Source organism: Micromonospora sp. NPDC049102 (assembly GCF_043197485.1).
GTDB lineage: Bacteria > Actinomycetota > Actinomycetes > Mycobacteriales > Micromonosporaceae > Micromonospora.
In genome coordinates this window covers 1-57,671 of sequence record NZ_JBICTE010000012.1, presented here as the reverse complement: position 1 = coordinate 57,671, position 57,671 = coordinate 1, and the positions used below count along the sequence as shown (strand labels likewise).

The following is a 57,671-nucleotide window of genomic DNA, read 5'->3' as shown; positions in this document are numbered from 1 at the left end:
GCCTCAACACCCTGCTGGTGTCCGTCCTGACCCGCGCGACCCCGGACGAGGTACGGCTGCTGCTGATCGACCCGAAGCGGGTCGAGATGACCGGCTACGAGGGCATCCCGCACCTGGTCACGCCGATCGTCACGAACGCCAAGAAGGCGGCCGACTCGCTGGACTGGGTCGTCCGCGAGATGGACATGCGCTACGACGACCTCGCGGCCAACGGCGTCCGGCACATCGACGACTTCAACCGCAAGGTCCGCAGCGGCGAGATCAAGGCGCCGCCGGGCAGCGAGCGGGAGATGCGCCCGTACCCGTACCTGCTGGTGATCGTGGACGAGCTGGCCGACCTGATGATGGTCGCCCCGCGTGACGTGGAGGACTCGGTCGTCCGGATCACCCAGCTGGCCCGGGCCGCCGGTATCCACCTGGTGCTGGCCACCCAACGTCCGTCGGTCGACGTGGTGACCGGTCTGATCAAGGCGAACGTGCCGTCCCGGCTGGCGTTCGCCACGTCGTCCCTCGCGGACTCGCGGGTCATCCTGGACCAGCCGGGCGCGGAGAAGCTGCTCGGCCGTGGTGACGGGCTCTTCCTGCCGATGGGCGCCTCGAAGCCGGTCCGCATCCAGGGCGCCTGGGTCACCGAGCGCGAGATCGCCGATGTGGTGAAGTTCTGCAAGGACCAGCGTGAGCCGGAGTTCCGTAAGGACGTGCTGGCTCCCGCCCAGGACAACAAGAAGAAGATCGACGAGGACATCGGCGACGACCTGGACCTGCTGGTGCAGGCGGTGGAGCTGGTGGTCACCTCACAGTTCGGCTCGACCTCGATGCTCCAGCGAAAACTGCGGGTCGGTTTCGCGAAGGCGGGCCGGCTCATGGATCTCATGGAGACCCGCGGCGTGGTCGGGCCGTCCGAGGGGTCGAAGGCGCGCGACGTGCTGGTCAAGCCGGACGAGCTGGAGGACGTCCTGGGCGGCCTGCGCGGCGACGTGGACTGACCACTGTGGGCGTTCGGCACGCCTGACCGTCAGTGGAAGATCTTCAGACCGACGACGCCCGCGACCACCAGCAGCAGGCAGAAGATCCGGGGCAGGCTCGTCGACTCGCCGAACGCCACCATCGAGACCAGCGCGGTGCCCACCGCGCCGATGCCGACCCAGACCGCGTAACCGGTGCCGACCGGGATGTCCCGCAGCGCGTACGCCAGGCCGGCCATGCTCAGCACCAGGGCCAGCACGAACACCACCGACGGCAGCAGCTTGCTGAAGCCGGCGCTGCGGTCCAGGGCGATCGCCCAGGCCGTCTCGAGCAGTCCGGAGATCACCAGTACGAGCCAGGCCATCATTCACCTCACGGGACGAGTCGTGTCTGCACATGACCGGGGCGTCTTGGCCTGACCGGGTACGCCCACCGCTCGTCCGGAGTGGCACCGCGTCGGGCGCCACCGAAGCCGACGCTAGCACCGGTAGGCGGCGCCGGGCGGTGACTCCCGCCACCATGCATTGACCTCTACTTCGCTTCAACTTGCAGTATGGCGGGCATGGCCCTGCTCTATGCCGACCACGAGGTCGCCGCCGCTCTGGACGCCGCCACCACCGTCGACGCCATGCGGGCCGCCCTGGTGGCCGCGTACGAGGGGCGGTTGGTCGCCCCACCCCGGGCCGCCGCGCCGCTCGCCGGAGGGCGCATGGTGCTCACCGCCGGGCACCTGGTCGGAAGCTGGTACGGCTACCGCTCGTACGACACGTTCGGCCACCCCCGGGGCGAGCAGCTCGTCGTGCTGCACGACGCCGACACCGGCGCGGTCCGGGCCGTCGCCGTCGGCGAGGAGCTGGGCTCCCGTCGTACCGGTGGACTGGGCGGCGTCGCGGTCGACGCGCTGGCCCGACCGGACGCGGCGACCCTGGGCGTGCTCGGCTCCGGGCGGCAGGCGTGGACCCAGGTGTGGGCCACCGCGGCCGTCCGCCCGCTGCGCGAGGTGGTGGTCCACAGCCGCTCGGCGGCGCGCAGGGACACCTTCGCCGCCCGGGTACGCGCCGAGCTGGGCGTCCCGGCCCGCGCGGTAGCCGACCCCGGAGCGGCCGTCACCGGGCGGGACGTCGTGGTGCTCGCCACCACCAGCCCCACGCCCGTGCTGCGCGCCGCCGACGTGAGCCCCGGCACGCACGTCAACACGGTCGGCTTCAAGCAGGTCAACCGCAGCGAGTTCGGCACCGACCTGCTGGACGCCGCCGACCTGCTGGTCACCGACTCACCGGCCCAGGCGGCGGACTACCAGCCGCCGATGCTCGCGGCCCTGCCCCCGTACACCGGGCGGTTGCGGGACCTGGGCGGCATCCTGGCGGGTGCGGTCCCGGGCCGGAGCGCGGCGGACCAGGTCTCCGTCTTCTGCTGCACGGGCCTGGCCGGCACGGAGGTCTTCCTGCTCGAGGCGCTGACCCGAGCGACCGCCGTGACCCGCTGACCGTCGGATGCCCGGGCTCGCGCGTAGTGATCCGGCCGACCGGCGTGCCCGCGTGCGTGGGCTACCCGGGGCGGCCCGGTATCCTCGGATGGTGTCTGCCACCTCTCCTTCTCCTTCCGACAACGCCGAGGGCCGTCGCGTCGCCCTGCTCACCCTGGGCTGCGCCCGCAACGAGGTCGACTCGGAGGAGCTGGCCGCCCGGCTGCACGCCGACGGCTGGCAGGTGAGCACCGACGGCGAGGGCGCCGACGTGGTGGTCGTCAACACCTGCGGCTTCGTGGAGAAGGCCAAGCAGGACTCGATCCAGACCCTGCTCGCCGCCGCCGGCACGGGCGCCAAGGTCGTGGCCGCCGGCTGCATGGCCGAGCGCTACGGGCGGGAGCTGGCCGACAGCCTGCCCGAGGCGCAGGCGGTGCTGAGCTTCGACGACTACCCGGACATCGCCGCCCGGCTGAACGCCGTCGTCGCCGGTGAGCAGATCACCGCGCACACTCCCCGGGACCGCCGCGAGCTGCTGCCGTTGACCCCGGTGCAGCGCCAGAGCGCCACCGTGTCCCTGCCCGGGCACGGCACCGTGGCGCGCACCGTCGTCGACACCGACGAGCACACGCCGGCACACCTGCGCCAGGTGCTGCGCCGCCGACTGGACACCGGCCCGGTCGCCTCGCTGAAGCTCGCCAGCGGCTGCGACCGCCGCTGCGCGTTCTGTGCCATTCCCGCGTTCCGTGGGGCCTTCGTCTCGCGTACGCCGGACGAGCTGCTCGCCGAGGCCGAGTGGCTGGCCAAGACCGGCGTACGGGAGTTGGTGCTGGTCAGCGAGAACTCCACCTCGTACGGCAAGGACCTCGGTGACCCCCGCGCGTTGGAGAAGCTGCTGCCGCAGCTCGCCGCGGTGTCCGGCATCGTCCGGGTGCGGGTGAGCTACCTCCAGCCGGCCGAGACGCGGCCCGGTCTGGTCGAGGCGATCGCCGGCACGCCCGGGGTGGCACCGTATTTCGACCTGTCGTTCCAGCACTCCAGCGAGCCGGTGTTGCGCCGGATGCGGCGTTTCGGGTCCACCGACCGGTTCCTGGAGCTGCTGGCGAGTGCCCGGGCGCTGGCACCGGAGGCGGGCGCGCGGAGCAACTTCATCGTCGGCTTCCCCGGCGAGACCCGCGCCGACATCGACGAGCTGACCAGGTTCCTGACCGAGGCCCGACTCGACGCGATCGGCATGTTCGACTACAGCGACGAGGACGGGACGGAAGCCGCCGGCCTGCCCGGCAAGGTCTCCGCCGCGACGATCAAGCGGCGCTACGACCGGCTGAGCGCGCTCGCCGACGAGCTCTGCTCCCAGCGGGCCGAGGACCGGCTCGGTTCGACCGTCGAGGTGCTCGTCGACGCGATCGTCGACGGCGTCGTCGAGGGCCGGGCCGCGCACCAGGCACCGGAGGTGGACGGATCGACGACCCTGGTCGCGCCGGCCGACGGCGGGGTCGACCTGGCCGCGTTGCGCCCGGGTGACCTGGTACGGGCCACGGTGACCGGCACCGAAGGGGTGGATCTGCTCGCGGTGCCGGATGAGATGATCTCGGCGGCGCCCGGCGCGGCACGGTGACGGTGGGCCCGGACGGAGCGGGGGAGCCAGGTGGTGCGGTGCCGGGAACGCCAACCCGACCCGAGCGGAGCGAGACGATGACCGGGGCGACGGAGTCGACGCCGGCCCGGGTGGTCGCGCGGGTGCCCGTCCTCAACGCCGCCAACGCGCTGACCGCCCTGCGGCTGGTGCTGGTTCCGGTCTTCGCCGCGTCCGTGATCGTTTCGGGGATGACCCACTCGGGTTGGCGGATGGCGGCCTGCCTGATCTTCGCGGTGGCCTCGGTGACCGACCTGGTGGACGGCTGGATCGCCCGGCGGTTCGGGCTGGTCACCTCGGTCGGCAAGGTGGCCGACCCGATCGCCGACAAGGCGCTCACGGGCGCGGCCCTGGTGCTGCTCTCCTGGTACGACCGGCTGCCCTGGTGGGTGACGGCGCTGATTCTCGTCCGTGAGCTGGGCATCACCGGCCTGCGGTTCTGGGTGATCCGGCACGGCGTGATCGCCGCCAGCCGTGGCGGCAAGGTCAAGACGGCGCTCCAGATCCTGGCCATCGCCTGGTACCTCTGGCCGATGCCGGACGCTCTCGTCGCCGTCGGTCCCTGGATCATGGGCGCCGCCGTCCTGGTCACGGTGGCAACGGGCTTCGACTACATCCTCCAGGCCCTCCGCCTACGCCGCCCCCGCCCCTGACGCCCGCGCCGGCCCCATCTCCACCGCGGTGATCATGAAGTTGTTGCCGCTCGGGCCGGCGTGTCGTGGCAATAACTTCATGATCGACGGGGTTCGGCCGGCGGGGTTCGGCCGGCGGGGGGGGTGGGGGGGTTGGGGGGTGGGGGGTGGGGAAGGACGAGATTATGCAGCGGGAAGAGAACGCGGCGGGTAGCGCCGCGGCGGGGGTCGTGCACAGCCTGTCCCAGCGGCACGAGACCCTGGCCACCGTCGAGTCGCTCACCGGCGGGCTGCTGGCCGCGTCGATCGTGGAGATCGCCGGAGTCAGTGGGATCTACCGGGGTGGGCTGGTGGTCTACGCCACCGAACTGAAGGCCACGCTGGCCGGCGTACCGGGCGATCTGCTGGCCGCACGCGGACCGGTCGACCCCGACGTGGCGGCGGCACTCGCCGAGGGCGGTCGGCAGCGCTGCGGAGCGGACTGGGGGCTCGCCACCACCGGGGTCGCCGGCCCCGAGCCGCAGGACGGCAAGCCCGTCGGCCTGGTCTACGTGGCGGTCGCCGGCCCGACCGGCACCGAGGTCCGCCAGCTCGACCTCGACGGCGGGCGGGACCTCGTACGCTCGGCCGCCGTGATCGAGGCGCTGCGTCTGCTCGCCGGACACATCCACGCCGCCGACGAGGCTGCGGTCGAGGGCCTGGAGACGGCCGGCGACGACACCTCGCACGGCGCGGAGACGAAGGGCCACGCCGCCCGGGACGGCGCGGGGACGGCTGGCGCGAGGCGTCGGTGAGCCCGCGCTCCACGATCCGACGGGCGGGGTGGGATGTCGCCGGGGCCCGCAGCGGGTACGGTTGCGGGAAGGCTCCGACGCTCGGAGCCGGCGCGGTCCGCCGGCCGGCTTCCCGACGGCGGGCGTGAGGTATCCCTCAGGGGGAGGTGCGATGGTCCTGCTACGCCGGGTGATCGGTGACGCACTGCGGGCGCGCCGGCAGGGACAGCAGCGCACACTGCGTGAGGTGTCCACCGCCGCCAATGTCAGCCTCGGTTACCTCTCGGAGATCGAGCGGGGGCACAAGGAGCCGTCCAGTGAGCTGCTCGCGGCGATCTGCGACGCGCTCGGCGCCCGCCTCTCCGAACTTCTGCGCGAAGTGAGCGACACCGTGGCGCTCGCCGAACAGATGCCCGCCGGAGTGCTCGTCGGCATGCAGGACGAGCCGGCCGAGGCCGCGCCCGTCGGCGCGCCGGCCGCCGTCCGCAAGGCCGCCAACCGGGGTGTCCGTCAGGTCACCTCCGACGGCAAGGTCGCCGTGTCGGTCCGACAGGAGTCCCCGCTGCGGGCGACGCTGCGCAGCACGCGGGTCCGTCCCACCGAGCGCGACCGGGACGTGGTCTGCGCGGCCTGAGCTGCGTCCGGCGGATGACCATGGGCGAGGTGGCTCCCGCCGCGTAGGGTTGCCCGCAGGAGCCGACGGTGCCCGTCGAGCGCCCGGTACGGACGCCCCGCTGGCGTTCGGCTGGGACGATGGAGACCGGCCGGGTCGCGGTCGGTCGGCGCAATCCGGCCCGACCGTGGTGGAGTGACGCTACTGAGGGGATACCGCGGAGATGGCGAACCCGTTCGTCAAGGGTTGGAACTACCTGATGGCGCTCTTCGGTGCGAAGATCGACGAGCACGCCGATCCCAAGGTGCAGATCCAGCAGGCCATCGAGGATGCCCAGCGGCAGCACCAGGCGCTGGTCCAGCAGGCTGCGGCCGTCATCGGCAACCAGCGTCAGCTGGAGATGAAGCTGTCCCGGCAGATGTCCGAGGTCGAGCGGCTCCAGGGCAATGCCCGGCAGGCCCTGGTGCTGTCCGACCAGGCCCGGGCCAAGGGCGACGAGGCAGAGGCGACGCGGTTCGAACAGTCCGCCCAGGCCCTGGCCACCCAGCTGGTCTCCGCCGAGCAGGCCACCGAGGACCTGAAGACCCTGCACGACCAGGCGCTCGGCGCGGCCGCGCAGGCCCGCCGTGCCGTCGAGAACAACTCGATGATCCTCCAGCAGAAGCTCGCCGAGCGCACCAAGCTGCTCAGCCAGCTCGAGCAGGCCAAGATGCAGGAGACCGTGGCCCGCTCGTTGGAGTCGATGTCGACCATGACGGCCCCCGGCACGACGCCGTCCCTGGACGAGGTACGGGACCGCATCGAGCGGCGGTACGCCAACGCGATGGGCCGCGCCGAGTTGGCCGGCAACTCCGTCGAGGGCCGGATGCTGGAGATCCAGAAGGCGACCATCGACTCGGCCGGCTCGGCCCGGCTGGAGCAGATCCGTTCCAGCATGGCGGGTCAGCAGCTCGGCGGCACCGCGCAGCGCCCGGCGGTCCCGCAGTCCGAGAAGGCGGGCCCGGGCAGCGACCCGGCCGCCGCCGCCCGGCTGGACGAGTTGCGCGCCAGCATGGCCCGCGAGCGGGGCACCGGCGACCCGACCGCCGCCGGCTGAACCACCGGTCCGAGGAGGTCTTCGTGGCAGACGAGCGGACGCGGTACTTCCGTCGGCTGGGTCGGCTGCGCCGGTCCGCCCGGCGGTGGAGCGTACTGGCCGGTGGACTCGGCGGGGCCGCGGCGGTGCTGACTCCGTACGCCGGGCTCGGTCTGCCGGACGCGGCCTGGGCCGGCGCCGCGGGCAGTGCGGTGGCGTTGGCCGCCTGGCGCTGGATCGACCTGCGGGCGTTGGCTGCCCGGCCCGCGCCCCCGGCGCTGGACCCGGCCGAGGCCGCCGCCCGGTCCCGGGCCCGGCTGGTGGCCGCCGTCGAGCGACTGCCGGTCGGCTCGGGTGTCCTGACCGAGGTACGTCGGGTGCGTAGTCGGGTCGCCCTGCGCGGCACCACCGCCGGGCAGCAGTGGGCGCGGCTGGACCGCGCCTCGCTCACCCTGGCCGGAATGGCGCCCCGGCTCACCGGGCTGGCCGAGCCGGCCGTGCTGGAGGCCGCTGCCGCCGACCGGTCGCTGCGGGATCTCGCCGGCCGGGTGGCCAGCGTCGAACGGGCGCTGCGGCTCGCGCCGACCGACGCCCGGGCACCGCTGGCCGACGCGCACGCCGCGCTGACCGCGCAGTTGGAGAGCGGGGTGGCTGCCTACGAGCGGCTGGTGGTCGCCGCCGCCGGTTACCTCGCCGAGGACGCCCGCCCGGAGCCCACCCACCCGGCCGCCGATCGGCTCACCGAGGCCACCGACCTGCTGCACGGCGTGGCCTCGGCCCTTGCCGAGCTGCGTGCCGGCGGCGCCGGCCTGCGCGCGCCCACCAGCTGAGCGCGCGCCGCGCGCCCGTCACGGTGGCGTCGTGACCGGGATCGGACCGGTGTACGGCGAACTGCCCACGACGTTGAACGACCGGATCCGGTAGTGGTAGGTCACGTCCCGGGCCAGACCCGTGTTGGTGAAGCCGCGACCGGTCACCGTGAAGGTCGCCACCTCCTGGGCGAACGCCGGGTCCAGCGCCCGTTGCACGATGAACCCCGACCCCGGGCCGGCAGGCATGTCCGCCGCCCAACCCAACACCACCGTGGCGGTGTCCGGTCCCGGCGCGCTGGCGGTGGCGCTCACCTCGCTCGGGGTGCCCGGCGCGGGCGGGGTGCTCGCCGCGGCCACCGTCGACCACGCGGAGGCAGCGCCGAGGTACGTGGTGCGGACCCGGTAGTAGTACGTGGTGTCCGGCGCGGCCGTGGTGTCGAGGTGGTTGTCGCCGACCCCGATCGCGGTGGTGCCGGGTCCGCTGGTGAAGGTCGGATTGGTGGCCCGCTGCACGTCGATGCCGGTGGCGAAGGACCGGTTCGTCCAGCGCAGCGCCACCCGCAGCGGCGCGGCGGGCGGGATCGCCGCGATCAGTCCACCCGGCGCGGCGAGGTGCACCGAGGCGGGCACGCTGTTCGACCAGGACGAGTAGCTCACCTCGTTCTCCGCCCGGATCCGATAGTGGTAGGTGACTCCGGGGGTGACCGTCGCGTCGGTGTACCGGGTCGCGGCGGCCGCGACGGTGATCGTGGTGACGTCGCCGCCGAAGGACCCGTCGGTGGCCCGTTGCAGCAGGTGGCTGGTCGCGGGTGGGCGTCCGCCGTTGCCGGTCCAGGCCAGGGCGATCGCCGGCAGCGCGGTGGCCGAGCCGGGCACCGGCGTGGCCGTCAGCCCGGTGGGCGCGCGCGGCGTCACCCGCAGCACCAGCGGTCGGCTCATCCCCAGGTCGCGGTGGCCGGCGAGCTGGCTGTGCCAGCGGTACTCCCAGCCCAGGTTGACCATCTGGTTGACCACCACCGCCGGTCGCCCGTCGGTCGGGCTGACCGGCGTCGACCCGGTCCGCGAACCGGCCGGCTGGCCGGGGTCGAGCAGCCGGACGCTGTCACCGAGCTTGAACGGCAGGGCCGGGGCGATCGGGCGGAGCGCCACCACGACGTCCTCCCGTGGGTTGACCCGGACGATCTGCTTCCAGCCCAGCTCCGCCGGGTGCGGGGGGCGCTGCGTGCCGTCCCAGCCGACCCGGTTGACGATCTGCACGTCGCAACCGCCGAAGCGCAGCGGCTCGGTCTGGCGGACGTTGCCGCTGATCCGCCAGAGCTGCGTGCCGTCCGTCGCCGCGCCGACCGGCGTGGCTGGATCGGCGGCGAACAGCACCTCGGTCACCGGGTCGGTCGGCCCGAGTGGCAGCGTCGCCGGCGCGAGGGGCCCGGTGTGGGGGTGACCGACCCCGAGTCGTCCGGCGAGTCGGCCGTGACCGGGCTCGAAGACCTGCTGCGCGGCCTTGACCCCGATCGGCAGGGTCACCGGGCCGGTACCGGCCAGCGGCGTGAACGTCACCGTGTCGGCGTGCGCCGAGATGACCGTCTGCGCCGGGGTCCGGCTGCCGAACGCCGGGTCGTACGCCGGCTGCGGCACGATCGGTGGGCGCTGGCTGGCCGCGTACGCCGCGGGCAGCCGTACCCGCAGCCGGTCCAGGTCGTACGGCGGTTCGGGTGTGCCGGTCACCCGGAACTGCAGCAGGGTTCGGGTGTTCGGGCCGTACCCCGGCTCGGTGGGTGGTGGGCCGCCCTCGGCCGTGCGGTCCGGCGCGGCGGTGTGCTGGTCGTAGCGCTCATCGAAGCCGGGCAGCGGCGCCGGGGCGTCGTTGTAGAGGACCAGCGTGCTGCCCGGCGGCACGCTGGAGAAGTCGACGAGCACGTCGGCGCCCTCACCCGGGGCCAGCAGCAGCGTGTGCCCGTCGACGTTCAGCACTGTCGGGTCGAGCCGGTCGTACCGGTAGCCGATCGGCCGGTTCGGCAGCACCACCGGCGCGGGTAGCAGCCCGGCCTCGTTGCCGATCTGGACGAACTCCGGGCCGGCGGCCCGGGGGTCCGGCACTCCGCCGTCGCGCCCGTCGCTGGGCCAGCCGGCCGGTCGCTCCGCCGACCGCACGGCGGGCACCATCGGCACCTCCCCGGCGTCCGCGTCGGCCAGGCCGCCGTCGTCGGCCCACATCGGCGCGTCCGAGCAGGCCCGGTAGAGCTGGAGGTTGAGGCTGCGGTCCAGGCAGGCGTTGAGGATGCGCAGCCGGTACACGCCAGGGCGCACCCGCAGGTACGGGTACGCGACGCCGTTGACCAGCGGGGTGTCGCCGTACGCCGCCGGCACCGCGGACGGGTGCGGCACCCCGGGGCGCAGTGGCGGCTCGGTGCTGCCGCCGACCGGGTCGTGGTGCGGGTTCGGCACCGGACCCGGACCGGTCAGCGGTGGCTCACCGGCGATCCGCTCGGCCATCGGCCAACCGTCCACCGTGGGTCCACTGTCGGTCCGGCCACCGTCCGGCGCGGGGCTGCGCGACCAGGGGCCGTAGTCCCACCGGCCGGTGGGGTTGCGTCCGCCGGACCGGTACGGGTTCTGCCGGGGCTGGTAGACGTGGGGGTGCCACAGGCTGCCCCGGGCACCCCAGCGCTCCCGGTCCCAGGTCGGGTCCTCGGCGGCCAGTTGGGTGTCGTCCGGTACGAAGGTCTTGTCCTCGATCACCAGGGGCACCTGGTCGGCCGGTAGTACCCCGTCGGCGACGAGCTGGTCCTCGACCGGGTCGGTCAGCAGGTACGGCGCGAGCTGCCCCGCGTAGACGGTGAGCCGGGCCAGCCCGAGGGTGTTGTCGTGGAACCACAGCAGCCGGCCGCTCTGCTCGTTGGGGAAGTAGAGCGTGGTGGCGCCGGTTCCGGGCGCGGGCATGTCCGGAACGGGCGTCAGGCCGGTACCCGTCGGGTACGGGGTGATCTCCCCGGCCGGCGTGATCCAGTGCCCCGGATTGCCCGCGCTGGTCCAGCCGGTCTGCGCCCCGGCCAGGTGGAGCACCGCCCGGTTCTGCGGGTACGGCGCGGGGCCGTCCAGCGGCCCGATTCCGGCCCCCTGCACCGTCTCGTCGACCGGCAGGAACAGCTCACCGGCCCGCCCGGTGGGAAGCTGGTTGATGAACTTCACCCGGACCGGTCGGCCCCGCCGGGCGCGGATCATCGGGCCGAGGTGCCAGGGTCGCTCCGGTGGCGCAACCGTGTTGTGGCCGGCCTCGTCGGTGCCCAGGTTGAGCTGCCGGTAGCCGCGCAGCCGGGTGGCCGGCAGGTCGCGGTGCAGGCGTTGGGCGTACTCCTGGAGCCCGATCTCGTAGTAGTCGCAGCCCGGGTAGCTGATCGTGTCGGGCACCGCCACCGGCAGCGACTCCTCGCCCGGCACGGGCAGCGCGTCGACGAACTTGCGCAGACCGGTGCCCGGCACCAGCCGACCGCTCGGGTCACGTCTGGGGCGGGGACTGTGGGCGACGTTCGGCACCGGCCCGAAGCAGCGTGGCTCGGCGGACGGGTCCAGGCTCGTCGTGGGCGCGGCCTCCTCGGCGGTACGCGCGGTCGGAACGGATGCCGTCTGACCGAGGCCGTCAGGGGCGGGCCGGTAGAAGAAGGTGGAGCGGAGTCTGCGGAAGATCGCCATGACTCTCCCCGGGCTCGGGGCACGAGGACCGCCACCACGACGTGGCGGCCCTCGGCACTCTTGCTGACAGGCGGTGAGCACCCAACCGCAGCATGCGACGTCGACGGCCGGTTAGGAATTACCCAATCGTCCGTATCTGCGCTGACCTCGATCCACAACGCCCGGTCAGTCGGGCGGCGGGGTCCCCGGCTGCTCCGGCTGGCAGAGCGGGCACCAGTAGGTGACCCGTTCGCCCAGCTCCTCCTTGCCGATGGCGGTGCCACAGCGGCGGCACGGCTGGGCGCGGCGACCGTACACGTAGCTGGTCTGCCCCCGGTGCAGCGAGCCGGTGGTGCTCTGCGTCCAGCGTCCACGGTTGGCGGCCAGCAACCGCTGCGCGAGCGCCACCATGCCCGGCAGATCGGGCACCGCGCCGACGGGCGTCCACGGCGACACACCCCGCAGGAACAGCACCTCGCACTTGTAGAGGTTGCCCACGCCGGCCAGGTTGCGCTGGTCGAGCAGCGCCTCGCCGATCGTCTGCTCGGGGTGTACGGACAGGCGCTGGACCGCCTCGGCCGGGTCCCAGTCGGGGCCGAGCAGGTCGGGCCCGAGGTGGCCAACCAGGTCGGCCTCCGCGGCGGTCGGCAGCAGGGCCAGCTCGTGCAGGTGGTAACCCACCGCCACCGCGCCGGGGCTGCGCAGCACCACCCGGATCAGGTGCGCGGGCCGGCCGCTCCATCGTTCCCCCGGCGCGTACGCCCGCCAGGCCCCGTCCATCCGCAGGTGGGAGTGCAGCGTCCAGGACGCGTCGTCCGGAGCGGCGAGGCGTAGCAGCAGGTGCTTGCCCCGGCTGGCCGACTCGCGGACGGTCCAGCCGGTGAGGTCGGTGGTGGCCAGCCGTGGCACCCGGAAGTCGGACCCGGTCAGCCGCGCGCCGGCGAGCGCGCGGTGCAGCACGCGGGCCGTGTTCCAGACGGTGTCACCTTCGGGCACGCTGCCATCCTCCCTCTTTCGAGCAAGATTCGCATGTGTCGCTATTTGTAGTCAGGTTCCTCATGATCTCCTGACATGGGAGGGTCAGGGAGTTCTGAGGAGAATGCCCATGAGACGATGCCATTGTCGTATCCGACCCGCCACCCTCGCCGCAATCCTCGCCCTCGTGCTCACCGCGGCGCTCGTGCCCGTCGCCAGCGCCGTCCCGACCATCGCTCCCGCGACCGCCGGATCACTCACCCTCACCGCCGGCGCGCCCGCCTCGGAACAGTGGAGTGCCGACCTGTCGGTCGTCGACCGGGACGACGTCAACATCCGCCGTACCGCCTCCGGACTGCGGCTCCGTGCGGCCCGCCCGGCCGGACGCAGCCCTCGCAGCCCGCACAGCGCGCTCGCCGAGGGCATGCTGCTCACCGCGCCGCGCACCCTCGCCCGCCCGGCCACCCGGGTCCGCGCCCAGATCAGCGCCGACGTCCCCGCCGGCGCGAGCGTCGAGGCGCAGGTGCGCGGATGGCGGCTCAGCGGCTGGACCGAGTGGCGTGCCGCGACCGCCGGCGCGGTCTTCGACCGGCCGGTCAGCCGGGTGCAGACCCGGGTGGTGCTGACCGCGCGGGCCGGCGGGGCCACCGCGACGGTACGCGCCGTCCAGCTCACCGCCGACGCGACGGCCGCCGTCTCCGCCGCCACGCCCGGACTCACCTACCGGGTGTACGCCACCCGGATCGGGCTCGTCGGCGAACTGACCGCCAACGGCCGTACCGTGCAGCCGCGCGACCACTTCGCGGCGCTACCGTCGCGCCGGGGTCTCTCGCCGCTCAACACCGGCGACTACACCGTGCGGGTCTGCACCACGGCGGGCACCCGCTGTGAGTACGCCCCGGTCTGGGACGTCGGGCCGTGGAACACCCGCGACGACTACTGGAACCCGTCGGCTGTCCGGGAGAACTGGAAGAACCTGCCCCAGGGCCGGCCCGAGGCGCAGGCGGCCTACCAGTCCGGCTACAACGGTGGGCGGGACCAGTTCGGCCGTACCGTACTCAACCCGGCCGGCATCGACCTGGCCGACGGCACCTTCTGGGACGGACTGCAACTCACCACCAACGCCTGGGTCGACGTCGCGTACCTCTGGACCGGCGGCGGGCCCCGTGCCGTGGTGGGCGACGGGCCGCTCAACATCCGCACCGGGCCGGGCACCTCGTACGCGACCCGTGGCCTCGCCGCGCGGTTCGCCAACGTGCCGGTCCAGTGCTACGTCACCGGCCAGTCGGTCGCCGGCCCGTACCGCACCACCACCAGGTGGAACCGCCTGGCCACCGAGCAGTACGTCAGCCACGCGTACATCTCGACCGTCTACGGCGGCGCCGTACCGGTCTGCTGACCGGACCTCGCCTCGGCGGGCGTCGCCTCAGGGGCGCTCGTCGGGGCGGGCGGGACGCACCATGTCCTGGTAACGCGGGTGGCTGGCCCCGTACACGGCGTAGTTGAGGCGGGCGTGCGACAGGCTCAGGTCGCCGTTGGCGCCACCCCGCACGGCGTCGGCGTCGGCGTCGCTCTGACCGTCGTCGGTCCAGAAACAGACCGGGCAGGTCCCGCCGCCGGTCCGAGAGGCACAACAGGGACAGCCCACGGGAACTACGTGTTCACCCACCGGGGCAGCATTCCATAGTCGAATGTCACCCGGCCACCCGCAGGAGGTCACCCGGGCGCACCCCGAGGACGTCCACCGCCCGGCCGCCGTTGACCGCCACCGCCACCCGATGTTGTGCGGATCTTTCGGCACGGACGCCTGCCGGTCGACGGTCGGATCGGGCCGTTTCGGCGCGGGCCACCCGGCAACCCGGTCGACCCGGGTGGCGGATAGCGGACAGCGCGGTGGCCGACCGGCCCCTCGCGCCGCCCAGCGCGGTTGGGCAGACTTCGCCTGTGACACTTCGGAGCCTGCCCGCCGTCGGGGTCCTCCTGGTCGCCGCTGCCGTTGTCAGCGGCTGCGGCCGTGGTGACGACCCGGCGCCGTCGAGTGCCGCCCCCGGTGCCTCGTCCTCGGCCGTCCAGGCCACCGATCTGCCGAGCGTGCCGAACCCCTCGGTGGTTCCCTCCCGCACCGACTCGGGCGCACCGCCGCCAGCACGGTCCGTCGCCCCGTCCGCCGTGCCGCCGGCACCGCCGCAGGGACCGGTCGAACGCCGGCCGGCCAGTCCACCGCCGGTGGTGCTACCCCAGCGCCCGGCGGGCACTCCCAGCGCCCGGCAGGTCGTCGACGCGTTCAAGGCCGCCGGTCTGCGGGTCACGCACCCGAAGGACCGCTCGGTCGACTGTGGTCCGGACGGTCTCGGGCTGGGCTGCTCCGAGATCGTCGCCACCGACGGCGTCACCGTCTACGTGTTCCCCGACGAGACCAGCGCCGGCGACATCGCCGAGACGTGGGGCGGCCAGTCGTACCGGCGTGGGGCCGTGGTGCTCAACTACCTCGAAGCGAAGACCCCGGCAGCCGACCGCCTTCGCTACGAGAAGACCCTCAACAGCCTGCGCTGACCCGGGCCTCGGACCGCTGCCCGCGCGTCGATGGCCGAGCCACGCCGGCCTCGTCATAGATATGACTGTGAGTCATATCTATGACCAGCAGTCATATCCCTCTACCGAGACATGGCCGCCCGGACGCCCTGCGGGCAGTGGCTGGCGGGGAGTGGCCGATGGCAACCGCGGAACCCTGAGCGCCGCCGCCGCGCTACCGGGTCAGCCGCGCAGGCGCAGGCCGCGTGGGGTGGCCCGGAAGCCGGCGGCGGTCAGCGCGTCACGCAGCGGCGACGAGTGCACCGCCTCGCCGTCGGCGCGCTCGACCGACATCGCGCCCAGCGCTCCGGAGTGGACGGCGTCGGCGAGCGCCTTGCCGGCCGCCGCGAGCGTCTCGGTGTCGTCGGTGAAGGAGAGCAGCGTCCGACCGCCGCGTTCCACGTACAGCACCAGGTCGCCGGCGACCTGCACGACCAGGGCACCCGCCTTGCGGCCGGCCCGGTGGCCGGTCGCGGCAGTGGCACCGTCGCCGGAGTCGACGACGCGGTCGGGCCAGGGCAGCGCCGCACCGTACGGGTTGGCGGGATCGGTGGCCGCGAGGACGGCGGTCGGCCCACCGCGGCCCCGCGTGCCGTCGGCCGGCTCGGCCAGCGCGCGCAGCCGGTCCACCGCGCCGGGCACCGCGAACTGCGCCGCGCCGAGACCCTCGACGAAGTAACCCCGGCGGGCCGCGCCGCGTTCCTCCAGCGCCGACAGCACCGGGTAGACCGCGGAGAAACCACCGACGACCTGCTCGGCCATGACCGCGCCACGGGTGACGACGCCGTGCCGTTCCAGCAGGACGTCGGCGAGGGCGGCGGCCCGCCTGGTCGGGTCGAGATCCCGCTCGGGAAGTCGTGACCAGCGCCCGGCGACGGTCGGTGGGCCACTGCGGGTGGGCAGCGCCACCCGGCCGGGGCGCCGGTAGCGGGTGCGCGGTGCCGACGGACGCGACCGGTGCGCCCCACCCGCCCCGAGCACGGCCCGCAGCGGTGCGAGGGTGTCGTTGGTCAGGTGTCCCGCCCAGACCAGATCCCAGATGACCCCGGTCAGCGCGGCGTCGTCGGTGGCACCGACCCGGTCGGCCAGCGCGCGGAAGAACAGTGCCTGCCCGTCGCCGAGCGCGTCGAGAACCGCGTCGTGCAGCGGCGTACGCGTCAACGCCTCGTCGGGCGGCGGGAGCAGCAGCGGCGCGGCGTCCGCGTACGCCAGGGTGACCCAGCCGTCGCCCCCGGAGATCGCCCCCGATCCGGCCCAGAGCACCTCCCCGCTGGCACACAGCTCGTCGAGCTGGGCGGGGGAGTAGTCGGCGACCCGGCCGGGCAGCACCAGCCGTTCCAGCGCGGACGCCGGCACGGCGGCGCCCTGCAACTGCTCCACGGTGGCCGCGAGCGCCTCCACACCCCGCGCCGACGAGCCGACCTGCTGCCAGCGGGGCAGGAACGTGGCGAGGGCCCGGGGCGGCACCGGCTCGATCTCCCGACGCAGCGCCGCGAGCGAGCGGCGGCGCAGCATCCGCAGCACCTCGGCGTCGCACCACTGCGCGCCGGCCGTGTCGGGTGTGAACTCGCCGGAGACGACACGACCGGTGGCGGCGAGGCGGCGCAGCGCCTGCTCGACCACGAACACGCCGAGCCCGAAGCGGGCCGCGCAGGAGGCGGCGGCGAACGGCCCGTGCGTGCGGGCGTACCGGGCCACCAGGTCACCGAGCGGGTCGGCCACCGGGGCGAGGTACGCCTCGGCCACCCCGACGGGCAGCGCCACGCCGAGCGCGTCACGCAGCCGGGCGGCGTCCTCGACACCCACCCAGCGCTGCTCGCCGGCGATCCGTACCCGCAGCACCCGACGGGAGGCCTCCAACTCGGTCAGCCAGCCCTCCGGCACACCCCGCTCGGTCAACTCGGCGTCGCTCAGGTCGCCCAGCACCCGCAGCAGCTCGACCACGTCCTCCGCGTCGCGCGGGCGGCGCTGGTCGGTCAGCCAGCGCAGTTGCCGGTCGGTCTCGGCGAGCACCGCCGGATCCAGCAACTCGCGCAGGTCGACCCGGCCCAGCAGCTCACCGAGGAGCGTGGAGTCCAGGGCGAGGGCGGCGGCGCGGCGCTCGGCGAGCGGGGCGTCGCCCTCGTAGAGGAACGCGCCGACGTAGCCGAAGAGCAGCGACCGGGCGAACGGCGACGGCGCGCTGGTCTCCACCTCGACCAGGCGGACCTTGCGGGCCGCGAGGTCGCGCATCAGCTCGGCCAACGCCGGCTGGTCGAAGACGTCCTGCAGGCACTCCCGGGCCGCCTCCAGGGTGACCGGGAAGTCGGCGTACTCGCGGGCGACGTCGAGCAGTTGCGCGGCGCGTTGCCGCTGCTGCCAGAGCGGCTGGCGGCGGCGCGGGTCGCGGCGGGGCAGCAGCAGCGACCGGGCGGCGCACTCCCGGAAGCGGGCGGCGAAGAGCGCCGAGGTGCCGACCGACTCCTGCACCAGTTGGGCGATCTCGTCGGGGTCGAAGACGACCACGTCGGCGCCGGGTGGCTCGTCGGCGGTGTCCGGGAGGCGCACCACGATGCCATCGTCCGAGGGCATGACCTGGGCGTCCACCCCGTACCGTTCGGCCAGTCGGCGGCCGACGGCGAGGGCCCAGGGTCCGTTGACGCGCGCGCCGAGGACGCTGTGTACGGCCAGTCGCCAGTCGCCCAGCTCGTCGCGGAAGCGCTCGACCACCACGGTGCGGTCGTCGGGCAGCGAACGGGTGGCCTCCCGCTGGTCGCGAAGGTAGGCCATCAGGTTGGTGGCGGCCCAGTCGTCCAGGCCGCCCTCGCGCAGCGCGGCGAGCGCGGCCTCGTCACTCTGCCGCAGCAGGGCGCGGACCCGGGCACCGATGGCGCGACCCAGCTCCACCGGACGGCCGAGCTGGTCGCCCTTCCAGAACGGCATCCGCGCGGCCTGACCCGGGGCGGGGGAGACCAGTACCCGGTCCGGCGTGATCTCCTCGATGCGCCACGAGGACGAGCCGAGCAGGAAGACGTCGCCGACGCGCGACTCGTAGACCATCTCCTCGTCCAGCTCGCCGACCCGGGCGGCCCGCTCCGCTCCGGCCAGGAAGACCCCGAACAGGCCTCGGTCGGGGATCGTGCCACCGCTGGTCACCGCCAGACGTTGCGCGCCGGGGCGACCGGTGAGCTGGTCGCTGGCCCGATCCCAGACCAGTCGGGGACGCAGCTCGGCGAACGCCGTGGACGGGTAGCGGCCGGAGAGCATGTCCAGGACGGCGTGCAGGGCGGAATCCGGCAGCTCGGCGAAGGGTGCGGCCCGCCGGACCAGGACGGCCAGGTCGCCGACCTGCCACGGCTCCAGGGCCACCATCGCGACGATCTGCTGGGCCAGGACGTCCAGTGGATTACGCGGGTAGTGCAGTTCCTCGATCGCGCCGTCGGTCATCCGCTCGGCGACCACCGCGCAGGACAGCAGGTCGCCGCGGTGCTTGGGGAAGACCACCCCACGGGAGACCGCGCCCACCTGGTGCCCGGCCCGGCCGACGCGTTGCAGGCCGGCGGCGACGCTCGGCGGAGCCTCGATCTGCACCACCAGGTCGACCGCGCCCATGTCGATGCCCAGCTCCAGGCTGGAGGTCGCCACGACCGCCGGGAGCTGGCCGGACTTGAGCGCCTCCTCGATGTGCTTGCGCTCCTCGCGCGAGACGCTGCCGTGGTGCGCGCGGGCGATCACCGGCGCGGCCCCGGCCGCCGCGCCGGACTGCGCCATCACCTCGGCGGGCGGCCGGTTGCGCGTCGGACCGGCCGGGCCGCCCCACCGCTGCGCGCCGGGCACCGGGTCGCCGTCGGCCGCCGGCTCGTCGCCCGCCGACAACCCCTGGGGTACGACGATCGCGCCCCCGCCCGACGCGGAGGCGACCGCGGCTGAGGCCACCTCCTCGGCGGCCAGTTCGTTGAGCCGCGCGCACAGGCGCTCGGCGCTGCGGCGGGAGTTGGTGAAGACGATGGTGGAGCGGTGCTGCCCGATCAGCGAGAAGACCCGCTCCTCGACGGCCGGCCAGATGGAGGCACGGCGTGGCCCGGGCCCGCCGAGGGCGTCCTCGGGTGGCTGCTCCTGCTCGTCGAGGCGGGTCATGTCCTCCACGGGGACCTGCACGCTGACCTCGATGGTCTTCGCCGTCTTCGGCTGCACGACGTCGACCGGCCGGGCGCCACCGAGGAACCGGGCGCAGGCGTCGATCGGCCGGACGGTGGCGGAGAGGCCGATCCGTTGGGCCGGCGTGGGCAGCAACTCGTCGAGGCGTTCCAGGGAGAGTGCGAGGTGGGCCCCGCGCTTGCTGCCGGCCACCGCGTGCACCTCGTCGACGATCACCGTCTGGACGCCGCGCAACGAGTCCCGGGCGGCCGAGGTGAGCAGCAGGAACAGGGACTCGGGCGTGGTGATGAGGATGTCCGGTGGTGTACGGGCGAAGGCCCGTCGCTCGTCGGCCGGCGTGTCACCGGTGCGCATCCCCACGGTGATGTCGGGTGGCGGGACGCCGAGCCGGGTCGCCGCCTGCCGGATGCCGGCCAGCGGGGCGCGCAGGTTGCGTTCGACGTCGACGGCGAGGGCCTTGAGTGGGCTGACGTAGAGCACGCGGCACCGCTGCCGCGCCTCGGCCGGCGCGGGCTCGCGGGCCAGCCGGTCGAGCGACCAGAGGAAGGCCGCGAGCGTCTTGCCGGAACCGGTGGGTGCCACGACCAGGGCGTTACGACCGGCGGAGACCGACCGCCAGGCACCGGTCTGGGCGGCGGTGGGGGCGGCGAAGGCGGCGTCGAACCAGGCGCGGGTGGCCGGACCGAACCCGTCCAGCACCTCGCCCTTGCCCACGTCTGCCCCGCTCACCGGTCCATCGTGCCCCGCCGGTACGACAACCACGAACGACCCACGGCGGATCGTGCCGCGCTGTGTGGAAATTGCCTTCGATGCACCATTAATACGTTAAGTCTCACTTAACTGCTTGCTTGTGAGGAGCAACATAAAGTAACTTCACCCGCAACGCGAACCGGGTGGGAGGAATCGGATGACCGGCGAGCCGCGACACGTCGAGCCCGGCACCGATGTGCTGATCCGCAAGGTCGACAGTCACCTCGCCACGCTCCGCGGCGGTCTGCACGGTCCCGAGCTGGAGCTCGCCGAGCGTCTCGCCGGCTGTCTGCGGGAGCTGGTCGTCTCCACCGCCCAGGCCAGCGCCGCCGACCGGGGTCAGGTCCGCGTCGCCGTGCACTACTTCGTGTTGCGCCGGGAGAGTCGAGGCCGGCTGCTCTCGATGCGGTCACTCGCCGTCGCGGAGCGGGTCGTCGCCAAGGTCGCTCGCCAGCTCGGTCGCGTCGACCTGTTGGCCGACCTCCGCCGCGGTGATCATAACCTCGACGACGCGCTGCCCATCGGCGACGCCCTGCTGCGCTGACCACCGCCTGCGCTGCCGCCTGCGCCCGTCTGTGCACGGCGTGCGTGCCCCATAACGGCTGAATTCCGGCAAAACCGCCCGGTGGGCGGAGATCTGGCGTCTGATCGGCCCTAGGGCCTGTTTCGCAAGAACTGGCCCTGGACGCGCCACCGCTGCGCGGGCGTCGGCCACCTCGATCGGGAGTGCGAGTGCTGGTACTGCTCATCCTCCACCTGGTGGCGGCCCTCGTCGCGCCGCTGTTGGTCCGGTGGTGGGGTCCCCGCGCGTGCTATCCGCTGGCACTCGCGCCGGCCGCCGCGTTCGGGTGGGCGCTGGCCCGTACCCCGGCCGTCGGGCACGGCGGCGCGGTGGTCGAGACGTACCCGTGGAGCGGGCAGTTGGGCCTCGACATCGCGCTGCGCCTCACCACGCTCTCCTGGCTCATGACCCTGCTGGTCGGCGGGGTCGGGGCGCTGGTGCTGGTCTACAGCGCCCGGTACTTCGAGGCCGGCGCGCCCGGGATGGCCCAGTTCGCCGCGGTCCTGGTCGCCTTCGCCGGCGCGATGCTCGTCCTGGTCTTCGCCGACGACCTGCTGCTGCTCTACGTCGGCTGGGAACTGACCACGATCTTCTCGTACCTGCTGATCGGGCACAGCACCGAACGCCGGGCCAGCCGCTGGGCGGCGGCGCAGGCGCTGACCGTCACCACGCTGGGCGGGCTTGCCATGCTGGTCGGGTTCATCCTGCTGGGCGAGCACGCCGGCACCTACCGCTGGTCCGAGATCACCACGCATCCACTGCCCGGCGGCGGCTACCTCGTCACGGCGGTGCTGTTGATCCTGACCGGAGCCCTGTCCAAGTCGGCGGTGCTCCCGTTCAGCTCCTGGCTTCCGGTCGCGATGGCGGCACCCACCCCGGTCAGCGCGTACCTGCACGCCGCCGCCATGGTCAAGGCCGGCGTCTACCTGGTCGGACTGCTCGCGCCGGTGCTCGCCACGGTGGGTCCGTGGCGCCCCCTGGTCCAGGTCGCCGGGGTGGCGAGCATGCTCGTCGCCGGTTGGGCGGCGCTGCGGCAGAACGACCTCAAGCTGCTGCTCGCGTACGGGACGGTCAGCCAGTTGGGCCTGCTCGTCGCGGTGACCGGCGCGGGGACGCCGGACGCCGCGCTGGCCGGTGCGGCGATGCTGCTGGCGCACGCCCTGTTCAAGGCGGCGCTGTTCCTGGTCGTCGGCGTCATCGACCACGGCGCCGGGACCCGCGACCTGCGGGAGCTGTCCGGGCTGCGGCACTGGTCCCGGCCGCTGTTCTGGGTCGCCGTGCTGGCGGCGGCGTCGATGGCGGGCGTACCGCCGCTCGTCGGGTTCGTCGCCAAGGAGGCGGTGTTCGCGGCGTTCACCGACGATCCGGTGCTCCTCGCCGGGCTGGTCGCCGGAACGGTGCTCACCGTCGCGTACAGCGCCCGCTTCCTCTGGGGCGCGTTCGCCGACCGGCTCGGCGTCGAACCGGTCCCACCGGGGCCGATCGCCGCGTCGATGCTGCTGCCACCGGCCGTGCTCGCCGTCGTCGGGCTGCTCGCCGGACCCGCCGCCAGCGTGTTGGACGGCCTGCTGAGTCCGTACGCCGAGCTGCTGGGCGTCCCCGACGCGCACCTGACGCTCTGGCCCGGACCGACCGCGGCGCTCGGTCTGTCCGGGCTGGCGCTGGCCGGTGGCATCCTGCTGTTCACGCTGCGCGGGCCGCTCGCCCCCGCGCTGGCCCGGCTCCGCTCGCCGGTCGGCGGCAACCAGGGGTACGAGTGGGTCGTGGGCCGGTTCGACCGGTTCGCCATCGGGGTCACCGGCACGACGCAGCGGGGTTCCCTGCCGCAGTACCTCGGGATCATCCTCGTCACGCTCGTGCTGCTGCCCGGTGGGGCGATGCTCGCCGCCGGGCCGTGGCGGGCCCGGCTGCCGCTCTGGGACAACCCGCTGCAACCGGTGGTCGTGGCGGTGATCGCGGTGGCCGCGCTGCTCGCCGTCGGCGCTCGTCGGCGGTTGACCGCGATGCTGCTGGTCGGCGTGACCGGCTACGGCACCGCCATGCTGTTCATCATGGGCGGCGCGCCGGATCTCGCGCTCACACAGTTCCTGGTGGAGACCGCGACCATCGCGGTGTTCGTGCTGGTGCTGCGCCGCCTGCCGCAGCGTTTCTCAGCCCGGCCGCTGCGCCGCAGCCGGTGGACCCGTCGGGTGATCGGCGTGGCGATGGGCGTCGTGGCGGGCGGGCTCGCTCTCGTCGCGGCCGGTGCCCGCCGCGCGCCGGACATCTCCACCGTCTTCCCGGCACTCGCGGTGGGCGAGGGGTACGGCCGCAACGTGGTCAACGTGACCCTTGTCGACTTCCGGGCCTGGGACACCATGGGGGAGGTGTCGGTGCTGGTGGTGGCCGCGACCGGGGTGGCCAGCCTGATCTTCGAGCGGTCCCGTACCGGCCCCAGGCCGCGCCGGCCGGAGGCCGCCGAGGCCGCCGCCCCACCCCATCGGCCCGTCTGGTTGCGCGGTGGCCCCACCCTCTACGAGGAGCAGCGTTCGATCGTGCTCGAGGTGGTCACCCGACTGATCTTCCACACGGTGGTGCTGTTCTCACTGTTCCTGCTCTTCTCCGGGCACAACGCGCCGGGCGGCGGGTTCTCTGGCGGCCTGGTGGCCGGGCTCGCGCTGGTGGTCCGTTACCTGGCCGGCGGAAGGTACGAGTTGACCGATGCCGCCCCGGTCGGTGCCGGCCTGATCCTCGGCGCGGGGCTGGCCCTGGCGGTGGGTACGGGCGTGGTGGCGCTGCTGGCCGGTGGATCGGTGCTGGAGAGCGCCAAGTTCGACGTGTCCCTGCCGCTGGTCGGTGACGCCCACCTGGTCACGTCGCTGTTCTTCGACATCGGTGTGTACCTGATCGTGATCGGTCTGCTGCTGGACATCCTGCGCAGTCTCGGCGCCGAGGTGGACCGGCACATCGAGGCCAGCGGAACGGCGAGCGGCGGTCTGGCCGTCGACAAGGGCCGGCCGTGAGCGCGAGGAGTGAGCCGGGTTTGCGAGCCCCGCAGTCGCGAACCTCAGGTGGTGCCGTGAGCGCGAGGAGTGAGCCGGGTTTGCGAGCCCCGCAGTCGCGAACCTCAGGTGGTGCCGTGAGTGCGAGGAGTGAGCCGGGTTTGCGAGCCCCGCAGTCGCGAACAGAGGAAGCGCCATGACGGCGGGTGGCGCCGGGCCCACGGTGGTGTTGGTGCTCGCCGTCGCGGTGCTCGTCGGGTGTGGCGTGATCCTGCTGCTGGAGCGCAGCCTCACCAGGATCCTGCTCGGCGTGATCCTGCTCGGCAACGGGGTCAACCTGCTGATCCTGCTGGGCGGGCGATCGGGTGGCGCTCCGGTCGTGGGCACCGGCCCGGTGGACCGGATGAGTGATCCGTTGGCGCAGGCGATGGTGCTGACCGCCATCGTGATCACGTTCGGGTTCACCGCGTTCCTGCTCGCCGTGGCGTACCGGAGCTGGTATCTCACCGGCGACGACGAGGTGCCCGACGACCTGGAGGACCGCCAGATCATCCGGCGTGCCGAGCAGCACGAGGTGAGCGCCGCCGACCGTGGTGGGGAGGGCCCGGGCAGCGACCCGGAGCAGGTCGACCCGGAGCCGGCCCGCCGCCGACTCCGGCGTGGCAGGGGGGAGGGCCGGTCGTGAGCAGGCTCCTGCCGCTGCCGGTGGTGGTGCCGCTGCTCGGGGCGGCGCTGACCCTGCTGCTGGCCGACCGTCCCCGGGTGCAGCGTACGGTCAGCGTGCTCTGCCTGGCGGTGACGTTCACGGTCGCGGTGGTGCTGCTGGTGCAGGCGTACCGGCACGGGCCGGTGGTGCTCGCGGTCGGCGGGTGGCCGCCACCGGTCGGCATCGTGCTGGTGGCCGACCAGTTGGCCGCGCTGATGCTGGTGGTGTCCTCGGCGGTCACCCTCTGCGTGCTGCTGTACTCGATCGGGCAGGGTCGCAGCGAGACCAGCGAGAGCGCGCCGGTGGTGATCTTCCACCCGACGTACCTGGTGCTCACCGCGGGCGTCACCAACGCGTTCCTGGCGGGTGACCTGTTCAACCTGTTCGTCGGTTTCGAGATCCTGCTGGCGGCCAGCTTCGTGCTGATCACGCTGGGCGGCACCGAGACGCGCATCCGCACCGGCTCGACGTACGTGGTGGTCAGCATCCTCTCCTCGATGATCTTCCTGACCGCGGTGGGACTGGTGTACGCGGCCACCGGCACGCTCAACATGGCGCAGCTCGCCCAGCGCCTCGACGACCTGCCGGACAACGTCCGCGTGACCCTGCAACTGATGCTGCTGCTCGCGTTCGCGATCAAGGCCGCGGTCTTCCCGCTGTCGGCCTGGCTTCCGGACAGCTATCCCACGGCTCCCGCCCCGGTCACCGCCGTGTTCGCGGGGCTGCTCACCAAGGTGGGCGTGTACGCGATCATCCGTACCGAGACGTTGCTGTTCCCGGGCGGCCAGGTCGACGGCCTGCTCATGGTCGTCGCCGGGTTGACCATGGTGGTCGGCATCCTCGGCGCGGTGGCGCAGTCGGACATGAAGCGGCTCTTCTCGTTCACGCTGGTCAGCCACATCGGCTACATGATCTTCGGGGTGGCGCTGAGCACCGCGGCCGGTCTTGCCGGCGCGATCTTCTACGTGGTGCACCACATCACCATCCAGACGACCCTGTTCCTGGTCGCCGGACTCGTCGAGGAGCGCGCCGGCAGCACCGACCTGCGCCGTCTCGGCGGGCTGGCCCGGATGGCGCCCCTGTTGGGCGTCCTCTTCTTCGTCCCGGCGATGAACCTCGCCGGAGTGCCTCCGTTCTCCGGGTTCCTGGGCAAGCTCGGCCTGCTCCAGGCCGGGGTGGCGGCCGGCGGGGCGCTGCCCGCGGCGCTGGTGGCGGCCGGGACGCTCACCAGCCTGCTCACCCTGTACGCGACCTCCCGGGTGTGGAACATCGCGTTCTGGCGGGCGCCCCGGATCGCCACCGACGAACCCGTCGTCCGACTGCCCGCCCTGACGGTCGGCGCGACAATCGCACTGGTCGCCCTGGGGGTCTCGCTGACCGTGCTGGCCGGTCCGCTCTTCGACGTCACCGCCGACGCGGCCGGCGACCTGCTCTCGCGTACCCCGTACGTGCGGGCGGTGCTGCCCGGGGGCGTGCCGTGACGGGCCCGCGTGGCACGCCCCCGACGGGCGCTGGCCCGACACCGGGCGGGCGGCTCGGGCGTCGGCGGGACCAGACGCTGGCGCTGGGCTGGCTGGTGCTCGTCTGGAACCTGCTCTGGGGTGACATCACCCTGGCGAACATCATCGGCGGCCTGCTGGTGGGCGGCGCGGTGCTGCTGTTCTTCCCACTGCCCTCGGTGACCTTCGCCGGACGGCTGCGGCCCGTGGCGCTGCTGGCGTTCGCGGGTCGGTTCGTCGTCGAACTGGTCACCGCGAGCCTGCACGTCGCCCGGATCGCCGTGCAACCCGGCTACCGACCTCGCGGGGCGATCATCGCCGTCCAGTTGCGGGTGCGGACGGACCTGAACCTGGCGCTCACGGCCGAGGCGGTCTCGCTGGTGCCCGGCACGCTGATCCTCGAACTGGACCGGGAGTCGGCGACGCTCTACCTGCACGTGCTGGACACCCACGGGCCGGCGGATCTGGCGCTCGCCCGGGACCGCACCCTCGACGTCGAGCGCCGGATCGTCCGGGCGGTCGGCAGCGCGGCGGAGCTGCGCCGCGTCGAGCCCGGTCCCGTCGAGGAGGGAAGCCCGTCCCAATGATCATCTTCCTGGCCGTCGTCCTCACCGTCCTGTTGTCGGTGACCGCGCTGCTGGCGCTCATCCGGCTCTACCGGGGTCCGTCACTGCTGGACCGGGTGATCGCCGCGGACATGCTGCTCGCCACCATGGTGGGCGCGGTCGGCGCGGAGGCCGCTGTCAATCGGCACGCCAGCACACTGCCCGTGCTGGTGGTGATCTCCCTGCTCGGCTTCGTCGGGTCGGTCTCGCTGGTCCGCTTCGCCGTCCGGGAGCAGTCGTGACGGCAGGCGTGTTCGCGACGATCGCCGACTGGCTCGGTGCCGCCTGCCTGGTCGGCGGCGCGCTGCTCGCCCTGGCCGCCGGCATCGGCGTGCTGCGCTTTCCGGACGCGCTCTCCCGGATGCACGCGGCCACCAAGCCCCAGGTGCTGGGCCTGCTCCTGCTGCTGCTCGGGATCGCGCTGCGGCTCCGGTCCCCGGCCGATCTCGGCATGATCCTGCTGGTGGGCGTCTTCCAGTTGGCCACCGCGCCGGTCGCGGCACAGATGATCGGTCGGGCCGCGTACCGGTCCGGTCGGCTCGACCGCGGCCTGCTCGACGCCGACGAGCTGGCCGAGCGCGGGTCGACGGCGGCGCGGGGTGACGGCCGGTCCCACCCGGAATGAACAGGACGATCGACGCCTTCGGCCCACCCTCAGCGGAGTCCCAGGCGACGCCGATAAAATGGCCGCATGATCGACTCTTCTGCCCAGGAGGGCAGCAGTAGCCAGCCGGGTCGTGCCCGGCATATCCCCGTCCCGACGACCCCGGGAGCCCTGAGCGACCCGTGTTGATCGTCGTCGGTCTTCTCCTGATCATCGTGCTCACCGCCGCCACCGGTTACTTCGTGGCGCAGGAGTTCGGCTATGTCGCCGTGGACCGGGGCAAGCTGCGCCAGCTCGCCGACGACGGCGACCAGGCCGCCGCCCGGGCCCTCACCGTCACCAGCCGGCTCTCCTTCGTGCTCTCCGGCGCGCAACTCGGCATCACCGTCACAGCGCTGCTGGTCGGTTACGTCGCCGAGCCGTACCTCGGCGGCGGCCTCGCCGACCTGTTCGGCGTCGTCGGTCTCGGCGAGTCGGTCAGCCTGCCGCTGTCGGTGGCGCTGGCCCTGGTCATCGCCACCGTCGTCCAGATGGTCCTCGGCGAACTGGCGCCGAAGAACCTCGCCATCGCCCGGGCCGAGCCGCTGGCCCGGGCGCTGAGCCGGTCCACCCTCGCCTACCTGGCCGTGGCCGGGCCGGTGATCCGGCTCTTCGACCGCGCGTCGGTACGCCTGCTGCGTCGGGTCGGCATCGAGCCGATCGAGGAACTGCCCAGCGGGGCCACCCCCGCCGACCTGGAACAGATCATCGCCGAGTCGCGCGAGGAGGGCAGCCTGGACGCCGAGATGTCCACGCTGCTCGACCGGGGGCTCGACTTCCGGGAGTTGACCGCCGGCGAGGCCATGGTGCCCCGGGTCGACGTGCACACCGTCCGGGCGCACGAGCCGGTGAGCCGGGTGGTCGAGCTGCTGGACACCGGTCACTCCCGCTTCCCCGTACGCGGTACGGAGGGCGTCGACGACCTGCTCGGCATCGTCGGGATCGCCGACGTGCTGGGCGTACCGCCCGCGGAACGTGCCACCACTCCGGTGAGCGCGGTCGCGGGGCCGCCGCTGCTCGTACCGGAGACCCTGCCTTTGCCCACGGTGCTGGACCGCCTGCGGTCCGGGCACCGGCAGATGGCCTGCGTGGTCGACGAGTACGGCGGCTTCGCCGGTGTGATCACGCTGGAGGACATCGCCGAGGAACTGGTCGGCCCGATCCGGGACGAGGACGACCCACCGGAGCGGGCACCCGCCCGACAGGACGACGGATCGTGGGTGGTGCCGGCCCGCTGGCGGATCGACGAGGTCGCCGACAGCACCGGCATCGCGCTGCCCGAGGCCCCGGAGTACGACACGCTGTCCGGACTGGTCATGCGGGAGCTGGGTCGGGTGCCGGAGGTCGGCGACCGGCTGGAGATCAGCCTGCTGCCCGAGGGCGCCGAGGTCGACGAGGGCGAGGCGGCGCCCCGGGCGCTGGTCGAGGTGCTCGCCGTGGACCGGCACGTCGCCGACTCGGTACGGCTGCAACTCACCGACCGCGGCGAGCGGCACGAGGTGTCGGCATGAGCCCCGGCATCGCACTGATCAGCTCGGGCGTACTCCTGGCGTTGAACGGGTTCTTCGTGGCCGCCGAGTTCGCCCTGGTGGCCAGCAAGCGGTACCGGCTGGAGCAGGCGGCGGCCAGCGGCGGCCGGGCGGCCAGAGCCGCGCTGGACGGCGTCCGCGAGCTGTCGCTGATGCTGGCGGGGGCGCAGCTGGGCATCACCCTGTGCACCCTGGGGCTCGGCGCGCTGGCCGAGCCGGCGATCGAGCATCTGGTCAGCCCGCTGCTGCACGTGGTGGGGCTGCCCGACGCGGCCAGTCACGTGGTCGCCCTGGTCTTCGCCCTCGGGTTGGTGACCTTCCTGCACCTGGTGGTGGGGGAGATGGCGCCGAAGTCGTGGGCGATCACCGACGCCGAGCGGTCGGCGACGTTGCTCGCGTTGCCGTTCCGGGCCTTCGCCCGGGTGTCCCGCCCGGTGCTGTCGGCGTTGAACGCGCTGGCCAACGCGATCCTGCGGCTGGTCGGCGTCAACCAGCAGGACCAGCTCGCCCAGGTGCACGGCCCGGACGAGCTGCGGATGCTGCTGGAGCAGTCCCGCGAGCACGGGCTGCTCGGCGCGGAGCAGCACCAACTGCTCACCAGCATGCTCGAGTTGCAGGGCACGTCGGTGGCGCAGGTGATGGAGCCGTTCTCCACCATGGTCACCGTGCGGCGCGACGACCCGGCCGAGCGGATCGAGCAGGTCAGCCGGGACAGCGGTCGGTCGCGGCTGGCGGTGCTGGACGCGGGCGGCGACGTCTGCGGCCTGGTGCACGTCCGGGAGGCGGTACGGGTGGTCACCACCGGTCGGGTCGCCACCGCCGAGGAGTTGATGACCCTGGCGTTCACCCTGCCGGCGACGTCCACGGTCACCGAGGCGGTGGCCGCGATGCGCGCGCGGCAGTCGCAGCTCGCGCTGGTCCGCAACGGCGGTGGCCCGGCCCGCCCGATCGGCTTCGTCGCCCTGGAGGACCTGCTGGAGGAGGTCATCGGCGAGTTCGACGACGAGACCGACACGGTGCCCCGCGGTCGGCGACTCCGTTAGGGCGGCTCCTCTTCGGCGAAGTTCCAGGTGATCACGCGCCGGTTCCGCGACAGTTGAGGTGAGCTGGCGGGGGGCGCGGTGCGGTTGACGGGGGTGTCTCGGGAGTCCGGCTGGACCGGGCTGTCCGTGCAGACGACGCTTCCGAACCCGAGCACCCGTCCGGGTCTGCGCCTGCCCGGGCGGGTGACGCTCGCCGCCGGGCCGGACGACGTACTCGTACGCCACGTCCGGCTCGGCCTGGTCACGACGGTCGAGCCGGACGACCCGGCGGCTCCCCGACGTCTCATGCAGTTCTTCCACCTGCCGATCGCCGGGCGGTTCGTCGTCCCCGCGGGCCGTCGACGGGCGGTGGACTTCGCGCTGCCGCTGCCGTGGGAGACGCCGGTGACCACGTTCGGCGGGGTGCCGTTGCTGAGTCTGCGGATGGGCCTGCGGACCGAGGTGTCCGTCGAGCCGGACCTGGACCAGGGGGCCATGGTGCCGGTCTTCGTGCACCCGGTCCCCGCCCAGCAGCACGTGCTGGCGGCGTTGGACACGCTGGGCTTCTCGATCCGCCAGGCCGGGCTGGTCGAGGGTGGCCTGCCGGGGGTGGAGCACACCCTTCCGCTGCACCAGCGGTGGGGCTACTGGGTGGGTCCCCTCTACGCCGGCCCGATCACCGAGCTGGAACTGATCTTCGTGACGAACTCGGCGGGCCTCGAAGTGATCACCTGGATGGACCGACGGCTGGCGCTGGCCGGCATCACCCACCAGAGCATCAGCCGGTTCCGGATCTGGCACGCGGACGCCGGTCAGCGGGACTGGGTCGCCACCGTCGACGGCTGGCTCCGCCACGCCGTCAACCGCCATGCCGCAGCCGCCGCCCACGCCGACTGGTCCGCGCAGATCGGCCATTCCGCCCACGTCAGCCGCCATCCCGACGCGCCGATCGAACCGGGCTACGGCCTGGGCGGCACAGCGGGAAGCGGAGGCGTCGGCAGCGGCTCCGGCGGAGGCGACGGCACCTAACCCCGCCCCACCCCGCCCTGCGCCCCCGCGCCCCGCGCCCGCAGCCCACTCCCGCGCCGATCTTGCACTTACTGTTGTCGCGAAGCGCGCGAAGAGTGCATATAGACAACACAAAGTGCAAGATCGCGGGGAGCGGGGAGGGGTTAGCCCGCGGTGGCGGTGGCTAGTTTGAGGCTGAAGGCTAGGAAGAGCGTTGCTACCGCCGTGGTGCCGCCCACCGCGAGGCGACGGCGGCGGCGGAACTGGGTCGCCAGGAACGTCCCCGCGAAGATCAGCGCGGTCAGGTAGAGCGCGCTGGCGACCTGGGCGATCAGGCCGAGCAGCAGGAACGACAGCGCCGGCCAGGCATAGTCGGGGTCGACGAACTGGATGAAGAACGAGATGAAGAACAGGATCGCCTTCGGATTCAGCAGGCTGATCACCAGCGCTTTGCGGAACGGGCTGCGCAGCTGCGCCGGTTCGGCGGCGTCGATGAGCCGCGGCGTGCCCGGGTCGTTGCGGTCGCGCCAGCGCCGCCAGGCGCCGCGCAGCATGGTCACCCCGACATAACCGAGGTACGCGGCACCGGCGTACTTGATCACCAGGAACAGCGGCGGGTACGCCTTGAGCAGCGACGCCACCCCGGCTGCGGAGAGGATCATCAGCACCCCGTCGCCGACGAAGACCCCGCTCGCCGCCCGGTAGCCGACGCCCACGCCCCGTTTGGCGGCGGTGGAGAGCACGAAGAGCGAGTTCGGCCCGGGCAGCAGGATGATGGCCACGGTGCCCAGCACGTACGTCCAGATGTCGGTGATCCCCAGCACGCCCGTCATCATCAGGCCGCGGGTGCCGTACCGCGAAGTCTTTTCCGCAGCATGGCCTGTGCGTTCGGCCACTCGTCGACGGTCATCGCGTACTGCACCGTGTCCCGCCAGGAGCCGTCCGGGCGCTGGCGGTGCATCCGCAGCACTCCCTCCCGGGTGGCGCCGAGCCGTTCGATGGCCGCCTGGGAGCGTTCGTTGCGGATGTCGGTGTGCCAGGCGACCCGTACCGCGCCCAGGTCGTCGAAGGCCCGGCCGAGCAGCAGCAGCTTGGCCTCGGTGTTGATTCCGGTACGCCACCAGGGTCGGCCGAGGAACGTGTGCCCGATCGCCACCGACCGCCGCTCCGGGTCGATCTCGTAGTAGGAGGTGCTGCCGACCACCGTCCCGGTCACCGCGCAGCGCTGCACCCAGGGCACCCGCTCGCCGCGCTGCTGTGCGGCCAGCGCGTCGGCGATGACCTCGGCGGTCCCGGCCGGCTCGGTGGGCCGCGGGACGGTGAGGTGCCGCCAGACGTCGTCGTCGGCGGTGGCGGCGTGCAGGTCGTCGGCGTGCGTCGGGTCCAGCGGCTCCAACCGGACGTGCTCGCCGCTCAGCGTCGCCGGGTCGTGCCAGGGAGTACGGGCCGTGCGCAGGTACGCCGGTAGGGCAGCGGTGACCCCGACGGCGGGCTGCGGCAGGCCGGCGGTCAGCCTCAGTGGCAGGACGCCGGCCCAGTGCGGTAGGTGCAGGTCGTCTTCGTCCTCGCGGACCCCGCCGGTGCGGGACCGGACGGACACCTCCCGCAGGGGCAGCGCCAGCACTGCGGTCTCGGCCAGTTCGCGCCGGCTCGGTGGGCGACTGTCCGTGCTGCGGCCGGCGCCCACCTTCTCGACGAGCGCGGTGAGCACGGCGCTCTTCTCCTGGGCGTCGGTGACGAGTCGCGCGGTGCCGAGCGCGACCACCGAGCGGTAGTTGGCGCTGTGGTGGAACTGCGAGCGGGCGTAGACCAGTCCGTCGAGCAGCGTCACCGCGACGCAGACGGCCAGCCCGTCGCCTCGGGCGGCGAGCAGGGGGCGGCTGCCGGTGGAGCCGTGCAGGTAGAGCGTGTCGCCGATGCGGACGTGCAGGGTCGGCAGCACCCGGGGTTCGCCGTCCACGGTGAAGCCGAAGGAGCAGTGGTACGCCTCGTCCAGCACGGCGTGTGCCGCCGCACGGTCGTAGCTCATCCGGTCGCGGGAGCGGGTCGGGATGGTCCGGGCGGTGGGTGGATACATGCGCGCCCCTTTGTGCTAGTACAATCTCTTATTTGTGTCAGCACGCTATCAGTTCACCGGGACGACCGCCGTCGCGATTTCGGCCAGCATCGAGTCGGGCATCCGTACCGGCGCCCTGGCCCCTGGGGTCAGCCTGCCCTCGGTGCGCGCCCTCGCCGCCGACCTCGGCGTCAGCCCGGCCACCGTTGCCCGCGCCTATCAGGAGCTGCGCCAACGTGGCGTGCTCGCCACCGCCGGCCGGCACGGCACCCGCGTCCGCCCGCGTCCACCGGTGGCCGCCCGCCGCTCCGCCCTGCGCCCCGCACCACTGCCGGACGCCCGCGACCTGTCCCGGGGCGAGCCCGACCCCCGACTGCTGCCCCCGATCGGCCCGCACCTGGCCGCGCTCGCCGCCGACGTCGGCCCACCGGTCGGCTACGCGCAGGCCGGAGTGCTCCCGGAGTTGGCCGAGGTTGCCCGCGCCCGGCTGAGCGCCGACGGCGTACCCGTCGAGGACCTCACTCTCACCGGTGGCGCGCTGGACGGCATCGAACGCCTCCTCGGCGCCCACCTGCGCCCCGGTGACGCGGTGGCGGTGGAGGACCCGGGCTGGGCAAATCTGCTCGACCTGGTCGCCGCCCTCGGGCTGCGGCCCATCGGCGTACCCGTGGACGACGAGGGGCCCCTGACCGCCGGGGTGGCGGCCGCGCTGACCGCCGGGGCGCGGGCGCTGGTCGTCACCAGCCGGGCCCAGAACCCGACCGGCGCCGCCGTCTCCGCCGCCCGCGCCACGGAGCTGCGCGCGCTGCTCGCCGGGCGGCAGGACCTGCTGCTCATCGAGGACGACCACGCCGCCGAACTGGCCCGCGTACCCCTGCATCCGCTTGCCGGCGCGGCCGGAAGCTGGGCCTTCGTGCGGTCGGTGAGCAAGCCCTTCGGTCCGGACCTGCGGCTGGCGGTGCTGGCCGGCGACGAGACCACCGTGGCCCGGGTGACCGGTCGGACGCGTGTCGGTGCCGGCTGGGTGTCCACCGTGCTGCAACGGTTGGTGCTCGCCCTGTGGCGGGACCCGGCGGTCGACGAGCTGGTGCGCCGGGCGGCGCAGAGCTACGAGCTGCGGCGCGAAGGGCTGCTGGCCGCGCTGGCCGAGCACGGCCTGACGGCGCACGGTCGCACGGGCATCAACGTCTGGCTGCCGGTTCTGGACGAGACCAGCGCGGTGACCGCGTTGCGCGACGCCGGCTGGGCGGTCGCGCCCGGCGCCCTCTACCGGATCGCCGCGCCGCCAGCCCTGCGCGTCACCATCAGTTCCCTGGCCGTCGAGGACATGACGCCGCTGGCCGCCGCCCTGGCGCGCGCCGCCCATCCCGTCGCACCCTCCGGCTTCGCCACCTGACCCGTCGGCCGGCGACCCGATCGGGTGTTGTCGCGGCACAAGAGGGGTTTGGCGCGTCCGGGGCGGGTATGCGCGCCGACGGAGGTGGCTGACATGGCTTCAGGCGGCAATCGAGGGCTCTGGATCGGGGTCGCGGTCGCGGTCATCGTGATCATCATCGTGCTGATCGCGCTCGCGTCGTGTGGTGGCGGCGGCGGTGGAGGCGGGTACTGACGTGGGGCGGCCACGTTCGGGCCGGTGCGTAAGCGGCAGCGCGTACCGAACGGGTATATAACAAGCGGCATGGCCGAGCAGACCGACGCAGCTCCCGGTGCCCAGCGGTTCATCCCGCCCGAGGCCGACACCATCGACGAGCTGCGGGCGGCCTCGGGCGGCTGTCGCGGCTGCGAGCTGTACCGGGACGCCACGCAGACCGTCTTCGGGCGGGGTGACGGGAGCGCCCGCGTGGTGCTCGTCGGCGAGCAGCCCGGCGACATGGAGGACCAGAAGGGTCTGCCCTTCGTCGGTCCCGCGGGCCGGCTGTTGCGCAAGGCCGTCGACGACGCCGGCCTCGACCCGGCCGCGCTGTACCTCACGAACGCCGTGAAGCACTTTCGTTTCGAGGTGCGCGGCAAGCGGCGCATCCACCAGACGCCGGACCGGATCCACATCGCCGCCTGTCGTCCCTGGTTGGTCGCCGAGTTCACCCGGCTCGACCCGGCGGTCGTCGTGGTGCTCGGGGCCACCGCCGCGAAGGCGCTGCTCGGCCCGTCCTTCCGGGTGACGAGGCAGCGCGGCGAACTGCTGCCCTGGCCCGCGTCGGCCCAGCATCCCGAGGACTTCCAGCGGGTTCCGGTGGACAGTGCCGGCGCGGTGGCGGACGCCCCGCGGACCCGGCTGCTGGCGACCATCCACCCGTCCGCCGTACTGCGCGCCGACGACCAGGACGCGGCGTACGAAGGGCTGGTCGCCGACCTCACGGTCGCCGCCCGCGCCCTCGCCGGATAATCACCACGGCCGGGGGTACGGCGGCGTCTTCCGACGGGCGACGCGTCACCGGTCGGTGTCGGAGTTCGTGGTGATACCTGCCGGAAACGGCGACGCGTGATCGACGTAACACGTCCTCTACAGACTCACCTGAGTCGATCTTGTAGGGGAGGCGTTCATGAGCGATCAGACGCAGTCGACGGTGAGCCGACGCGGATTCCTACGCGCGGTCGGGATCAGCGGCGGGGCCGGTGCGATGCTCGCCACGATGGGAGCCATGGGTCTCGCGCCCAGCGCCGCCGCCTCGGCGACTCCGGCGTTCCGGGTGCCCGAGCCGTCCGACTTCACCCTGACCGGACGGCCGGGCGCCAGCGTCGTCGTGCTCGGCGGTGGCGTCGCGGGGCTCACCACGGCGTACGAGCTGGGCAAGGCTGGTTACCACTGCACGGTCCTGGAGGCGCGGCACCGCGTCGGCGGGCGGAACCTGACCATCCGGGGCGGCGACGTCGAGACCGACCTTGACGGCCACACCCAGCGGGCCGGCTTCTCCGACGGCGTCTACTTCAACGCCGGACCGGGCCGCATCGCACAGTGGATGGTCACCATGGACTACTGCCGCGAGCTGGGCGTACCTGTCGAGGTCTTCACCAACCAGAACGCCGACGCCTGGATCTACAACGAGTCCGCCGGAATGACCGAGCCGATCCGCTACCGCACCGCCAAGGCCGATGTCTACGGCTACGTGTCGGAACTGCTCGCCAAGGCCACCGACCAGGGTGCGCTGGACGCGCGGCTCACCACCGAGGACCGGGACCGGCTGCTGTCGTTCCTGCAGAGCTTCGGCGCGATCGGTGGACGGGCCAGCGACTGGGCGTACACCGGCACCACCCGGCGTGGTTTCTCCGCGTTCCCCGGCGCGGGCAACGACGTGGGGAGTCCGCTCGGTACGCCGCCAGCGCTCTCCGACGTCTTCGCCAGCAACGTGGGCCGGTACTTCTCCTTCGAGTTCGGCTACGACCAGGCCATGCTGATGTTCCAGCCGGTCGGAGGCATGGACCAGATCCCCCGCGCCCTCGCCAAGGCTGTCGGCGGGCATCGCATCCGCCTCAACGCCGAGGTGACCGGGGTGACCGACCGGGGCAGCCGGGTCGAGGTGACCTACCGGCAGGGCGGCCGGCAGTCGCAGATCACCGCCGACTACTGCGTGGCCGCCCTGCCGCCACACCTGATGGCCCGGGTACCGCACAACCTCGGCGCGTCCGTGACCGCCGCGCTGGCCGACTTCCCCGTCACCGCCGCCGGCAAGATCGGCCTGGAGTACCGCAGTCGCTGGTGGGAGACCGACCAGCGGATCTACGGCGGCATCACGGAGACCGATCTGGACCTGTCGCACATCTGGTACCCGTCCTACGGCTACCACGGCAAGCGTGGCCTGGTCGTCGGCTACTACAACACCGGAGCGAACGCCCGGGCGTACAGCGGGCTCACCCCGGAGCTGCGTCAGGAGCGGGCGGTCGGCCAGGGCGTCAAGATCCACGGTGACAAGTACCGCAGCGAGCTGGTCACCTCGTACTCGCACGCCTGGGACCGGACCCGCTACATCGAGGGCGCCTGGACCTCGCCCCGCTACGGCACGGCCGGGTACGACCTGCTGCTCCAGCCGGCCGGGCGGGTCTACTTCGCCGGGGACTGGCTGAGCCACGAGGTGGCCTGGCAGCACGGCGCGTTCGTGGCAGCCCGTGCGGCGGTGTCGGCCCTGCACCAGCGGGTGATGACCGGCTGACCGGCCACCCCGGTCCCTTCCTCCGACGCCGACCAGGATCTGCGCAACTTCGGGGAAACTGCTGCTTCCCGGCGCGCCAAGCCAGCAACTTCCCTGAAGTTGCGCAGATCTTGCGGCGGGGCGGCGCAGATCTTGCGGCGCGGCCCGGCGCGGCCCGGCGCGGCCCGGCCCGGCGCGGCCCGGCGCGGCCCGGCGCGGCGCGGCCCGGCGCGGCCCGGCGCGGCGCGGCCCGGCGGGGCGGGGCGGGGCGGGGCGGGCGCGGGCGGCGCCCTGCGGGGCGTCGGGGGGCGGGAGGGGTGCGCGAGGATGGGGGCGTTCCCGTCCTCAAGGAGCGCCGATGGCCACCGAGCTGACCGTGCCGCGTACCGACGACCGACTCGACGTCGCGCCGATTCAGCGACGCACCATGCGGCTGCTCTTCAGCACCCAGATCATCGGCGGCGTCGGCGTGACCATCGGCATCTCGGTCGGCGCGTTGCTCGCCGCGCGGATCGCCGGCACCGCGGTGGCCGGCGTCGCCCAGAGCGCCGGGGTGGTCGGTGCGGCGCTGCTCGCCGTCCCGGTCACCCGGATCATGGCCCGGCACGGCCGCCGGCCCGGGCTCGTGCTGGCGTACGCGGTGGGCGCCGTCGGCGGCGTCCTGGTGGTGCTGGCGGCGGCCACCCGCTCGGTGCCGCTGCTCTTCCTCGGCATGCTGCTCTTCGGTGGCGGTACCGCCGCCAACCTCCAGGCCCGCTACACGGCCGTGGACCTCGCCGAACCGGCCCGTCGAGGACGCCAACTCTCGCTGATCGTCTGGGCCACCACCATCGGTGCGGTGGCCGCGCCGAACTTCGCCGCGCTGGCCGATCGGGTGACCACCGGCTGGGGGCTGCCGCCACTGGCCGGCCCCTTCGCGTTCAGCGCGGCGGCGTTCGTGCTGGCTGCCGTCGTACTCCTCGGTCTTCTCAGGCCCGACCCGCTGCTCACCGCGCGGCGACTCGCCGCGTCGCCATCCGCGACCGCCGCGCCGGTCGGTGTGCGCGCGCCGCGCGGCGCCGGCATGCGGGTGGCCTGGTCGGTGGTACGCGGACAGCCCGCCGCCCGGCTCGGGATCGCCGCCGTGGCGGTGGGTCACCTGGTCATGGTGGCGGTGATGGCGATGACCCCGGTCCGGCTCGGCGAGTCGCACGCCGACGCCGACGTGCTGCGGCTGGTCGGGATCGTGTTGAGTCTGCACATCGCCGGCATGTACGCGTTCTCCCCGGTGGTCGGCTGGCTCACCGACCGGCTCGGCCGGCGGGCGGTGATCCTCGGCGGGGTCGGGTTGCTGCTGGCCGCGTGCGCGGTCGCCGGTACCGCCGGGCACCACACCTCTCGACTCTCGGTCGGTCTGGTCCTGCTCGGGCTGGGCTGGTCGGGGACGATGGTGGCCGGCTCGACGCTGCTCTCCGAGTCGGTGTCGGCCGATGTGCGGCCGAGCGTCCAGGGGTTCTCCGACATGATCATGGGGCTGGCGGGCGCGAGTGCCGCGGTGCTCAGCGGGTTTGTCATGCAGGTGGCCGGTTATCCCGTGCTCACCCTGCTCGCGGCGGTCGCGACCGTGCCCCTGGTGGCGCTAGCGTTGCGCCCGGTGCCGACCGGGGCACCGGGTGAGGAGGACTGATCACGTGCGGCTGACCGACTTCTGGGCGCGGTTGGAGGAGGCGTTCGGGCCGGGCTACGCGGCGAGCATCGCCCGGGATCAGGTGCTGTCCCAGCTTGACGGCCGGACCATCGAGCAGGCGTTGGCGGCGGGGGAGCGGACGCACGTGGTGTGGCGGGCGGTCTGTGCCGCGTATCCCGACCGCGTACCCGCTCGACTACGCTGAGCAGCCTTTTCGTCGCTTCCGCGTGTCGCTTGTCGAGTCGTACACCTGTTCGGCTATTGTCCACAGCGGGGTGCTCGTCCACAGCTCGCGGCCCGTCGGCTGGTTTTCTGTCGGACCTAGCGCCTAGCGTGTCCGCGTGACGCGAAGCTCAGCAAAGACGCCGGCGAAGGCAGGGGTGGCAACCATGGCAGCAGGGCCTGACCGGGAGAAGGCACTCGACCTTGCTCTCGCTCAGATTGACAAGCAGTTCGGCAAGGGCTCGGTGATGCGGCTGGGAGAGCGGCCGGTCGTCCAGACCGCCGTGATCCCGACCGGCTCCATCGCGCTCGATGTGGCGCTCGGCGTGGGCGGTCTGCCGCGCGGTCGGGTGGTCGAGATCTACGGCCCTGAGTCCAGCGGTAAGACCACGGTGGCCCTGCACTCGGTGGCCAGCGCCCAGCGGGCCGGCGGCATCGCCGCCTTCATCGACGCCGAACACGCGCTCGACCCGGAGTACGCGAAGGCCCTCGGCGTCGACACCGACGCGATGCTGGTCTCGCAGCCGGACACGGGCGAGCAGGCGCTGGAGATCGCCGACATGCTGATCCGCTCGGGCGCGATCGACATCATCGTGATCGACTCGGTGGCGGCCCTGGTGCCGCGCGCCGAGATCGAGGGCGAGATGGGCGACAGCCACGTGGGTCTCCAGGCCCGGCTGATGAGCCAGGCGCTGCGCAAGATCACCGGTGTGCTCAGCAACACCGGCACCACGGCGATCTTCATCAACCAGCTCCGGGAAAAGATCGGCGTGATGTTCGGCAGCCCGGAGACCACGACCGGTGGTCGGGCGCTGAAGTTCTACGCCTCGGTCCGGCTCGACGTGCGCCGCATCGAGAGCCTCAAGGACGGCACCGACGTGGTCGGTAACCGCACCCGGGTCAAGGTCGTCAAGAACAAGGTGGCCGCGCCGTTCAAGCAGGCCGAGTTCGACATCATGTACGGCAAGGGCATCTCGCGCGAGGGCTCGCTGATCGACGTCGGCGTGGAGCAGGCGATCATCCGTAAGTCCGGCGCGTGGTACACGTACGACGGTGACCAGCTCGGCCAGGGCAAGGAGAAGGCCCGGGAGTTCCTGAAGGAGAACCCGGACGTGGCCGCCGAGATCGAGAAGAAGATCCTGGAGAAGCTCGGCGTGGGGGTCGGCGCGGGCGACGCCGCCGGTGGCCCCGAGCTGCCGCCGGTCGACTTCTGACGGGTAGCTGACACATGGCAGGACGACGCGCCCGTACGGGGCAGGGCTGGGATGCCAGTCCGCCTCGTATGGGCGACGCCGCCGATCCGCCGCGCCCCCGACGGGGTCGCCAGGCCGAACAGTCGGCTGACGAGCCGGCGGCCACGCCGCCGCGTGACGAGTCCGAGGTGGTCCGCGAGATCTGCCTGCGCCAGCTCGCCGTCCGACCACGTACCCGCGCCGAGCTGGCCGGGGCGCTGGCCAAGCGGGGCATCTCCGAGGAGGTGTCGGCCGAGGTGCTCGACCGGTACGACGAGGTCGGCATCATCGACGACGCCGCGTTCGCCCGTGCCTGGGTGTCGAGTCGGCACAACGGGCGCGGTCTGGCCCGCCGGGCGCTCGCCAACGAGCTGCGCCGCAAGGGCGTGGACGGCGAGGTCGCCACCGAGGCGCTGGATGAGCTGGACGAGGAGACCGAGGCGCAGACCGCCCGAGCCCTCGTGGAGCGCAAGCTACGTACCGCCCGGGGTGAGCCGGACGCCGTCTTCCGCCGGCTGGTGGGCATGCTGGCACGCAAGGGCTACCCGCCCGGCGTAGCCATCCGGGCGGTGAAGGACGCCCTCGCCGCGCAGAGCGCCGAGGCGGCGGAGTTCGCCGAGCAGATCGACGCCGACGCCCTCGCCGACGCCGAGGGCGAGTTGGAGCGCGACAACCGCTGACGCCGACCCGCACCGTGATCGTGGACTCTCGGTCCCGACATGACGGGCGTTCCACTCATCTCGACAGCCGAGCCGGCAAGGTCGGCGCGATCCTCTCACTCGACACGCGGCGCGAGGTCGCAGGTGTCACACTCGCGGCTCGCCTGCGGGACCTGTGCGGTCGCTGAACAGGCATGACATCCCAATCGAGGGCGTCGGCTCGCCGTGTTTGTCCTGCCGTGTCCGACACGACATCAGCTTTGCGTGACGCTGCAACTTCTCTCCGTTCGGGGGGTTTGATCATGAGTCCTTGACCAGACCGCCCTCGGAGACCTAGCCTCGCCATACAGGCTCACATTGCCCGACCAGCGCAGGCTAAGCGCACAACATAGATCTCGTAACAGAACAGCATCACTTTGGCCGACTCCGCGGCCTTTGGCGGCAGTTCCGGACTGGCCGGTCCGGCGCTCCGCGACAACTGCACCCGGTCGCCGACGATGCCCGAGGGCACCGCCGGTGGAGAGAGCTACCCACGGCCAGCCGCTCCGGTCGGGCGTCCACAGCCGCAGGAGTGTGCCCTGGGCACAGTCGCTGCGGTCATGACGTTCAGGGGAGGCGGCCATGGCGGGGCGGCGGCACAGGTTCGCGGATGGACCTCGCGGGGTTCCGGCATGAACGCCCTCGACGTGGTGCTCCTCGCGGCCGTCCTGATCCTCGGCGTGGTCGTGATCGCGGCGGTGCTGGTCGGCATCCGGGCGCTGCGCCGGATCGGCTCGGCGCCGGCCCCGGAGGATCCCGCCTTCATCGCCGAGAAGGACCGTCAGGAGCAGTCCCTGGCCGCCCTGCGCGACGCGGCCGACCAGGCGAACAGCACGATCGACGTGGCGAAGTCCGCCGCCTCCGCGGCCCGTGCCGAGGCGGCGGGGGCGAAGGCCGAGGCGAAGGCGGCCCGGGCCGAGGCGCGACGGGTGCTCGACGACGCCCGCGCCGAGGCCGACACCGTGCTGGAACGGGCGCACAAGCAGGCCGAGGCGGACGCGGAGCAGCTCCGCACGGCCGCGCGCCGCAGCGGCGAGCGGGAGGTTGCGGTACTCGCCGCCACGACCCGGGAACAGGCCGCCGAGGTGGAGCGCCGGGCAGCCCGGATGGACGAGCGGGAGCGGCTGCACACCGAGGAGGTGGAGCGGTTCGCCGAGCGGGAGCGGCAGCTCACGGCGGCCAGCGCCGCCCTCGCCACCCGGGAGTCCGCCCTCGTTCAGCGCGAGGCCGAGCTGGCCGAGGCCGAGGAGCTGCGCCGCCGGGAGTTGGAGCGGGTGGCCGGTCTCACCGCCGAGTCCGCCCGGCTGGAGCTGATCGAGGCGATCGAGACGTCCGCCAAGCGGGAGGCGGCGCTCCTGGTACGCGACATCGAGTCCGACGCGCGCAACACCGCCGAGCAGCGGGCCCGGCACATCGTGGTGGACGCGATCCAGCGGGTGGCCAGCGAGCAGACCGCCGAGAGTGTGGTCAGCGTCCTGCACCTGCCCGGCGACGAGATGAAGGGCCGCATCATCGGCCGGGAGGGCCGCAACATCCGGGCCTTCGAGTCGGTGACCGGGGTCAACCTGATCATCGACGACACACCCGAGGCGGTGCTGCTCTCCTGCTTCGACCCGGTGCGCCGCGAGGTCGGCCGGCTCACGCTCGAGAAGCTCGTGCTCGACGGGCGGATCCACCCGCACCGGATCGAGGAGGTCTACGATCTGGCCCGCCAGGAGGTGGAGCAGCTCTGCCTGCGCGCCGCCGAGGACGCCCTGGTCGAGGTGGGCATCACCGAGATCCACCCGGAGCTGGTGACCCTGCTGGGCCGGCTGCGCTACCGCACGTCGTACGGCCAGAACGTGCTCAAGCACCTGGTCGAGACCGCGCACATCGCCGGCATCATGGCCGCCGAGCTGCGGCTGGACGTGCCCACCATCAAGCGGTCGGCGTTCCTGCACGACATCGGCAAGGCGCTCACCCACGAGGTCGAGGGCAGCCACGCCATCATCGGCGCCGACCTGGCCCGCAAGTACGGCGAACACGAGGACGTGGTGCACGCCATCGAGGCGCACCACAACGAGGTGCCGCCGCAGACCATCGAGGCCGTCCTCACCCAGGCGTCCGATGCCTGCTCCGGCGGTCGGCCGGGCGCGCGGCGGGAGAGCCTCGAGGCGTATGTCAAGCGGCTGGAGCGGATCGAGGAGATCGCGGCCGGCAAGCTCGGCGTGGACAAGGTCTTCGCCATGCAGGCCGGCCGGGAGATCCGGGTGATGGTGAAGCCGGACGACGTGGACGACATCGGGGCGGCCGTGCTGGCCCGTGACGTGGCCAAGCAGATCGAGGAGGAGCTGACCTACCCGGGTCAGATCCGGGTCACCGTGGTCCGCGAGTCCCGGGTCACCGAGATCGCTCGCTGACCGTCACTTCGTCAGGGCACGATACTGAAGGATTGAACTTCACTCGTCCACTGGCGTCGACAATTTTCGCTGCGGATCGGGCGCGTTGGTTGAAGAGGCCAACATGGATCTATGCAGGTGTTTGAATCAACGTTAAGATCATTTTATCGTGGATCTCATGCCATCGCCGGTGTTGCTAGACAGTCGGCACTGACCGCCGAGGTGAACAACTGATTCGGGAGTAGTTGTCCTCGGTATGCCAAATCTTCCGCAGCCCCATAATGTTTATGGGGCTGCCAGTGTGGCCCGCGTACGTGCATGAACATAGCTCGGCATTATCTCGCCCATCTGCAAACAGACCTAGTTGGTGATTGTCGACCCACGTAGATCCGGGCTGATCGGGATACTCCATAAACTGCTCGCTCTACGGCAGCGGCGCTGGCACCCAATCGCAAGGGTAGTCTCTAGGATTCGGCATGTGCAGCATGGTATTCCCGGGCGCAAGCACTATGCTGGCGGCTAGTAGCATGCTTCATGTTGCGAGCTCGGCGCGAGTGCCAGGTCTATTCTGAGGTCTCGGACCCTTCACCGTTGGGCAACTTGCGGCACCAATACTATGGACGGCGAACCCGCTGCGCGAAGGTCGTGAACTCCCATTCGCAAGGGCGGCAGTGCCTCAGATGCCAGTACGGAGTGAGGCAAGGAGCCGGTTCGCGTACTGCACGCGCTCCTTGCCTAGGGGTCTCGGGCGCTCAGACTCCCCCAGTGCCCTCTGCTTGAGAGATCAACGCCGCAGGCGGTGGATTCTGCGCCGGGGTGCCCGCCGTCTTGCGGGCCTTGCCCAACCGTCGCTGGACGTACTGGGCAAGCTTCGACAGCGAGTAGTTGACAGCGATGAAGAGCACGGCGATCACGACGTAGACCTGGATGGGGTTCCCCAGCACGCCGATGATCTGCTTGCCGATGTTCAGGGTCTCCTCATAACTGATGATGAATCCCAGCGAGGTGTCCTTGAGCACCACGACCAGCTGGCTGATCAACGCCGGCAGCATGATCCGGAAGGCCTGCGGCAACAGGATCATCCGGGTGGTCTGTGCCGGGGACAGCCCAATCGCGGCGGCGGCCTCGGCCTGACCGCCGGGCAGCCCTTCCATGCCGGACCGGAGAATCTCGCCGATCACCACGGAGTTGTAGATCGTGAGACCGATGATCAGATACCAGAGGTTGTCGAAGTAGAGGCCGAACTCGGGGAAGCCACGGGCCACGAAGAAGATGGTGAGGACGACTGGCAGGCCGCGGAACACCTCGACGCAGACCCGGGTGACCGCGGACAGCAGCGCGCTCATTCCGCGCAGCAGGTACGCGAGCGGCGTGGCGAGGCCGGTGAACCGGCGGCCGGTCAGGCTCCTGAGTTGGATCCGCAGCACTGCCAGCAGCGTCCCGACCACCAGCGAGGCGACGATGGCCAGGGCCGCCGCGATCAGGGTGTTCTTGAAACCAAGTCCGATCCGGTCCCACACCTGGGAGAAGTTCACGTTGGTGGGGTCGACCAGGGGGCCCCACAACTCCATCGACAGCTGGCCCTTCTCGTCCAGCGGCCGGTAGATCAGGAAGTAGGCCCCGACGAGCAGGACGAGCCCGGCAACGATGCTGCTGATCAGCGTGATCCGCCGCTGTCGGGGACCGGGAATGTCGTAAAGGACGCTGGTCTGCTGACTCATCGGGCCACCGCCTGTCGCTTCTCGATCCGGTCCAGCAGGGCGCCGAGTGGCACGGTCATGATCAGATAACCGACTGAAATGCCGACGGCGACCGGGATGAAGGCGTAGCCCTCGGCGCCGGTGAGCTGGTCAGCCGTGGCCGAAAGGTCGCCGACCACTCCAAAGAAGCCGGCGAGCGCCGAGTTCTTGATCATCGCGATGATCACCGAGCCCAGCGGCACCACCGACGCCTTCCAGGACTGCGGCAGCACCACGTGGCGAAGGTTCTGGCCGAAGGTCAGACCCAGTGAACGCGCGGCCTCTGCCTGGCCGGCGGGTACCGCGTTGACGCCGGACCGCAGCGCCTCGCAGACGAACGCGGCGGTGTACAGCACGAGGGCGATCAGCGCGAATCGGAAGTACGGTAGGTCGGTGCCGAGCCGGGTGAAGAGCGAGTCGATCACCGGGATGCGGAGGAAGTCCGCATTCGACCCCAGCGCCGGCAGACCGAACGCGGCGAAGAACATCACCACGGTCAGTGGCATGTTGCGGAAGACGGTGACGTAGGCGGTGCCGACGCCACGCAGCGGCGGCACCGGCGAGATGCGGAGCACCGCCACGATGGCGCCCAGGACGAGGGCGCCGATCGCGGCGAGAAAGCAGATCTGGAGGGTGAGCCAGAAGCCACCGGCAAAGACGTCGAACTTGTCGATGAGTACATTCACGAGTCGGTGTTCCTCCCCACCCTCCAGATCGAAGGATCAGATCAGTAGCGGTTGATGGTGGGCGCTGAGCCCAACTCGGCGCCGAACTTGCCGGCGGTGTCGTCCCAGGCCTTCTTCCAGCTGCCGTCGGAGACCGCCTTGTCCAGCGTGTCGTTGATGAAGCTGCGGAAGTCCGCATCCTCCTTCTTCACACCGATGCCGTACGGCTCCTTGGTGAAGTTGTCGCCCGCCAGCTTGAAGGAGGCCTCGTCCTTGGCGATGTAGCCGAGCAGGATGACGTTGTCCGTGGTCACGGCGTCGACCTGTCCGCCCTTGAGTGCGTCACGGCACTTGTCGTAGGTGTCGAAGAGCACCAGCTGGGTCCCCACGTCCTTGACGTACTTCTTGATCGTCTCGGCCGGGGTCGATCCGGTGACCGAACAGACCTTCTTGGCGCCGTCCTTGAACGAGTCCGGACCGGTGATGGTGGTGTCGTCCTTCTTGACCAGGATGTTCTGGCCGGCCTCGTAGTACGGGCCCGCGAAGGCGATCCGCTCCTTGCGCTTGTCGTTGATCGTGTACGTCGCCGCGACGAAGTCGACGTTGCCGTTGACGATGACGTCCTCGCGGACCTTCGAGGGAGCCTCGACCCACTCGATCTTGTCCTCGGGGATGCCGAGCTCCTTGACGATGATCTTGGCGATCCCGACGTCGAAGCCCTCCGGCTTGCCCGACAGGCCCTTGAGGCCGAAGCCGGGTTGGTCGAACTTGGTGCCAACCTTGATCTTCTGAGCCTTGTTCAGCTTCTCCATGGTGCTGCCGGCGGCGAAGGACTTGCTGCCAGCGCCGGTGCCCTCCCCGCCGTCGTCGCCACCGCAGGCGGTGAGGCCGAGCGCCAGAGCGGCGACCGCGGCGACTGCCGCAACGCGCGTCATACGCATACTCTTCTCCTTCTTCGACGGAGCCCGCCCTTGTGCGGCGCGCTCCACTACGGACGCCTAGTGCGTAAGGATCTTGGAGAGGAAGTCCTTGGCCCGGTCGCTGCGCGGGTTCGCGAAGAACTCCGCGGGCGGGGCATCCTCGACCAGTTGACCGTCGGCCATGAAGATGACCCGGTTGGCGGCGTGCCGGGCGAAGCCCATCTCGTGGGTGACCACGACCATCGTCATGCCGTCGCGGGCCAGCGAGGTCATCACGTCGAGCACCTCGCCGACCATCTCCGGGTCCAGGGCGCTGGTGGGCTCGTCGAACAGCATCGCCTTGGGCTGCATGGCCAGGGCGCGGGCGATCGCCACCCGCTGCTGCTGGCCGCCGGAGAGCTGGGCCGGGAACTTGTCCGCCTGGTTGGCGATGCCGACCCGGTCGAGCAGGGCCAGTCCGCGTTCGCGGGCCGCGGCGGGCTTCTCCTTGCGGACCTTGATCGGCCCGAGGGTGACGTTCTCCAGGATGGTCTTGTGGGCGAAGAGGTTGAAGGACTGGAAGACCATGCCCACCTCGCTGCGCAGCCGGGCGAGGGGCTTGCCCTCGGCCGGGAGCGGCTGACCGTCGAAGGTGATGGTGCCCGAGTTGATCGGTTCCAGTCGGTTGATGGCACGGCACAGCGTCGACTTGCCGGAGCCGGACGGGCCGATCACCACGACCACCTCGCCCCGATCCACCGAAAGCGAGACGTCGTCCAGTACGTGCAGCGGCCCGAACCACTTGTTGACCGCGTCCAGCACGATGAGCGGTTGGCCCGTCGTCACGTCGTCCACCGTCCCTGTCGTCTTCCCGGATCGGGTCGGTCGACCCCCGGTTGGGCAACTGTAGGCGGCGTGATGTGGCGGAACGCAACCCAGTTGGTCACGGAGCGGTAACACCGGTCACGATCGTTGTCGGGGGTCCGATTTCGGTCATCGCGCGGCCCGCAACTGTGGCGGCGGCACCCGATCCCCGCGACGATGGAGGCATGACCGAACCGGTACGCCTGACGAAGTATGCCCGCGGCGGTGGCTGCGCCTGCAAGATTCCGCCCGGCGAGCTGGAGGTCATGGTGGCCGGTCTCGGCCCGGCCACCGGCACCGCGGAACTGCTGGTCGGCCTGGACCACGGCGACGACGCCGCGGTGGTCCGCCTGGACGAACGCACGGGCCTGGTCAGCACCGCGGACTTCTTCACCCCGGTCGTCGACGACGCCTACGACTGGGGGCGCATCGCCGCGGCCAACGCATTGTCCGACGTGTACGCGATGGGCGGCACCCCGCTGCTGGCGCTCAACCTGCTCTGCTGGCCACGTGACGTGCTGCCGCTGGAGTTGGCGCGGGAGGTGCTGCGCGGCGGCCAGGACGTGGCCCGGGAGGCGGGTTGTCACCTGGCCGGTGGGCACAGCGTGGACGACGACGGTCCGAAGTACGGTCTCGCGGTCACCGGCACCGTACGACCCGAGGAACTGATCACTCTGGACGCCGGTCGGGCCGGGATTCCGTTGTCGCTGACCAAGCCGCTCGGCGTGGGCGTGCTCAACACTCGACACAAGGCCACCGGTGAGAGCTTCCCGGAGGCGGTCGCCACGATGAGCGCGCTGAACGCCGGCGCCGCACGGGCAGCGGTCGCCGCCGGCATCCGGTGCGGCACCGACGTGACCGGGTTCGGTCTGCTCGGGCACGCCTCGAAGCTGGCCCGCGCCAGCCGGCTGACGGTGGCCATCGACACGGCCCGGGTGCCGTACCTGGGGGGTGCGCGGGAGGCGCTGCGCGACGGGTACGTCAGCGGCGGCAGCCGACGCAACCTGGAGTGGGTCACCCCGTGGACGGACTTCGGTGCGGCCGACGAGGACGAGCGCCTGCTGCTGGCCGACGCGCAGACGTCCGGCGGTCTGCTGGTCGCCGGTGAGCTGCCGGGCGCACCCGTGGTGGGTGAACTGTTGCCCCGCGGGGAGCACCTGGTCGTCCTGCGCTGACGGACGCGGCCGGTTGTCGCGGGGACACGCCCTCCGGGTGGTTCGGCTGGCGCACGATACCCGATAAACTGTCACCTTCCCGCTACTCCGAGCAATGCCGCTCAGGGAAATTTTGCCCGGAATGGTCACAGACCGGTAACTTGCCCCCGGCTGGGGTCAAATGCCCCCCACCATCGTCAGTAAGGCCCGATTCGGAGGCCGGTGGGACGAACGCAGCGAGGAGGCGGAATGACCGAGCTGTGGAACTGGAGAATCGACCGGGTACGACCCGTTGAGGTCTACCCGGCGCTGGCCGAGGCGCTCGGTCGGGTGGTGATGCCGCTGGCAGCGGCGGACCCGGCGCGACTGCCGGCGTACGCGGTGGTGTGTGACGTCTGGCAGGCGCCGGGCGAGTTTCCAACGGTGATCGACTGCTACGGGGTGCCCGAACGGCTCTCCGAGCACGCCAGCATCGCCGCGTTGGCCCGGCTGCTGGGCCGCGACTGCCTGTTGCGGGACGACACGCTCGACGCCACCCGGCATCTGCTCGTCGCACCGGACGGCACGGTCCGCCCGGTGCACTTCGACGTCCGGGACACCGACGACGGCGAGGTGCTCAGCAAGCAGCGGCTCTGCTCGCTTGGCGACCCGGGCTGCCGGGGCTGGTCGCAGTGTCACCGCTCCCGCTGGGCGCCGGACACCGTCGCACCGGTCCTCGCCGCGGCCTGACCCGCCACCGACGGGCCGGCCGCGCACGCCGAGCCGGCCGGGGTCGCTCGAGCCGGCTGGATGGTGGCGAGCAATCCGGCCGGGCCGGGTGCGTCGGGACGTCAGGCGGGTCCGGTGGCGGCGGTGGCCGGTCGATCGGCAGTGCCCGATCCCCGCACGACCAGGTGGTCGAGCAGGGTGCGGGTGGCTTCGGTCACGGCGGCCACCGCGGCCTCGAACGCGGCGGCGTTGTGCGCGGCGGGCGCCCGGAAGCCCGAGATCTTCCGGACGTACTGCAACGCCGCCGCCTCGATGTCCGCGTCGGTCACCTGCGGGGTGAACGGCTCCCGCAACGTCTTGATGCTTCGGCACATGTCGGGTGCTCCTCGTTCGGGTGATCCGGTCGACCCGGATACGCTGTCCTGGTCATGACTACCGCAGCGGCGGGCAGCCCGCGCACCTACCAGGTGCGCACCTACGGCTGCCAGATGAACGTGCACGACTCCGAGCGCATCTCCGGCCTGCTCGAACAGGCCGGCTACGTGCGCGCGCCCCAGGCCGACGACACCCCGGACATCGTCGTCTTCAACACCTGTGCGGTGCGGGAGAACGCCGACAACCGCCTCTACGGCAACCTCGGTCATCTGCGCCCCGTGAAGGACAAGCACCCGGGCATGCAGATCGCCGTCGGTGGTTGCCTGGCGCAGAAGGACCGCGGCGAGATCGTCCGCAAGGCGCCCTGGGTGGACGTCGTCTTCGGCACGCACAACATCGGTGCGCTGCCGGTGCTGCTGGAGCGGGCCCGGCACAACGCCGCCGCCGAGGTGGAGATCCTGGAGTCGCTGGACGTCTTCCCGTCCACGCTGCCGACCCGCCGCGAGTCCACGTACGCCGGCTGGGTCTCGATCTCGGTGGGCTGCAACAACACCTGCACGTTCTGCATCGTGCCCTCCCTGCGCGGCAAGGAGAAGGACCGCCGCCCGGGGGACATCCTCGCCGAGGTGCGCGCCCTGGTCGACGAGGGTGTGCTGGAGGTGACCCTGCTCGGGCAGAACGTCAACTCCTACGGTGTCGAGTTCGGTGACCGGTACGCGTTCGGCAAGCTGCTGCGCGCCACAGGTGAGATCGACGGCCTGGAGCGGGTCCGGTTCACCAGCCCGCACCCGAAGGACTTCACCGACGACGTGATCGCCGCGATGGCTGAGACCTCGAACGTGTGCCACTCGCTGCACATGCCGTTGCAGTCCGGCTCCGACGACGTGCTCAAGGCGATGCGCCGGTCGTACCGCTCCGAGCGGTACCTGGGGATCATCGAGAAGGTCCGGGCGGCGATGCCGGACGCGGCGATCACCACCGACATCATCGTGGGCTTCCCCGGCGAGACCGAGGCCGACTTCCAGCGCACGCTGGACGTGGTGCGCGAGGCCCGCTTCTCGTCGGCGTTCACCTTCCAGTACTCGAAGCGCCCCGGCACCCCCGCCGCGACGATGGACGGCCAGCTGCCCAAGCAGGTCGTGCAGGAGCGCTACGAGCGGCTGATCTCCTGCGTCGAGGAGATCACCTGGGCGGAGAACAAGCGCCTCGTGGGGGAGACCGTCGAGGTGCTGGTCGCGGTCGGCGAGGGCCGCAAGGACGAGCGGACCGGGCGGCTGTCCGGCCGGGCCCGCGACGGCCGGCTCGTGCACTTCGACGCGGGCGGCTTCGCCGGGTCGATCCGGCCCGGCGACATCGTGCACACCGAGATCACGTACGCCGCGCCACACCACCTCAACGCCGACGGCGCGCCCCTGTCGCACCGCCGGACCCGGGCCGGTGACGCCGCCGAGGCGGGTCGCTCCCCGCGTACCCCCGGGGTGTTGCTCGGTCTGCCCACGATCGGCGCACCGGCGGTCGCGCCCGCGCCCACCGGCGGCTGCGCCGCGCACTGACGCAGGTCGGGGCCCGCCGGCACGGCGGACCCCGACCGACCCACGGTCAGACCGTGATGCGACCGGCGCCGGCGCCGCCCGTCACGATGGACTTGACGTTGCTCGCGGTGTCCAGTTGGTACGGGTACGGGATGCTGGCGACGCTGCCGCCGGTCTGCCCGGCGGGCGAGTTGACGAAGTGGTTGTTGCGGGCCACCAGCCGGCCCGGCCCGGAGTCGGCCTCGCCGAGGTGGTACGTGTCGGGGACGTTCTCGAAGTAGTTGCCCTCGACGAGCACGCCCGCGTTCTCGGTGGAGGCCACGCCGTAGCCGGTGTTGGCCCGGTAGTAGTTGTTGTAGACGTGCACCGGGTTGCCGAAGCGCACCCGAGGGTTGCGCTGCTTGCTGCCGTCGAACCAGTTGTGGTGGTACGTCACCCGCAGGTGCCCGGTGTCCTGCGCGCCGTTGTCGTCGCTGTGGCCGAGCAGCATGGTCTTGTCGTGGTTGAAGACCCGGTTCCACGACACGGTGACGAAGTCCGAGCCGCGCTTGATGTCGACCGCGCCGTCGTACCCGTTGCTGAAGGTGTTGTGGTCGATCCAGATGTTGGTCGCCGACTCCTGCACGTTTATCGCGTCGTCGTTCCAGTCCCGGAAGGTCAGGTTCCGGATGATGACGTTGCGGTCACCGCTGACGTTGAGTCCGCAGCCGACGATCGTCGCGCCGGAGTTGCCGAGGATGGTCTTGTTGGACCGGACCCGCAGCATGCCCGAGCAGGAGATGGTGCCGGACACCCGGATCACCGCCGAACCGGTCGCGTTCAGCGCGCTGGTCAGCGCCGAGGCGTTCGTGACGGTGGTCGCCGGGGCGCCTCCACCGCCGGTGGTGCCGCCGTTCTGGGTTGCCCACCCGACCAGGCCGGTCGGCGGCGGAACGCTCGGCGGCGGATCGCTGGGGATGGGCGGCGTGGTGGGCGTGCCCGGGTGGGGCGGTGTGGTGGTGGTCGGTGTGGTGGTGCCGCCCGTGCACGCCACGTTGTTCAGGGTGAAGCTGGTCGGCACCGGGTTGCTGGAGTTGTTCCAACTCGCGTTGAAGCCGAACGACGCGCTGCCGTTGGTGGCCAGGTTGCCGTTGTAGTCGACGTTGGCGGCGGAGACCTGGCTGCCGTTCTGTGTGACGGTGGCCCCCCACGCCTGGCTGGCCTGCTGGCCGGCCCCGTACGACCAGCCCAGCGTCCACCCGGATACCGGGTCGCCGAGGTTGGTGACCGTGACGTTGCCGGTGAACCCGCCCGGCCACTGGCTGGCGACCGAGTAGGCGACCTGGCAGCCGGCTGCCGCCTGGGCCGAGACGGCCGTCAGGAAACCGCCGGTGACCAGTGCGGCGGTGGCGGCGGCGGTGGTGGCGAGCAGCGTCATCCGACGCTGTGTTGTGCGCATGCTGCTTCCTTTCGATGAGGCGGACGGACCGTCGCGACGCCCATGCCCGTGGGCGGCTAGGTGATCCGGGATCTCAGGTCCCGGGTCCGCCGGTGCGTTTCGGTGCGAAGAAGCGGCTCCCGCGTTCGCGCCGGCCGCAGCGAAGGCAAGCGCTTTCCCGATGGAAGCATAGAAGAACCTTGATGTAAATGCTCCGTGCGGCCCTGGTCCGCCGCCCTACGGAGGGCTCGGTGTGCGCCCGCCCTGGCCTGGCCCGGCGTGCGCCCGGCTCTCGGCCGGGCACGGCGTGCGCCCGGGCCGGGGTGGCCGACGCCCTCGGCGTGGGCGCCGGCCACCCCGGTGGCTCAACAGCTGGCGCCGTTGAGCTTCACGGTCGCCGGGGCGCTGGCCGTACCGTTGGCGGTGAAGCCCACGGTGACCGATGCCCCCGCCGCCAGGGACGGCGCGTGGCTGGGCGCGGCGGCCGTGACCGTCGTACCGGACTGGGTGACGGTGGCGTTCCACCCACTGCCCAGCGTCACTCCGGACGGCCAGCTCCAGGTGACGGTCCACGGGTTCACCGCGGCCGTACCGGTGTTCTTGACCGTCAACTCACCCTGGAAGCCGCCCTGCCAGGCGTTGACCTGCCGGTAGGTGGCCGTGCAGGCGCCCGGGGGCGCGCTCGTCGGCCCGCCGGTGGGGCCACCCGTCGGGCCACCGGTCGGCCCTCCGGTGGGACCGCCGCCGCTCGGCGCGATCAGGTACGGCTGCAGGATCGCCTGCTTGGTGGTGTTGATGTTGGTCCAGTCGTCGAGCGCGATGCCGCCGGTGTCGCCCGAGTTCGGGTTCCACGACCAGTAGGTGAACGACATCCCGGTCACCCCGGTGCCCGTGTACGCCATCAACTTCTCCAGCCACACCCTGTCCTTCGGGTCGGCCAGGGTGCTGCCGAACTCGCCCATCATGATCGGGGCGATGTTCTGCTTGTAGAGGTAACCGAAGTACTTGTCCCAGATGGCCGGCATGTTCGCCGGGTAGTCCGGCGCGTCGAACCAGGTCTGCCGGTACACCGACGTGGCGTACTCGTGCGGCGAGTAGACCAGCCGGTTCGCCACGTTCAGGCGTACCGGGAACTGACCCGCCTTCGACAGGTTGCCGCCCCACCAACCGCAGTCCTCGTCGTTGCTCGGGTCGTTGTCCCAGACGTTGGAGAGGCCACCGCTCGGGCAGCTCACCCCCTCCACGAAGATCAACCAGTTGGGCTGGACACCGAGGACGGCGTTGCCGGCCCGCTCGGCGGCGAGCCGCCAGTCCCGCGCGGTGTCACCGCAGCCCCAGCACGCGCCGGTGGCCGTCGGGTTGGTGCCCTCGGCGTGCGGCTCGTTGTGCAGGTCCGCGCCGATCACCGTGGGATTGCCCGCGTACCGCTGGGCGAGCATCTTCCAGTCGTTGATCCAGGTCGCCTCGGAGACCGTCGACGTGTACCACAGCGGCGACTGCCCGGCCGACGTCGGCCGGTGCCGGTCCAGGATGATCCGCATCCCCTTGCTGCCGGCGTAGTCGATCACCTTGTCCAGGATCTGCAACGGCGACAGCCCGATCAGGTCCGGGTTGACGAAGTCGTTGATCCCGGTGGCCGTCGCGCCCGGCTTCAGCGCGTCGTTCGAGTACGGCACCCGCAACGTGTTGTAGCCCAACCGGGCCATCGTGTCGAGCTGCCCCCGCCACGGATTGCTCGATCAGAGACCGTGGAAGGTCTTGTTGTCGGTCTCCATGCCGAACCAGTTGATGCCGGTCAACCGGACCGTCGCGCCGGTGCTGTCCACGATCTGGCTACGGTTCGTGTGCAGATAGCCGGTGCCGGTACCCGCGGCGGAAGCCGGGGTGGTGCTGACGGCGGCGGCGATGAACACACCTGCCGCTGCGGTGGCGAGCGCGGTCAGCACGCCGCCAAGAGCTTTACCACGGAACATTCGAGCTCCACTTCGGAGGCACGACGCCGTCGAGCGACGACGCCGGCGGGCGGCCGTCCGCACGTCACGGTCCCCTCGGGGTACGCGGACAGTGCGCGACGGCCCATGTCACGCGGACGGGAAACTCGCGGCAGCTCACCGGCCGATCCTCGACAGCGATGCTCGCCGTCGTCGCCCTCGGCCCGGTGGCCCTACCTGACTCCGTCGCCCATTCTCATCAGCCCACCTCAATGCGTCAACTGCCCGCCGCCACCGCCCCGCTCCGGCGTCACGCCGCCCCGCCCGACGCGCCCCTGCCCTGTAACGGGCGTCGCCGCACCCCGTCCGCGTGCTGCACTCGCAAGATCGCGCTCGATCCTGGATGTCAACGCCGTTGTGTTAGGGCTGTGGCCGGGAGTCAAGGTCTTCTTCGAAGATTGTGATCTCGGTGTGGAGGCTGTAGGTCTGCGTGGTGGCTGGGTGCTGGCTGGCGTTTGGGCTGTATTTGCTGGTGGGGTTCTTGCGGGAGTGGGCTTTGACGCGGGGGCGACGCCGTGTGGGTAGGAGGTCGGCCAGGACGGCTGGGTCGACGAGCTCGCCGGCGGGATAGCGGGTGTGGTCGGTCAGGCTAGTGATCAGCCGCCATTGCTCGCGGCGTGTCGTGCCGTCGGTGAGGGTGATGGTGACCTGCGCTTCGATGACCCGCACGGGCAGGAGCACGGGTAGCGTCCGGTGCCGATGTGGGTCAGGTAGGAGCCGTCGGGCAGGTGGTCGGTGATGGTGGGGCGGCGGCAGGCGGTGGAGCGGATGAGGAACTGCGCGCCGGTGGCGCGCACGTCGCGCAGGAATTGCGCGGCGTCGAAGCCGGCGTCGGCCAGCAGCAGCATCGTGCGGTCCAGTGCGCCGACCAGGCGGTGTGCGTAGGGCAGTTCGCGGCCTTCGTCGGGGCCGAAGGCCGTGGCGAGCAGGGTGCGGGTGCCGTACTCGATCACCATGAGCAGCCGCAGCAGCGGGTAGCCGAACTCCCGTCGGTGCCCTGCTCGTTTGCGGTAGCGCCAGGTGACCTGATCCGCATCGGGCACGTGTAGGTGAGTGCCGTCGATGGCCACCGTACGCAAACCCCGGTAGAACACCCCGGGCTGCCCAGGCTGGCCGACGCCACCGGTCAGGGTCTCGAACAACCGCCGCAGCGGCGCCACGCCGATCCGGCGACGGGCCCGCGCAAGCGAGGAGACACTCGGCCGCGCCAGGGACAACTGCGCCAGCGAGGCGGTCAGCTTTCCCCACGTCGCCCGGTAGGAACACCGTTCGAACAGGGCAAGCGTGAGAACGAAGTACACCACCACCCGAGACGGCAACAGCCGCAGCCGCTTCTCACGCGTCCCGGTCTCCTCTAGGCCGTGTGTCAAAGCCCCTGGCCGGCCTGCGGAGGCCGAGAGGACCGGCCTTTCGGCCGCTGGTGAACCGTCGCTCGCGGGCCCGTGGTCCGGCCGGATCGGCGCCGCCCCCTCCATTGAGCGTGATGCCTGTGGGTCATCAAGATGACTCACAGGCATCACCCTCATCGTGGTGTCCGCCGTCCGCCCCTCTGCTCGACCGAGGACCTTGACACACGGCCTAACGCAACGGCGTTGTCCTGGATCTAGTGGTGTCGCGGCGCCGGATGGCCACTAGATCCATGTTCGAGCGCGATCTTGCCTGCGCGCAGGCACCCAACCCCGGCTTTCCGGGTCCTCTCGCCCCGTGCACGTCGGCAAGATCCGCGCAACATCAGGGATATTGCTGGCTCCGGCGCGCCTGAAGCAGCAACTTCCCCGAAGTTGCGCGGATCTTGCCGCGGGGCGGTGCTGCGGGGACCCCGGACACGCGAGAGCCCCCGGTCCCTCGCGGGGGCCGAGGGCTCTCGCGACTGCGTCAGGTCAGCCGGCCTGCTCGGCGAGCTGGAGGAACTGCCGCTTTGAGGCGAGGGCCTGCTCGGCCTCCTTGATCCGGCGGGCGTCCCCGGCGCTCTGCGCCCGGGTCAGTCGCTCCTCGGCCTCCGCCACCTGGGCCCGCATCTGGGCGAGCAGCGGGTTGTCCTCCTTGGTGGTACGACGCCACGCCGAGTCCATTACCTCGCGGACCTTGTCGTCGATGACGCGCAGCCGGCGCTCCAGCCCGGCGGCGGCCTCGCGGGGCACCCGGCCGGCCTCGTGCCACTGGGCCTGGATGTCCCGCAGCTTGGCCTGGGCACCCTTCGGGTCGGCGTCGATGTCCAGGGCCTCGGCCTCGGCCAACAGAGCCTGCTTACGCTCCAGGTTGCCGCGCTGCTCGTCGTCCCGGGCGGAGAAGACCTCGCTGCGCCGGCTGAAGAAGGCGTCCTGCGCGCCCCGGAACCGTTCCCAGAGCTTCTGCTCGGCCTCCTTGGAGGCGCGCGGTGCGGCCTTCCACTGCGTCATCAGCTCCTTGAGCTGGTTGGCCGTGGCCGCCCACTCGGTGGAGTCCTTGATCTTCTCGGCCTCGGCGACCAGCTCTTCCTTGGCCGTCTGCGCCTGCTTGCGCTGCGAGTCCAGGGACGCGAAGTGGGCGCCTCGACGCCGGGTGAAGCCGTCCCGCGCGGCGGCGAACCGCTTCCACAGCTCACCGTCGGCCTTCTTGTCGACCCCGCGAATGGTCTTCCACTCGTCGAGGATCTCCTTGAGCCGGTCGCCGGCGGTCTTCCAGCCGGTGGACTCCGCGGCGAGCTTCTCGGCCTCCTCGACCAGGGCGGTCTTTCGGGCCAGGGCCTCACCCCGGGCGACGTCCCGGGCGGCACGCGCCTCGGTCGCCTTCTCCTCGGCGAGGGTCGCCAGCTTGTCCAGTCGGGCGGCCAGGGCGTCGATGTCGCCGACGACGTGGGCCTCCGGCAGCGTGGCGCGGATCCGCCGGATCGTGCTCAACGAGTGCCCGGCGTCCGCCGCGCCCGAGTTGAGCCGCGCTTCGGTCAGGTCCACCTCGGTGACCAGGTCGGCGAAGCGGCGCGCGAAGTGCGCGAGGCCCTCCTCCGGCGCTCCTGCCTGCCAAGATCCGACCACCCGCTCGCCTTCGGCGGTCTTGACGTAAACGGTGCCGTCCGCGTCCACCCGTCCGAAGGCAGTCCAGTCGCTCATGTGCCCATCCTCGTTCTCCCGGCGTCGAGGGAGCAGTCCCCCGTCGCCGCCACGGCGCAGCCAAGTTACTTCCGGCATTGTCACAGGTCCGACCCGGTCCGCGTCGAGCGCCTATCGCCGACCGTGACCATACGGTGTCCTAGACGAGTAAGTCCGAAGTCTGGTCAGTGGTCGTAGGCGATCAGGGACCTGGTCACGGGTTGGCCGGTGGTCCGGTTATGCCAGATCGCGGC

The 57,671-nt window shown here is 72.0% G+C and carries 46 protein-coding genes, 1 pseudogene and 1 riboswitch (1 of these 48 running past the window's edge); of the genes and pseudogenes, 31 read left to right on the top strand and 16 right to left on the bottom strand.

Features of this window, described 5'->3' with window-relative positions:
• Positions 1 to 986, top strand: the end of a protein-coding gene (locus ACGFH9_RS14620; RefSeq protein WP_393218801.1) for a DNA translocase FtsK 4TM domain-containing protein. 1,468 nt of this gene lie to the left of the window's left edge; the window shows 986 of its 2,454 coding nt (coding positions 1,469–2,454); its start codon lies beyond the left edge, outside the window; its stop codon occupies positions 984 to 986.
• Positions 987 to 1,015: 29 nt separating this feature from the next.
• On the opposite strand, the gene ACGFH9_RS14615 is transcribed toward ACGFH9_RS14620, so the two are convergent.
• Entirely contained in the window at positions 1,016 to 1,330 is a 315-nt protein-coding gene (locus ACGFH9_RS14615; RefSeq protein ID WP_393219036.1) for a DMT family transporter, read from the bottom strand.
• Between the two features lie 35 nt (positions 1,331 to 1,365).
• Positions 1,366 to 1,435, bottom strand: a riboswitch (guanidine-III (ykkC-III) riboswitch).
• Positions 1,436 to 1,528: 93 nt separating this feature from the next.
• Here ACGFH9_RS14615 and ACGFH9_RS14610 point away from each other — a divergent pair.
• From ACGFH9_RS14610 to ACGFH9_RS14580, 7 genes are all read left to right on the top strand, one after another.
• Positions 1,529 to 2,452, top strand: a complete 924-nt coding sequence (locus ACGFH9_RS14610; RefSeq protein ID WP_393218798.1) for an ornithine cyclodeaminase family protein — start codon at positions 1,529 to 1,531, stop codon at positions 2,450 to 2,452.
• A gap of 88 nt (positions 2,453 to 2,540) precedes the next feature.
• Entirely contained in the window at positions 2,541 to 4,049 is a 1,509-nt protein-coding gene (gene rimO / locus ACGFH9_RS14605; protein ID WP_393218795.1) for a 30S ribosomal protein S12 methylthiotransferase RimO, read from the top strand.
• 77 nt (positions 4,050 to 4,126) lie between these two features.
• Entirely contained in the window at positions 4,127 to 4,720 is a 594-nt protein-coding gene (gene pgsA, locus ACGFH9_RS14600) for a CDP-diacylglycerol--glycerol-3-phosphate 3-phosphatidyltransferase (RefSeq protein WP_393218792.1), read from the top strand.
• 164 nt (positions 4,721 to 4,884) lie between these two features.
• Positions 4,885 to 5,493: a CinA family protein gene (locus ACGFH9_RS14595; RefSeq protein WP_393218790.1), complete on the top strand. Its 609-nt coding sequence runs from the start codon at positions 4,885 to 4,887 to the stop codon at positions 5,491 to 5,493.
• Positions 5,494 to 5,644: 151 nt separating this feature from the next.
• Positions 5,645 to 6,106, top strand: a complete 462-nt coding sequence (locus tag ACGFH9_RS14590) for a helix-turn-helix domain-containing protein (RefSeq protein WP_393218787.1) — start codon at positions 5,645 to 5,647, stop codon at positions 6,104 to 6,106.
• A 202-nt stretch (positions 6,107 to 6,308) separates the two neighbouring features.
• The gene (locus ACGFH9_RS14585; protein WP_393218784.1) at positions 6,309 to 7,181 is read left to right on the top strand and encodes a PspA/IM30 family protein; all 873 of its coding nucleotides are present in this window, start codon (positions 6,309 to 6,311) and stop codon (positions 7,179 to 7,181) included.
• 23 nt (positions 7,182 to 7,204) lie between these two features.
• The gene (locus ACGFH9_RS14580) at positions 7,205 to 7,990 is read left to right on the top strand and encodes a hypothetical protein (protein WP_393218782.1); all 786 of its coding nucleotides are present in this window, start codon (positions 7,205 to 7,207) and stop codon (positions 7,988 to 7,990) included.
• Between the two features lie 18 nt (positions 7,991 to 8,008).
• Here ACGFH9_RS14580 and ACGFH9_RS14575 read toward each other — a convergent pair whose 3' ends face one another.
• On the bottom strand, positions 8,009 to 11,662 hold the full coding sequence (locus ACGFH9_RS14575) for a hypothetical protein (RefSeq protein ID WP_393218779.1): 3,654 nt from the start codon (positions 11,660 to 11,662) through the stop codon (positions 8,009 to 8,011).
• A gap of 165 nt (positions 11,663 to 11,827) precedes the next feature.
• Positions 11,828 to 12,637 carry a DNA-formamidopyrimidine glycosylase family protein gene (locus tag ACGFH9_RS14570; protein ID WP_393218776.1) on the bottom strand — a complete coding sequence of 270 codons (810 nt, stop codon included), beginning with the start codon at positions 12,635 to 12,637 and terminating at the stop codon, positions 11,828 to 11,830.
• A gap of 109 nt (positions 12,638 to 12,746) precedes the next feature.
• Between ACGFH9_RS14570 and ACGFH9_RS14565 the strand changes: the two genes are divergently transcribed.
• Positions 12,747 to 14,015, top strand: coding sequence for a hypothetical protein (locus ACGFH9_RS14565; RefSeq protein ID WP_393218774.1), 1,269 nt, complete (start codon positions 12,747 to 12,749; stop codon positions 14,013 to 14,015).
• A gap of 27 nt (positions 14,016 to 14,042) precedes the next feature.
• Here ACGFH9_RS14565 and ACGFH9_RS14560 read toward each other — a convergent pair whose 3' ends face one another.
• Positions 14,043 to 14,285: a CPCC family cysteine-rich protein gene (locus ACGFH9_RS14560; RefSeq protein ID WP_039905669.1), complete on the bottom strand. Its 243-nt coding sequence runs from the start codon at positions 14,283 to 14,285 to the stop codon at positions 14,043 to 14,045.
• Positions 14,286 to 14,560: 275 nt separating this feature from the next.
• On the opposite strand from ACGFH9_RS14560, the gene ACGFH9_RS14555 reads away from it, so the two are divergent.
• Positions 14,561 to 15,169, top strand: coding sequence for a hypothetical protein (locus ACGFH9_RS14555; RefSeq protein ID WP_393218771.1), 609 nt, complete (start codon positions 14,561 to 14,563; stop codon positions 15,167 to 15,169).
• Between the two features lie 201 nt (positions 15,170 to 15,370).
• On the opposite strand, the gene ACGFH9_RS14550 is transcribed toward ACGFH9_RS14555, so the two are convergent.
• Positions 15,371 to 20,053 (bottom strand): DEAD/DEAH box helicase, encoded by a 4,683-nt coding sequence (locus ACGFH9_RS14550; protein ID WP_393218769.1) that lies wholly within the window; start codon positions 20,051 to 20,053, stop codon positions 15,371 to 15,373.
• A 178-nt stretch (positions 20,054 to 20,231) separates the two neighbouring features.
• On the opposite strand from ACGFH9_RS14550, the gene ACGFH9_RS14545 reads away from it, so the two are divergent.
• The 10 genes from ACGFH9_RS14545 to ACGFH9_RS14500 all read left to right on the top strand — a co-directional run bounded on the left by ACGFH9_RS14545 (position 20,232) and on the right by ACGFH9_RS14500 (position 30,650).
• Complete coding sequence (locus ACGFH9_RS14545) at positions 20,232 to 20,618, top strand: hypothetical protein (protein ID WP_393218766.1); 387 nt, start codon at positions 20,232 to 20,234, stop codon at positions 20,616 to 20,618.
• Between the two features lie 188 nt (positions 20,619 to 20,806).
• The gene (locus ACGFH9_RS14540; RefSeq protein WP_393218763.1) at positions 20,807 to 23,638 is read left to right on the top strand and encodes a Na+/H+ antiporter subunit A; all 2,832 of its coding nucleotides are present in this window, start codon (positions 20,807 to 20,809) and stop codon (positions 23,636 to 23,638) included.
• Positions 23,639 to 23,813: 175 nt separating this feature from the next.
• Positions 23,814 to 24,302: a Na(+)/H(+) antiporter subunit C gene (locus ACGFH9_RS14535; RefSeq protein ID WP_393218760.1), complete on the top strand. Its 489-nt coding sequence runs from the start codon at positions 23,814 to 23,816 to the stop codon at positions 24,300 to 24,302.
• Positions 24,299 to 25,804: a Na+/H+ antiporter subunit D gene (locus ACGFH9_RS14530; protein WP_393218757.1), complete on the top strand. Its 1,506-nt coding sequence runs from the start codon at positions 24,299 to 24,301 to the stop codon at positions 25,802 to 25,804. Before ACGFH9_RS14535 ends, ACGFH9_RS14530 begins: the two co-directional genes overlap by 4 nt.
• Complete coding sequence (locus ACGFH9_RS14525) at positions 25,801 to 26,409, top strand: Na+/H+ antiporter subunit E (RefSeq protein WP_393218754.1); 609 nt, start codon at positions 25,801 to 25,803, stop codon at positions 26,407 to 26,409. Before ACGFH9_RS14530 ends, ACGFH9_RS14525 begins: the two co-directional genes overlap by 4 nt.
• Positions 26,406 to 26,669, top strand: coding sequence for a monovalent cation/H+ antiporter complex subunit F (locus ACGFH9_RS14520; RefSeq protein ID WP_393218753.1), 264 nt, complete (start codon positions 26,406 to 26,408; stop codon positions 26,667 to 26,669). The genes ACGFH9_RS14525 and ACGFH9_RS14520 overlap by 4 nt, the downstream gene beginning before the upstream one ends.
• Positions 26,666 to 27,052 carry a monovalent cation/H(+) antiporter subunit G gene (mnhG, locus tag ACGFH9_RS14515; RefSeq protein ID WP_393218750.1) on the top strand — a complete coding sequence of 129 codons (387 nt, stop codon included), beginning with the start codon at positions 26,666 to 26,668 and terminating at the stop codon, positions 27,050 to 27,052. Before ACGFH9_RS14520 ends, mnhG begins: the two co-directional genes overlap by 4 nt.
• Positions 27,053 to 27,213: 161 nt before the next feature.
• Positions 27,214 to 28,581: a hemolysin family protein gene (locus ACGFH9_RS14510; protein ID WP_393218748.1), complete on the top strand. Its 1,368-nt coding sequence runs from the start codon at positions 27,214 to 27,216 to the stop codon at positions 28,579 to 28,581.
• Entirely contained in the window at positions 28,578 to 29,642 is a 1,065-nt protein-coding gene (locus ACGFH9_RS14505) for a hemolysin family protein (protein WP_393218745.1), read from the top strand. Before ACGFH9_RS14510 ends, ACGFH9_RS14505 begins: the two co-directional genes overlap by 4 nt.
• Before the next feature lie 78 nt (positions 29,643 to 29,720).
• Positions 29,721 to 30,650, top strand: a complete 930-nt coding sequence (locus ACGFH9_RS14500; protein WP_393218743.1) for a sporulation protein — start codon at positions 29,721 to 29,723, stop codon at positions 30,648 to 30,650.
• Positions 30,651 to 30,793: 143 nt separating this feature from the next.
• Here the strand turns inward: ACGFH9_RS14500 and leuE are convergent, their stop codons facing one another.
• Together leuE and ACGFH9_RS14490 are read right to left on the bottom strand one after the other, a co-directional pair.
• The gene (leuE, locus tag ACGFH9_RS14495) at positions 30,794 to 31,465 is read right to left on the bottom strand and encodes a leucine efflux protein LeuE (RefSeq protein WP_393218741.1); all 672 of its coding nucleotides are present in this window, start codon (positions 31,463 to 31,465) and stop codon (positions 30,794 to 30,796) included.
• Positions 31,465 to 32,706, bottom strand: coding sequence for a bifunctional pyridoxamine 5'-phosphate oxidase family protein/GNAT family N-acetyltransferase (locus tag ACGFH9_RS14490; protein WP_393218738.1), 1,242 nt, complete (start codon positions 32,704 to 32,706; stop codon positions 31,465 to 31,467). Before ACGFH9_RS14490 ends, leuE begins: the two co-directional genes overlap by 1 nt.
• A gap of 34 nt (positions 32,707 to 32,740) precedes the next feature.
• Between ACGFH9_RS14490 and ACGFH9_RS14485 the strand changes: the two genes are divergently transcribed.
• The 8 genes from ACGFH9_RS14485 to rny all read left to right on the top strand — a co-directional run bounded on the left by ACGFH9_RS14485 (position 32,741) and on the right by rny (position 43,026).
• Positions 32,741 to 34,081 (top strand): aminotransferase class I/II-fold pyridoxal phosphate-dependent enzyme, encoded by a 1,341-nt coding sequence (locus ACGFH9_RS14485; protein WP_393218735.1) that lies wholly within the window; start codon positions 32,741 to 32,743, stop codon positions 34,079 to 34,081.
• A 282-nt stretch (positions 34,082 to 34,363) separates the two neighbouring features.
• Entirely contained in the window at positions 34,364 to 35,068 is a 705-nt protein-coding gene (locus ACGFH9_RS14480) for a UdgX family uracil-DNA binding protein (protein ID WP_393218732.1), read from the top strand.
• 157 nt (positions 35,069 to 35,225) lie between these two features.
• Positions 35,226 to 36,830 (top strand): flavin monoamine oxidase family protein, encoded by a 1,605-nt coding sequence (locus tag ACGFH9_RS14475; protein WP_393218730.1) that lies wholly within the window; start codon positions 35,226 to 35,228, stop codon positions 36,828 to 36,830.
• Between the two features lie 337 nt (positions 36,831 to 37,167).
• Positions 37,168 to 38,475, top strand: a complete 1,308-nt coding sequence (locus ACGFH9_RS14470) for an MFS transporter (protein WP_393218728.1) — start codon at positions 37,168 to 37,170, stop codon at positions 38,473 to 38,475.
• Between the two features lie 4 nt (positions 38,476 to 38,479).
• Complete coding sequence (locus ACGFH9_RS14465) at positions 38,480 to 38,680, top strand: DUF3046 domain-containing protein (protein WP_393218725.1); 201 nt, start codon at positions 38,480 to 38,482, stop codon at positions 38,678 to 38,680.
• 184 nt (positions 38,681 to 38,864) lie between these two features.
• Positions 38,865 to 39,911, top strand: coding sequence for a recombinase RecA (recA, locus tag ACGFH9_RS14460; protein WP_354884861.1), 1,047 nt, complete (start codon positions 38,865 to 38,867; stop codon positions 39,909 to 39,911).
• Positions 39,912 to 39,925: 14 nt separating this feature from the next.
• Positions 39,926 to 40,609 (top strand): regulatory protein RecX, encoded by a 684-nt coding sequence (locus ACGFH9_RS14455; RefSeq protein WP_393218722.1) that lies wholly within the window; start codon positions 39,926 to 39,928, stop codon positions 40,607 to 40,609.
• Positions 40,610 to 41,259: 650 nt separating this feature from the next.
• Positions 41,260 to 43,026, top strand: coding sequence for a ribonuclease Y (rny, locus tag ACGFH9_RS14450; protein WP_393218719.1), 1,767 nt, complete (start codon positions 41,260 to 41,262; stop codon positions 43,024 to 43,026).
• A 731-nt stretch (positions 43,027 to 43,757) separates the two neighbouring features.
• On the opposite strand, the gene ACGFH9_RS14445 is transcribed toward rny, so the two are convergent.
• From ACGFH9_RS14445 to ACGFH9_RS14430, 4 genes are read right to left on the bottom strand one after another with little or no spacing between them, the layout of a single operon-like run.
• On the bottom strand, positions 43,758 to 44,726 hold the full coding sequence (locus ACGFH9_RS14445) for an amino acid ABC transporter permease (protein ID WP_393218716.1): 969 nt from the start codon (positions 44,724 to 44,726) through the stop codon (positions 43,758 to 43,760).
• On the bottom strand, positions 44,723 to 45,430 hold the full coding sequence (locus ACGFH9_RS14440; protein ID WP_393218713.1) for an amino acid ABC transporter permease: 708 nt from the start codon (positions 45,428 to 45,430) through the stop codon (positions 44,723 to 44,725). The genes ACGFH9_RS14445 and ACGFH9_RS14440 overlap by 4 nt, the downstream gene beginning before the upstream one ends.
• 41 nt (positions 45,431 to 45,471) lie before the next feature.
• Positions 45,472 to 46,350 carry a glutamate ABC transporter substrate-binding protein gene (locus ACGFH9_RS14435; RefSeq protein ID WP_393218711.1) on the bottom strand — a complete coding sequence of 293 codons (879 nt, stop codon included), beginning with the start codon at positions 46,348 to 46,350 and terminating at the stop codon, positions 45,472 to 45,474.
• Positions 46,351 to 46,407: 57 nt separating this feature from the next.
• Positions 46,408 to 47,163 carry an amino acid ABC transporter ATP-binding protein gene (locus ACGFH9_RS14430; protein ID WP_393218709.1) on the bottom strand — a complete coding sequence of 252 codons (756 nt, stop codon included), beginning with the start codon at positions 47,161 to 47,163 and terminating at the stop codon, positions 46,408 to 46,410.
• 194 nt (positions 47,164 to 47,357) lie between these two features.
• Here ACGFH9_RS14430 and selD point away from each other — a divergent pair, with 194 nt between their 5' ends.
• Entirely contained in the window at positions 47,358 to 48,347 is a 990-nt protein-coding gene (gene selD / locus ACGFH9_RS14425; RefSeq protein WP_393218706.1) for a selenide, water dikinase SelD, read from the top strand.
• A gap of 228 nt (positions 48,348 to 48,575) precedes the next feature.
• Positions 48,576 to 49,055, top strand: a complete 480-nt coding sequence (locus ACGFH9_RS14420; RefSeq protein WP_355234684.1) for a hypothetical protein — start codon at positions 48,576 to 48,578, stop codon at positions 49,053 to 49,055.
• Positions 49,056 to 49,156: 101 nt separating this feature from the next.
• On the opposite strand, the gene ACGFH9_RS14415 is transcribed toward ACGFH9_RS14420, so the two are convergent.
• Entirely contained in the window at positions 49,157 to 49,408 is a 252-nt protein-coding gene (locus ACGFH9_RS14415) for a DUF2277 family protein (RefSeq protein ID WP_393218704.1), read from the bottom strand.
• Between the two features lie 54 nt (positions 49,409 to 49,462).
• On the opposite strand from ACGFH9_RS14415, the gene miaB reads away from it, so the two are divergent.
• Positions 49,463 to 50,962 (top strand): tRNA (N6-isopentenyl adenosine(37)-C2)-methylthiotransferase MiaB, encoded by a 1,500-nt coding sequence (gene miaB / locus ACGFH9_RS14410; RefSeq protein ID WP_393218701.1) that lies wholly within the window; start codon positions 49,463 to 49,465, stop codon positions 50,960 to 50,962.
• 46 nt (positions 50,963 to 51,008) lie between these two features.
• On the opposite strand, the gene ACGFH9_RS14405 is transcribed toward miaB, so the two are convergent.
• From ACGFH9_RS14405 to ACGFH9_RS14390, 4 genes and pseudogenes are all read right to left on the bottom strand, one after another.
• On the bottom strand, positions 51,009 to 52,379 hold the full coding sequence (locus ACGFH9_RS14405) for a cellulose binding domain-containing protein (RefSeq protein ID WP_393218699.1): 1,371 nt from the start codon (positions 52,377 to 52,379) through the stop codon (positions 51,009 to 51,011).
• Positions 52,380 to 52,723: 344 nt separating this feature from the next.
• Positions 52,724 to 54,331 (bottom strand): annotated as a pseudogene (locus ACGFH9_RS14400) (cellulase family glycosylhydrolase).
• A gap of 614 nt (positions 54,332 to 54,945) precedes the next feature.
• Positions 54,946 to 55,824, bottom strand: coding sequence for a transposase domain-containing protein (locus tag ACGFH9_RS14395; protein ID WP_393218696.1), 879 nt, complete (start codon positions 55,822 to 55,824; stop codon positions 54,946 to 54,948).
• A gap of 405 nt (positions 55,825 to 56,229) precedes the next feature.
• Positions 56,230 to 57,438 carry a DUF349 domain-containing protein gene (locus tag ACGFH9_RS14390; RefSeq protein ID WP_393218693.1) on the bottom strand — a complete coding sequence of 403 codons (1,209 nt, stop codon included), beginning with the start codon at positions 57,436 to 57,438 and terminating at the stop codon, positions 56,230 to 56,232.
• Positions 57,439 to 57,671 lie beyond the last annotated feature (233 nt).

Excerpts from the sequence above, each read along its gene's own strand:
- selD (WP_393218706.1), top strand. The coding sequence starts at position 47,358 with ATGACCGAACCGGTACGCCTGACGAAGTATGCCCGCGGCGGTGGCTGC.
- miaB (WP_393218701.1), top strand. The coding sequence starts at position 49,463 with ATGACTACCGCAGCGGCGGGCAGCCCGCGCACCTACCAGGTGCGCACC.
- ACGFH9_RS14565 (WP_393218774.1), top strand. The coding sequence starts at position 12,747 with ATGAGACGATGCCATTGTCGTATCCGACCCGCCACCCTCGCCGCAATC.
- ACGFH9_RS14575 (WP_393218779.1), bottom strand. The coding sequence starts at position 11,662 with ATGGCGATCTTCCGCAGACTCCGCTCCACCTTCTTCTACCGGCCCGCC.
- ACGFH9_RS14505 (WP_393218745.1), top strand. The coding sequence starts at position 28,578 with ATGAGCCCCGGCATCGCACTGATCAGCTCGGGCGTACTCCTGGCGTTG.
- ACGFH9_RS14480 (WP_393218732.1), top strand. The coding sequence starts at position 34,364 with ATGGCCGAGCAGACCGACGCAGCTCCCGGTGCCCAGCGGTTCATCCCG.
- pgsA (WP_393218792.1), top strand. The coding sequence starts at position 4,127 with ATGACCGGGGCGACGGAGTCGACGCCGGCCCGGGTGGTCGCGCGGGTG.
- ACGFH9_RS14405 (WP_393218699.1), bottom strand. The coding sequence starts at position 52,379 with ATGCGCACAACACAGCGTCGGATGACGCTGCTCGCCACCACCGCCGCC.
- ACGFH9_RS14395 (WP_393218696.1), bottom strand. The coding sequence starts at position 55,824 with ATGGAGGGGGCGGCGCCGATCCGGCCGGACCACGGGCCCGCGAGCGAC.
- ACGFH9_RS14615 (WP_393219036.1), bottom strand. The coding sequence starts at position 1,330 with ATGGCCTGGCTCGTACTGGTGATCTCCGGACTGCTCGAGACGGCCTGG.
- ACGFH9_RS14455 (WP_393218722.1), top strand. The coding sequence starts at position 39,926 with ATGGCAGGACGACGCGCCCGTACGGGGCAGGGCTGGGATGCCAGTCCG.
- ACGFH9_RS14470 (WP_393218728.1), top strand. The coding sequence starts at position 37,168 with ATGGCCACCGAGCTGACCGTGCCGCGTACCGACGACCGACTCGACGTC.
- rimO (WP_393218795.1), top strand. The coding sequence starts at position 2,541 with ATGGTGTCTGCCACCTCTCCTTCTCCTTCCGACAACGCCGAGGGCCGT.
- ACGFH9_RS14610 (WP_393218798.1), top strand. The coding sequence starts at position 1,529 with ATGGCCCTGCTCTATGCCGACCACGAGGTCGCCGCCGCTCTGGACGCC.
- ACGFH9_RS14545 (WP_393218766.1), top strand. The coding sequence starts at position 20,232 with ATGACCGGCGAGCCGCGACACGTCGAGCCCGGCACCGATGTGCTGATC.
- ACGFH9_RS14475 (WP_393218730.1), top strand. The coding sequence starts at position 35,226 with ATGAGCGATCAGACGCAGTCGACGGTGAGCCGACGCGGATTCCTACGC.
- ACGFH9_RS14420 (WP_355234684.1), top strand. The coding sequence starts at position 48,576 with ATGACCGAGCTGTGGAACTGGAGAATCGACCGGGTACGACCCGTTGAG.
- ACGFH9_RS14490 (WP_393218738.1), bottom strand. The coding sequence starts at position 32,706 with ATGTATCCACCCACCGCCCGGACCATCCCGACCCGCTCCCGCGACCGG.
- ACGFH9_RS14590 (WP_393218787.1), top strand. The coding sequence starts at position 5,645 with ATGGTCCTGCTACGCCGGGTGATCGGTGACGCACTGCGGGCGCGCCGG.
- ACGFH9_RS14445 (WP_393218716.1), bottom strand. The coding sequence starts at position 44,726 with ATGAGTCAGCAGACCAGCGTCCTTTACGACATTCCCGGTCCCCGACAG.
- rny (WP_393218719.1), top strand. The coding sequence starts at position 41,260 with ATGAACGCCCTCGACGTGGTGCTCCTCGCGGCCGTCCTGATCCTCGGC.
- ACGFH9_RS14595 (WP_393218790.1), top strand. The coding sequence starts at position 4,885 with ATGCAGCGGGAAGAGAACGCGGCGGGTAGCGCCGCGGCGGGGGTCGTG.
- ACGFH9_RS14535 (WP_393218760.1), top strand. The coding sequence starts at position 23,814 with ATGACGGCGGGTGGCGCCGGGCCCACGGTGGTGTTGGTGCTCGCCGTC.
- ACGFH9_RS14585 (WP_393218784.1), top strand. The coding sequence starts at position 6,309 with ATGGCGAACCCGTTCGTCAAGGGTTGGAACTACCTGATGGCGCTCTTC.
- leuE (WP_393218741.1), bottom strand. The coding sequence starts at position 31,465 with ATGATGACGGGCGTGCTGGGGATCACCGACATCTGGACGTACGTGCTG.
- ACGFH9_RS14435 (WP_393218711.1), bottom strand. The coding sequence starts at position 46,350 with ATGCGTATGACGCGCGTTGCGGCAGTCGCCGCGGTCGCCGCTCTGGCG.
- recA (WP_354884861.1), top strand. The coding sequence starts at position 38,865 with ATGGCAGCAGGGCCTGACCGGGAGAAGGCACTCGACCTTGCTCTCGCT.
- ACGFH9_RS14415 (WP_393218704.1), bottom strand. The coding sequence starts at position 49,408 with ATGTGCCGAAGCATCAAGACGTTGCGGGAGCCGTTCACCCCGCAGGTG.
- ACGFH9_RS14390 (WP_393218693.1), bottom strand. The coding sequence starts at position 57,438 with ATGAGCGACTGGACTGCCTTCGGACGGGTGGACGCGGACGGCACCGTT.
- ACGFH9_RS14520 (WP_393218753.1), top strand. The coding sequence starts at position 26,406 with ATGATCATCTTCCTGGCCGTCGTCCTCACCGTCCTGTTGTCGGTGACC.